This window comes from Campylobacter sp. CFSAN093227 (genome assembly GCF_012897855.1).
Lineage (GTDB): Bacteria > Campylobacterota > Campylobacteria > Campylobacterales > Campylobacteraceae > Campylobacter_D > Campylobacter_D jejuni.
On record NZ_CP040610.1, the window covers coordinates 1,203,549 to 1,261,219 of the forward strand.

The window sequence follows — 57,671 nt, forward strand, 5'->3', positions numbered from 1 at the left end:
TACGCCCTAATTTTGAAATTACCATTTCTTTTAAAGTATCGGCAACATAGATACTATTTTTTGGGTCTTGTTGACTTAATTCAACATTAACATAAACCTTCTCATCAAAAATATTATTAGCGATTTTTGATGTAGGAACATATCCACAAGCACCTAAAAATAAACCTATACAAAAAATCAAAATCTTTTTCATTTGATTACTAGATTAACTAGCTTTCCTTCCACATAAATTTCTTTAACTATACTTTTACCTTCGAGCCATTTAGCGGTATTTTCTTTTGCAAAAGCTAAAATTTCTTCTTTACTCGCACTACTTGAAATTTCAAATTCAGCCCTTTTCTTACCATTGATACTTACAGCTAAATTTAAAGTATCTTTTACAAAAACCTCTTCTTTAAGTTCTAATTTTTTGAAATTTTTACATTTAAAAAGCTCCTCGCTAAGCTCAAAACAAACATGAGGAATAATAGGCTCTAAGATATTTAAAATAATATAAAAAGCCTCTTGTTCCAAAGCTTCATTTTTACAAAGCGCTAAAGCATTTAAAGCTTCCATACAAGCTGCAATTAAAGTATTAAAAGTAAAACTTTGATGATAAACTTCAAAAGATTTTTTTAAAGCTTCATACACCTTTAATCTTGCATATTTTTCTTCTTTATTTAAATTTTCTTGTTTTAATTCTACAAGCTCACCTTTTTTAACATTTTGCGCCCTATCATAGAGTTTGCAAATAAATCTATAAGCCCCTTCAACCGCATCATCATTCCATTCAAGCTCTTTAGCCGGAGGCGCAGCAAAAAGTATAAAAAGTCTTGCGGTATCAGCACCGTATTTTTCTATAATCTCATCAGGATCTACAATATTGCCTTTTGATTTTGACATTTTAGCACCATCTTTTAACACCATACCCTGAGTTAAAAGTCTATCAAAAGGTTCATTTTGTGTTAAATAACCCAAGTCTCTTAAAGCTTTTTGGAAAAATCTCGCATAAAGTAAATGCAAGATTGCATGTTCAATACCACCTATATATTGATCCACACTCATCCAATACTTTACACTTTTTTCATCTAAAGCTTTTTCCTGCCAAGTTTTCTCATCACTTGCAAAACGTGCAAAATACCAAGAACTTTCAAAAAAAGTATCTAAAGTATCACTTTCTTTTTGAGCCTCTTTACCACATTTTGGACAGATACAATTTTTCCAAGTTGGATGTTTATCAAGTGGATTACCCTCACCTGTAATTTGCACATCTTCAGGCAGAGTAATAGGTAAATTTTCTAGTTTTTGAGGCACTACACCACAACTTTGACATTTAATCATAGGAATAGGCGCACCCCAATATCTTTGACGCGAAACACCCCAATCACGAATTTTAAAATTTACAACTCTTTTTCCTATATTTTTAGCTTCAAACTGAGAAATGATTTTTAATCTTGCTTCATTACAATCAAGATTATCAAATTCTTGACTATTAATTAATTTTCCTAATTTTTGCATATAAGGTAAATTTTCTTGAGTTTGAATAACTTGTTTGATGGCAAGATTATATTTTGTTGCAAATTCAAAATCTCTTTCATCATGAGCTGGAACAGCCATAACCGCTCCGCTACCATAATCAGCCAAGACAAAATTAGCCACCCATAAAGGAATTTTTTCTCCGCTTAAAGGATGAATGGCATAAATTCCTAAAAAATAACCTTCTTTTTCAGAACTTTGTCTTTCTCTTGGGCTTTGATTTTGAATAGCTTTGATTTTATTTAATACATCTTGATTTAATAAATTTTGTGAAAGCAAATTTTGAACAATCTTATGTTCTGGAGCTAAAGCGATATACGAAACTCCATAAATTGTATCTGCTCTTGTAGTAAAAACTTCTAAAGAACTTTCTTTGGTTTTTTGCTTGCTTTCTTCGTCTAAATTTAAAGAAAATTCCAAACCTTCGCTTTTACCAATCCAATTTTCTTGCATAGTTAAAACTTGATTAGGCCATTTATCTTTTAATTTTTCTAAATCTTTTAAAAGTTCCTCAGCATAAGCAGTGATTTTTACATAATAACCTGGCATTTTTTTCTGCACTACTTCATGACCACAACGCCAACATTTTCCGTCTTCAACTTGCTCATTAGCCAAAACCGTTTGATCTTGTTCACACCAATTTACATTTGCTTCTTTAGTGTAAATCAAACCTTTTTCAAACATCTTAATAAAAAATTCTTGCTCAAATTTTGTATAAAGTGGATCTGAAGTAGCAAGCATTCTTTTTTTAGAAAAAGAAAAACCTAAAGAAAAAAGTTCTTTTTTCATATAAGCTATATTTTCATAAGTCCATGACTTAGGATGAATTTTATGTTTAATAGCTGCATTTTCAGCAGGCATACCAAAACTATCAAAACCTATAGGATGTAAAACATTAAAACCTATCTTGCGATAATATCTTGCTAAAACATCACCTATAGTATAATTTCTTACATGCCCCATGTGAATGCGTCCGCTAGGATAAGGAAACATCGATAAAATATATTTTTTAGGCAAATTTAAATCATCTTTTGGCTCAAAATATTCATTTTCATCCCAAATTTTTTGCCATTTTTTTTCTATTAAACTTGCTTCATAAGCCATAAATTCTCCTTACACTGTTCCTTTTTCATACATTGCACGATTGCGTTCTTTATCTTGTTTTCTTTTTGCTTTTTCAATTTCTTTATTTCTAAACTCAAGCACACTAAATTTAAACCATAATAATGTCGGACTTGCAACAAAGATAGAGCTTAAAGTTCCCGCTATAATACCTACAATTAAAGCCAAAGAAAATCCTTGTATCATTTCCCCGCCAAAGAAATAAAGTATCACAACGGTTGCTAAAGTCAACCCTGAAGTTAAAACCGTTCTTGATAAAGTTGCTGAAACACTTTCATTGATAATAGGTGCAAGTTCGGTTTTTTTACTTGTTTTAATGCCTTCTCTGATTCTATCAAAAATAATAATTGTATCATTCAAAGAGTACCCAAGCACAGTTAAAACAGCAGCCAAAGTATCTAGATTGACATCAATTTTAAATAAAGAAATTGCCCCTAAAGTAATCACAACATCATGAATTTCACTGATTATAGCCGCAAGAGCAAAACGCCATTCAAAACGCAACGCTATATAAATTAAAATTGCTATCAAAGATACGGCTATAGCCATAAGTCCTTTATTTCTAAGTTCATCACCTACTTTTGGACCTACCACATCAGCACGACGCACTTCAAATTTTCCCGTATCCTTTAAAAGAGTGCTTATATGCTCGCCTATATCATTGCTTACATTATCATTACTTCCTAAAAAGCGTATGGTTACTTCTTCATTACTTCCAAATTCAGTTACAGATAAATTTTGAAAAGTTCCTTGTTTTTCTAAAATTTCTCGAATTTGTGTTATAGGAGCTGCATTTTCATATTTAAGCTGAACTAAAGTTCCTCCGCTAAAATCAATGCCATATTGCAAACCCCTATCCCAAAGCAAATAAATAGAACCAAAAAACAAAATAAAAGAAAGAGAAATAGCAGCAAAACGCATTCTCATAAAATCATAAATTTTCTTTTCGCTAAAAAACTGCATTATCTTCTCCTATAGCCAAACCAAAATCTTGTATTATTACTTTTTTCTATGCGTTGCATAAAATAATCAAACATTCCATGAGTTCCCAAAATAGCTGTAATCATAGAAACAACGATACCAATTCCCAAAGTCACAGCAAAACCTTTAACTGCTCCTGTTCCATAAGCATAAAGTGCTACCGAAGTAACCAAAGAAGTGATATTTGAATCTATAATCGCACTCATAGCATTTTTATAACCTTGTTCTATGCTAGTTCTTATATTTACTCCATCTCGCAAGAGTTCTCGTATGCGCTCATTGATAATCACATTTGCATCTACTGCCATACCCACAGTTAAAACAAGTCCTGCCATCCCTGGTAAAGTTAAAGTTGCTCCAAACATAGCCATAACGGCAACTACTACCAAAACATTAACTAGCATTGCAATATTTGCAAAAATTCCTGCCACACCGTAATACATCATCATAAATACTACAATAAAAACCGATGCACCGATTAAGGCTATTATACTCATTTTAATACTATCAGCACCTAAAGATGGTCCTATGCTTCTTTGTTCAAGTAATTTTACAGGCGCAAGCAAAGCTCCACTTCTTAAAGCTACCGCCACATCGCGTGCTTCTTCTTGAGTAAAAGCTCCACTGATTTGCCCACTACCTCCACCTATGCGTTCATTGATAGATGGAGCAGAATATACTTTATTATCAAGTACAATAGCAAGACGCTTTCCAACATTTGCTCCTGTATAATCAGCAAATTTTTTAGAACCCTCGGCATTTAAAGTAAAATTAATCACAGGATAATTACTCTTATCACTAATCCCTACTCTAGCATCAGTAAGCATAGATCCATCTAAAATAGGTATACTTTTTAAGGTATATTTTAAATTTGGATTTCTAGAATCAGGCACTAAAATCAGTCCATAACTCGCAGCCCCAGCATCGCTCATTGTAGAAGCTTGACCCATTTTAGAATCATCAACTTCCATAAGTTGCAAATGTGCTGCTTTTGTGATGCGTTCTTTTGCTCTTAGTTCATCTTCTTTGGTTTTAATCCCTGCAAGTTCAACCAAAATCTTATCATCACCTTGTTTAGCAACTGTTGGCTCTGCTAAACCAAATTGATCAAGCCTATTTCTTATGGTTTCAACTGCTTGCAAAAGTGCAAAATTTTCTATATTTTTTACTTCTTCTGAGGTAAAAGAAATTTTATAGTGCATATTTTCACTTTGTATATTAATTCCTTTTATTTCTTTAAGCAAATTTTCAACTTTTGCAATATCTGCATTATCAAGCAAAGTAAATTCTAAAATATCATCATGGGTATTTAAGCCATCATTTAAAATATTTTCTTTATTAAAAGAATAACTCAATGAAGATGCAATTGATTTTATTTTAGATTTTACAGCTTCTTCATTATCTACACCTAAGAGCATATAAAGCCCACCTTGCAAATCAAGCCCTAAATTAATCTTCGCACCACGTTCTGACTGCAAAAAAGAAGGGAGTGAAAAAGCCACTCCAAAAATAAATACCGCTATAAAAATAATCAAGCGATAATTGATTTTAGAATTACGCATCAATTTTCTTTGCTATAAATTCTCTTGAAATTTTTGCAGTAACATTGTCTTCATTAAGCTTAACTTTGATAAAATCCTCCTCTGGTTTTACGACTTCACAAATAAGTCCGCCATTAGTGATGATTTTATCTCCTTTTTGCAAAGACTCAAGCATTTGTTTATGTGCTTTTGCTTGTTTTTGTTGCGGTCTGATCACCAAGAAATAAAAAATTGCAAATAACACTACAAGAGGTAACAATGAAGTTAAAATTGAATTTTCTGCCATATTTTTCCTTTATTCCAAAAAAATTAAACACTAATTCTATCATTTTTAAAATAATAAAAGTCTTTTTTATTGCAATTTTACTTTCAAATTCTATTTATCTATCATTTTTTGAAAATATTTTTACACAAACTATTAGCCCATTTTTAGCTATTTGGGGGTTAGTTTTACTTCTAAAAAGTAAAAATTCTAAACAATATTTTTGGATAGGTTTTTTTGTAGGGATTCTTTGGTTTTGGTGGATTGGTTTATCTTCAATTTATTTTAATCTAAACTATTTAGTACCAATTATACCAATTATCATTGGTTTTATTTATGGACTACTTTTTAGATTATGTTATTTATTAAAATTTGATTTTTTAAGGCTTTGTGGAATTTTTTGCATAAGTTTTATCCATCCTTTAGGATTTGATTGGCTTAATTGGGGAATTTTTACAGTTTATGGTTTTTTTGACCCAAGTTATCGTGGTATTATTTGCATATTTTTAATAGCATATTTCATCTATGAGGGTTATATATCAAGATATTATAAAATAGCGATTGTTCTTATTTTATTCTTTAGTGGATTTCAATATAATGAAAAACAAGCTCAAACTCTTAATTTAAACTACAAACTCATCAATACTAATATCTCTCAAAATCAAAAATTTTTACAAGAAAATTTAAAATCAAATTCTGATATCTTAATTCAAGATATACTTCAAGCTATAAATGAAAAAAAAGAACTTGTAATCTTGCCTGAAACCGCTTTTGCTTTTGATTTAAAAAATACCAAATATGAGCTCATGCTTAAAGAATTATCTTATAAAATCACCATTATTACAGGAGCATTACATGTTGAAAAAGAGCATACTTACAATAGCACTTATATCTTTAAAAAAGGCAATGTCTATATTTTAAATAAGCATTTTTTAGTTCCCTTTGGTGAAGAAATTCCATTTTTTAAAGACTTAACAAAAAAATATTTTCTCAAAAATATTGAAGAATTTTCCAAAGGTCCTATACAAAGCAAATATAAATTAGATAATCAAATTATCACAAATGCAATTTGTTATGAAGCTACCAAAGAACAAAACTATCAAAATTCACAAATTATTATAGCCCTAAGCAACAATGCTTGGTTTAATAATAGTAGCGAATACAAACTCCAGCAACTCTTAATGAAATTTTATGCAAGTAAATATGGGGTTAGTGTTTATCATGCTACAAATGGCAAAGAGAATATAGTTATACTCCCTAAAAAGCTTTTAAGCAAAGATTGGAAAAATTTATCCAAAGAAATATTTAATGATAAAAAATAATATTAAAATTTTAATTTTAAAGTAATTTAAGTTATTTTATATTATAATTCTGTCAAACAATATTTTGACTTAGAGGGGTTTTTACCCCAAAGCTAAATTAATTTAGCTTCCTTCCTAACTTTTATATTTATGAGGGATATTGAAAAATATCCCTCTAAGTCAAAAATTAATATAACTTTATTAATTCTTTATAATTATACAAGCCTTGTTTAAGCTTGTATAATATTGTTAATTTTTTAAAGTAGCTTTTTAAACTGTTCTAGAGCATCAAGTTTTTCCCAAGGATAGTCCTTTTGTCCTACTTGCCCACGAGCTGCTACATCCGCATAAAGAAAAGTTTCTTTACTTGGTTTATCCAGATGAAATTTATCACGGATCCAATTTGGCGTTAAAGAGAAATTTTGCATTACAAAATCACTTAAAACATCGTCATTTACACTGGTATTTGTGCCCATACAATCAACGCTTACCGAAGTAGGTTTTGCAACACCTATAGCATAACTAAGTTGAACTATACATTTTTTAGCAAGCCCTGCTGCAACTATGTTTTTAGCTAACCATCTACCTGCATAAAGTCCACTTCTATCAACTTTAGTATAATCTTTGCTCGATTGCGCACCACCACCTATTGGAGAATAACCTCCAAAACTATCTACTATAAGTTTTCTTCCTGTTAAACCACTATCATGTAAAGAAGAATGATTAACATATTTACCAGTTGGATTGATTAAAATTCTAGTCTTATTAGGATCAAAAAGTTCTTTTGGTAAATTACTATCTAAGATAAGTTTCATCACTAAAGATCTTAAATCTTCTATTTTCATACTTTCAACACAAGGTGCAGAAACTACTATAGTATGAATACTTTGCGGTTTGCAATTTTCAAAATTCGCCTTAGTGCCATAATCTATAGTCACTTGAGTTTTAATATCCACTCCAAGTTCATGTGGATTTGCTTTTGCATAAGCATAAACTCTATCACATAGCATTCTTGCATAACTAATAGCTGCTGGCATATATTCCTCAGCTTCACAACTTGCAAAACCAAACATAATGCCTTGATCACCTGCTCCTGTTTCGCCATCTTCTTGATCGACACCTTGGTTGATATCAGGGCTTTGTTCATTTAAAAACACCATAACATCAACCTCATCAGGATGTAAACACTGCTCTTTGCTAAAATGGCCTGCTCCGTCATAACCAATGTTTTTTAAAACATCTTTAACTAAATTATCGTAATCAGCTTTACTAAGTTTGTGATTTGACTTAACTTCGCCTCCTATCACAACCTTATTTCCTGCGACAAAAACCTCACTCGCCACCCTTGAATTTTTGTCATTTTTCAAGAGTATATCCACTATCGTATCAGCGATTATATCAGCGCACTTGTCTGGATGACCTGCACTTACGACTTCTGAAGTGAATAGATACATAAAAAGTCCTTTCATTTAAAATGAACCACAATTGTATCCAAATAAACTTATCAAAGCTTGATAAATTAAAAATTCTCTAAAATTAAGCAAAAGTTAGTTAAAATCAACTTTTGATATAAAAAATATTTAAAAGGTTTTTATGTTTTCTAAAATCATTCAAAGCTACGCTAAAGGCAACCTCATAGTTCAAATTTGCATAGGTATAGCACTAGGAATACTTATAGGCATTAGCTCTAAAGAAATATCTGAAATTGCAAATTTACTTGGAATACTTTTTACAAGTGCCTTAAAAGCTATCGCTCCTATGCTTGTTTTTATTTTAATTTTAACCTCAATTTGCACTAAAGATTTTTCTCAAAGTGGTGCTAAGATCAAAAATATTATCATTTTATATATAGTAGGCACCTTTTTTGCTTCAGCTTGTGCAGTTCTTGCTAATTTTTTCTTCCCTGTAAAGCTTGTTTTAGATGGAGTTCAAACTGCTACAAACTCATCTCCAACCCACATGAGTGATATTTTCAAAGATCTTTTATTTAAAATTGTCGATAATCCCATAAATGCTCTTTCAAGCGGAAATTATTTAGGAATTTTAACTTGGGCAATAGCTGGAGGTATAGCATTCAAACACTGTTCTAACGAAGCAAAACAAGTTTTTATAGATATCAATGAAGGGGTTTTAAAAATCGTTAAATTTGTAGTAAAACTTGCCCCTTTTGGAATTTTTGGACTTGTGGCTAATTCTGTAGCACAAACAGGAGCACAAGGTTTGCTAAGTTATGTAAAACTTTTAATTTTACTTGTAGCTACTATGCTTTTTGTTACTTTTGTTATCAATGCCTTAATAGTCTTTTTTTATACAAGAAAAAATCCTTTTCCTTTAATTTTTATCTGCTTAAGGCACAGTGCATTTTTTGCCTTTTTTACAAGAAGTTCAGCGGCAAATATTCCTGTAAATATGGCACTTTGCGCTAAACTTGGCATAGATAAAGAATTTTATGGCATTTCTATACCTTTAGGAGCTACTATCAACATGGCAGGAGCAGCAGTTACTATAGCTATTTTAAGTCTTACTGCAGCCAATACCGTTGGTATAGAAATCAGTCTTTTACAAGCCTTTTTATTAAGCATTATTGCCACCTTTGCAGCTTGTGGGGCTAGCGGAGTTGCGGGCGGATCTTTACTGCTTATACCTTTGGCTTGTTCTTTATTTAATATAGACTATGATATTGCTATGAAGGTAGTTGCCATAGGTTTTATTATAGGGGTTATTCAAGATAGTGTTGAAACTGCTTTAAATAGTTCTACAGATGTTCTTTTTACAGCAATTTGTTCTAAAAATGAATTAAATTACAATATCAAATAAGGTAAAAACATGCGTCATCTCATCACTACAAAGGATTTTAATAAAGTCGAAATTATGGAGCTTTTTAAAGAAGCAAGTGATTTCTTAGATGAAAAACCTAGAACTTTTCTTGAAGGAAAAAGTATCACGACAATTTTTTTTGAAAACTCTACACGCACCCTTTCATCTTTTGAAAGCGCTGCAAGAAGATTAGGTGCTAGGGTTTTACGCCTTGATGTTTCAAGATCAAGCTCTAGCAAAGGAGAAACTCTTTATGATACTGCTGCTAATTTAGATGCCATGAGTCCTAATGCTATTGTTGTAAGACACGCAAACTCAGGAGTTCCTTTGATATTAGCAAAGCATATGCATTGTCCAGTTGTTAATGGAGGAGATGGAAAACACGCCCATCCTACCCAAGCTTTGCTAGATTTATTTACTATTTATAATCATTTTCAAGGCGATGTCGAAGGTAAAAAAATTTGCATCGTAGGTGATATTAAAAATTCCCGCGTTGCAGCGTCCAATATAGAACTTTTAAGCAGGTTTAATCTTGATATTACCCTAGTAGCTCCACCACATTTTATGCCTAATACCCATCTTAAAAAACATTATAAGCTTGATGAGAATATCATAGCAAATTCAGATATTATCATGAGTCTTAGAACACAAACAGAAAGACATAATAAAACCGTTTATGCTTCACTTAAAGACTATGCAAATGATTTTTGCATTCAAAAAAGCTTAGTAAAGGATAAAAAGCTTATTTTACTACATCCAGGCCCTGTTAATCGCAATATTGACATAAGCGATGAAATGATGAGCGATGAAAGGACTTTAGTTTTAAAACAAGTTAAAAATGGAGTGGCTATTAGAATGGCTGTTCTTAAAAAACTCATACTAGAAAATGAAGGATAAAAAATGTTAGAATGGGATTTAAGTGCTTTATTTCACGATAAAGAATCATTGCAAAATTTTACACAAGATCAAATCCAACAAAGTTTAAATTTCAAAAAAAACTATGAAAATAAACTTTATACATTAAATGCTAATGAGTTTTTGCAAGCTTTAAAAGATTATGAAAATTTAAATCAAGCTCTTGGTAAAATCATGACTTATGCTTATTTGCTTTTTGCTAAAAACACTCAAAATGGTTCTTTTTACGCACAATACGAAGAAGAATGCAAAAAAATAGAAGAAAATTTACTCTTTTTCGAGCTTGAATTTTGCGAGTTAGCTCCTGAGAAAAGTCGAGAATTTACAACTTTTTGCAAAGATTATGATTTTTATCTTTCTAATTTATTGCAAAACAAACGCTATAATCTTAGCAAAAACGAAGAACGCATTATGCTTTATCTTTCAAATACAGGTGCAAATGCTTTTAGTAGACTTTTTGATGAAAGTATGAGTGCTTTAAAAATCCCTTTTGAAGGTAAAAAACTTAGCGAAGAAGAAATTCTAAGCAAAATGTATGATGAAGATAGAAAGATACGCAAAAAAGCTGCTAAAAAATTCAGTAAAGTTTTGCAAAAAAATAGCAGACTTTTAAGTTTTATTATCAATATGATAAAAACAGAAAGAAAAAATATAAGCTTATTAAGAGGTTATGAAAATGCTGAAATTTCAAGACATATCAGCAATCAAATTTCACAAAAAAGCGTTGATTCTTTGATAGCAAGTGCGCAAAAACATTTTAACTTAGTATCGCAATTTTACAAAAGAAAAAAACAAATTTTAGGCTATGATGAGCTTAAAGACTATGATAGATATGCACCCATAGGAAAAGAAGCAAGTTTTGATTTTAAAACAAGTAAAAATATTGTTTTAGAGGCATTTCAAGCTTTTTCTCCGCAATTTTATAATATAGCAAAAAATGCTTTTGATCAAGGTTGGATTGATGTTTATCCGCAAGAAAATAAACAAGGGGGTGCTTTTTCGCATTCTGCAACTTCTGATGCACATCCTTTTGTTTTATTAAACTACACCAATAAAAGACGCGATCTTTTTACACTTGCACATGAATTAGGACACACTATCCATCAAAAACTTTCGTATAATGTAAGCTATTTAAATCAAAACACGCCTTTAACCACCGCAGAAACAGCTTCAGTTTTTGCCGAAATGCTCGTATTTGATTTTATTAAAGATAAGTTAAAAAAAGAAGAACTCTTATCTTTATATGCAAATAAAATCGAAGATATTTTTGCAACTTTTTATAGACAGATTAATTTTACTTGTTTTGAAAGACGCTTACATGCTCAAGAAAATGAACTTAGCACCGAAGAAATCAATAAAATTTGGATGGAAGAATCTCGAAAGATGTTTCAAGACAGCGTAAAACTTACAAAAAATTATGCTTCTTGGTGGAGTTATATTCCTCATTTTATCCATTCTCCTTTCTACTGCTATGCTTATGCTTATGCACAACTTTTAGTTTTAGCTCTTTATGGACTTTACAAAAGTAAAAAATGTGAAAATTTTAAAGAACTTTATATCAAAATGCTTTCTTTAGGCGGAAGTGTGAGTCCAAAAGAACTAGTAGGAATGTTTGGCTTTGATATAGAAGATGAAAATTTTTGGGAAATAGGCATAAAAGAAATTCAAAAACTCATCAATGAATTTATGGAGTTACAATCATGCTAGAAAAAATTTTAAAAAATGAAAATTTTATCCATACCATGCAAAAGCATTGCCATGAGATTATTTCACATCTTATAGAAGAAAATATAGAATTTTCAATAGTTGCAAATACAAATTTCATAGATTTTAATCCTGAACTTCCCAAAGAGCTTGATGTTAAACAAAATCCTTATGCTCTTTTTGCTCTTGGAGGATACACCTTTGAATCCATACAACTAAATAAAGATTTCATTCAATTTCACGCAGGTTTTGGCAATGATGATTTTGATAGTTTTGTAAAGGTTGATTTAGGAGCTATCACGCAAATTCAAATAGAAAATAGCATTTTATTTGTTAATTTTAGCCTTTATAAACGCGAAGATAGCAAAAATTTACAAAAATCGAAAAATATATTTTTAAATAATCCAAAAAATAAAGATATTTTCAAAAAATGAATCTATTTGAAGATTTAAATGATAGTCAAAAACAAGCGGTAAGCCACATTGATGGAGCTATGCTTATCCTAGCGGGTGCAGGTAGTGGAAAAACCAAAACTATTACCACTCGTCTTGCTTATCTTATCGGTGAAGTAGGCATCCCCTCGCATAACACTCTTACTCTTACTTTTACAAATAAAGCAGCTAGTGTTATGCGTCATAGAGCATTAAATTTTCTGCAAGGCAATCACAATCCTTTGCTTTGTACCTTTCATAAATTTGGACTTTTATTTTTAAAACTCCATTTTGAAAGATTGGAGCGTAAAAATAGTTTTATTGTTATCGATACAGATGATACAAAAAAAATAATTAAAGACTTAATCCATGATAAAAACAAAGATAATGTCTATGATATTATCAAATACATATCTTATTGCAAAAATGAAGGCAAAAGAGTAAGCAATGTCTTTGAAGATTTAAATTTACTAAAAGAACATAATTTTGAAAAATATCAAAATGAATACAAATTTGCCAACTATTACCGTGCTTATGAAGAATACTTATTAAAACAAAATTTTGTAGATTTTGATGATCTTTTATTGCTAAGCAATCTCATTTTAGAAAATGATATAAATTTTGCCAAAGAACAAAGCTTACTTTATAATTACATTACAGTTGATGAGTATCAAGATACTAATACCTTGCAATATAAAATTCTAAAAAATCTATGTTGTATGCATGAAAATATCACAGTTGTTGGTGATGATGATCAAAGTATTTATAGTTGGCGTGGAGCAAAAATTGAAAATATTTTAAATTTTCAAAATGATTTTAAAAATGTTAAACTTGTAAAACTTGAACAAAACTATCGTTCAGTAGGGACTATTTTACAAGCAGCAAATAATCTCATATCTCACAATGAGCAACGACTTGGAAAAACTTTAATCTGCACTAAAGATACTGGGGAAAATATTAAAATATTAAAAAACGAAAACGAAAAAGATGAAGGTTTATATATCGCTCAAGAAGTGAAAAAATTGCTAAATTCTGGAGTAGAAGCTAAAGAGATCGCCATTTTATTTCGAGTTAATGCACTATCAAGAGCAATAGAAGAAGCATTTATGAAGAAACAAATTTCTTATAAACTACTTAGTGGTATGCGTTTTTATGAGAGATTAGAAATAAAAGATTTAATCTCGTATCTTAGACTTATCTTAAATCCAAGCGATGATTTGTCGTTTAAACGTATTATTAATCGCCCCAAAAGATCCATAGGAGAAAAAGCCCTAAAAAATTTAGAAGAATATGCAAAAAAACGTCAAATTTCACTTTTTGACGCCCTATGCGAAAGCGATGGTGGTGTAGGAATTTTAACAACAAAAAAAGCACAAAATGAAGCAAATATTTTTATACAAAATATTCACACTCTAAAAAGCTACGATAATGCAAAAAAGGTTTTTGACAATATAGAAGAATTATTTAAAATTAAAGATTATTTTTCAGAGCAAGATGATGGAGATGAAAGAATCAGAAATCTTGATGAGTTTTATGCTAATCTAAAAGAAAAACTCAAAGAAGATCCCAAAGCTTCTTTAGAAGATCTACTTAGTGAAATTTCTTTATTAAGCGATCAAGATAATTTAGATGAAGAATGTGTTTGCTTGATGAGTATTCATGCTAGCAAAGGTTTGGAATTTGATTATGTTTTTATAATAGGCTTTGATGAAGGATTTTTTCCTTTAAATAGCGAAGAAAATCTCGAAGAAGAACGCCGTCTTGCTTATGTTGCCATCACTCGCGCCAAGAAATTTCTCACAATAAGTGTTGCAAATTCTCGTTTTTATCATGGTTCAAGAGCAAATATCAATCCTAGTCGCTTCTTAGAAGAAAGTAAATTAACCAATGAAAAATCAAAAAATCAAAATATACAAAAAACTAGTTTTTGCAAAGGAGATCTAGTTAAACATAAAATTTTTGGCATTGGCAGGGTTGTTGAAGTTAATAAAAGCGGAAAAGAGGAAAAGCTTAATATTAATTTTGGTGGTATAATGCGTGTAATCATGGCAAGCTTTGTGGAAAAAGCAGTATGAACAAGATCTTTGCAGCCTTTAAACCAAGGGGTTTAAGTTCTAATGCCTTTTTAAGTACTTTAAAGAAAAAATATAAAAATAAAAAAGCAGGATATTCTGGCACTCTTGATCCTTTCGCCAAAGGGGTTTTAATCGTTGCATTTGGACAATATACAAAACTTTTCCGTTTTTTAAAAAAAACTCCAAAAACCTATAAAGCTACTTTATGGCTTGGAGTTTACTCCTTAAGTCTTGATGATCAAAATATAAAAGAAATTAAAAATATAAAAGAATTTGATCTTGCAAATTTACAACAAATCATTGATCAAATGCAAGGAATTATCTCCTATACACCACCGCAATTTAGCGCCAAAAGAATCAATGGAACTCGCGCCTATGAACTTGCAAAAAAAGGTATAGAAGTAAATTTAAAACCTTGTCAAATGGAAGTATTTGATTGCAAGATTTTAAGCTATAATCATCCTTTTTTAAATATCGAAATCACAGTCAGTGAAGGTGCTTATATAAGATCTTATTGTGAACTTTTTGCTAGAAAACTAGGTATTAATGCGACTTTAAGCTCTTTAGAGCGCATTAAAGAAGGCAAATTTGTTTATAATAATGAGAAAAGCTTAAATGTGTTAAAATACATTAACCTAAAGCCAAATTTTATCAAGGATTTAAATAAACTCGAAAATGGTGCTAAAATTTTTGTCGAAGAATTAGAATTTCATGATGAAGGAGATTATTATATTGAAACAGAAAAATATTTTAGCATAATTAATATTAAAGAAAATACAGTAAAATATCTTCTAAATAAGGTTGAAAAATGTTAATATTATCAAGAAAAGAAAATGAAAGTATAATTATCGGAGAAGGTATAGAAATCAAAGTCGTTCAAACAGGGAAAGGATATGCCAAAATAGGTATAGAAGCTCCAAAATCCCTTATGATACTTAGAAAAGAACTTGTTCAACAAGTAAAGGATGAAAATTTGCATTCTGTTGTTCAGAATGATATTAAACTTGATGACTTAAGCAAAAAACTAATCAAATGAAAGCTTACGCTAAAGCAAATATTTTTTTAAAACTTACCGGTTTTGACTCAAGAAAATATCATCTTTTAGAATCACGATTTATACTTTTAAAAGATGTTTTTGATGAGCTTGAGCTTATTGATAAAGAATCAGATTCTAAAAAAGAATTTGAAATCATTAGTAATTTTAAATGCGAAAATAATATTATTCAAAAAGCTTATTTGCTACTTTCTAGAAGATATAATAACGAATTAAAAGAATTATTTAGCAAAAAAAGCCTAAAACTCACAAAAAATATCCCAGTATGTGCTGGACTTGGCGGTGGAAGTAGCGATTGTGCGAGTTTTTTACTACTAATGAATGAAACCCTAAATTTAAAATTAAACCTGCAAGAACTTATAAATTTAAGCATGCAACTAGGAAGTGATATTGCCTTTTTTTTAAGTGGCTTTCACTCTGCTAATGTAAGTGGCTGTGGCGAAATTATAGAAGAATTTGAAGATGACATACCTAATTTAAAATGGACTTTTCCACAAATATCTTGCCAAACTAAAGCTGTTTATGATGAATTTGATAGAGGAATATTTGACTTTCAAAAAAACAATAATCAAGCGCAAATCTACAAAAAACTCAGCACAAAAGAGTTGTTACAAAACTTTAAAAACAAAGAATTAAATGATTTATTTACTCCTTGTGCAACTTTATATCCTAAAATGAAGTCTTACTTGCAAGAAGATTTTTTTCTAAGCGGTAGCGGTAGTAGTGTTTTTAAGGTTGATCGATGAAAATTATTGCGAGAAATAAAAAAGCTTTATTTGATTATAGCATCATAGAACGCTTTGAAGCCGGAATTGTCCTTAAAGGAAGTGAAGTTGTAGCCTTAAGAGCAGGAAGAGCAAATCTTAAAGACTCTTTTGTTCGCATTATAAAAAATGAGATTTTTTTACTTAATTCTCATATTTCATTGCTTCATACTACACATTCTTTCTATAAACACGAAGAAAGAGGTGCTAGAAAGCTTTTAATGCATAGAAAGCAAATTGATAAATTATTAGGTAAAGTAAGTATAGAAGGATATACTATCGTTGCATTAGATCTTTATTTTAACACAAAAAATAAAGTAAAAGCTACCCTTGCTTTAGCTAAAGGGAAAAATTTGCACGACAAGCGTGAAACTTTAAAGAAAAAGCAAGCCGATTTAGAAGCTAGAGTTGCTATGAAAAATTATAAATAAAGGAAATTAAATGAAAAAAATTTTAACCCTATTTTTAATAAGTTTAGCATTTTTTCTTAATGCTTGCTCCAAAGAAGAAGAAATTCAAAATGATTTTATGTTTGAAGAGTATCACAAAGGAGATAAAATAGTATTAAATAGTGTAAATGGTGGAAGCAAAACTTTAATAAGAACAGATAAAGGTTTTGTGGTAGAAGGAGAGGAAGGAAAAGTTCTAATGTTTGATTTTTTTGGCACTTTTTGCACCCCATGTAAAGAAGAAGCTTTAGATCTTAGCAAACTTTGGAAAAATAATTCTAGCAAATTTATCATTATAGGACTTACACATTTTGAAGATGTTAGCGATGAAACAGTTAAAAAATTCGCGGATGATTATGGTGCTTACTATTTTCTAAGCAATGACAGCTCTAATGATCGTATTATTGCTCAAATTTTAAAAGATATAGACTATCAAAATATGGAGCAACTTCCTTTTAAAGTTGTTTTAAAAAATGGAATTTATCAAAAAATAAGCGATTACTGGAATAATAATACTCCAACAAATTTTTATCTTGGTAAAATTCCAACAGAACTCATGCAAGAAGATTTAAATAAAATCTACAAAGGAAAATAATGCCAAAAACCCAAACTCTAGAGCAAACAAAACTTAGTGAACCAAAAATGTATAAAGTTATACTCTTAAATGATGATGTAACAACCATGGATTTTGTTATAGAAATTTTGATGAATATTTTTCATCAAAACCTTGAGAAAGCAAGTCAAACAATGTTAGAAATTCATCACAATGGTTCTGGAATTTGTGGCATTTACACCCAGGAAATAGCTCTTTCAAAACAAAAAAAAGTTATGGATGCGGCTAAACTTGCTAATTTTCCACTACAAGCAAAGGTGGAAGAAGAATGAAATACCAAGAAAATTTACAAAAATATCTTGATAATGCCAAAAATCTAAGCTTAATAAATCACCATGAATTTGTTACCTGTGAGCATGTACTGTTTGCATTACTAAAACTAAGCACTGATTTTAAGGATATATTTGAAGAATTTTCAGATGGAGATCTTGAACTTCTAGAAACTGAATTAAAAAATTACATTTCTCAAAACAATCAAGTTATTAAACAAGAAATAGAACCTACAATATCTGTTGTTTTAGATGAAATCTTACTTTCATCTAAAAATAAAAATAATGAAATTAAAATTATAGATTTTTTAGAAAAGCTCATACAGGATTCAAGAAGTTATTCTAGCTATCTCTTAAAAAAACACAACATAAATCTTAACAAAATTCAAGAACTTCAAAATCATGAAAATATACAAAATTTAAACAACCACACAAGTGATTTAACACTTTTGGCTCAAAATGGCAAGATTGATCCTTTAATAGGAAGAAAATTTGAACTTGAAAGAATGATGCAAATTCTTTCACGTCGCAAGAAAAATAATCCTATTTTAGTAGGAGAAGCAGGAGTTGGCAAAACGGCCATTGTAGAAGGATTAGCATTAGCTATTGCGGAAAAAAAGGTGCCTAAAAACTTACAAAATGCAAAAATTTTTAGTCTTGATATGGCTAGTATACTTGCGGGAACAAAATACCGTGGAGATTTTGAGAAAAGAATTAAAGAAATTTTAAATGAACTTGAGAAAATACCCAATGCTATTTTATTTATTGATGAAATTCACACTATAGTAGGAGCTGGAAGCACAGGAGAATCTCATACTGATTTTTCCAATCTTTTAAAACCAGCTCTAAGTAATGGAACTTTAAAATGCATAGGTGCAACAACTTTTATGGAATATAAAAATACTTTTGATAAAAATAAACCCCTAAGTCGCCGTTTTGCTAAAATAAATGTAGATGAACCAAGCCAAGAAGAAAGCTTGCAAATTCTTAAAGGATTAAAAAACAAATATGAAGAATTTCATCATATAAAATTAAACGATGAAATTCTTCAATATGCTGTAATTTGGGGTAAAAAATTTTTTAATGATAAATTTTTACCTGATTGTGCTATAGATCTGATCGATGAACTTGGCGCTTCTTTTGCTTTAAATCCAAAAGCTAAAAAAAATGCCAATTTAAAAGATTTAGAAAATGTTTTAGCAAAAATGACCCACCATCACAAAATATTTGAATTCGATCAAAATAAAGCTTTAATGAATTTAAAAACAAATTTAAAAGCAAAAATTTTTGGCCAAGATGAAGTTATAGATAGCCTTGTTTCATCACTTAAGCAAAGTTTTGCGGGATTTAAAAATTCCAATACACCACGCGGAGTGTTTTTGTTTACTGGATCAAGTGGAGTTGGAAAAACAGAACTTTGCAAAGCTTTAGCTGAATTTTTAGGTTTAAATTTAGAACGCTTTGATATGAGTGAATATGCAGAAAAACATACTATAAGTAAACTAATAGGATCTCCAGCTGGATATATAGGTTTTGAAGAGGGTGGACTTTTAAGCAATGCTATTCGCAAAAATCCTTTCAGTCTTGTTCTTTTTGATGAAATAGAAAAGGCTCATCCTGATTTAAGCAATACCTTTTTACAGATTTTTGACAATGCTGAACTCACCGACAATAGCGGTCTTAAAGTAGATTTTAAAAATACAATCATTATTATGACATCTAATCTAGGACTTAAAGAAAGCAATGAGCTTGGTTTTTTAAGTAAAAATGAAGAAAAAAGTAATCGTGCTATCAAAGATTTTTTTGCTCCAGAATTTATTAATCGCATTGATAAAATTTTACATTTTAATGATTTAAACGATGCTATACTTGTTAAAATTATCGAAAAAGAACTTGATGAAATTTCTAAAAATTTAAATAATATAAAATTATCAATGGATGATAAAGCCAAAATTTATTTAGCTAAAAAAGCCTATAATAAAGAATTTGGAGTAAGGCTTTTAAAACGCATAATTTCTGAGGAAATAGGAGAAAAAATCAGTGATGAAATTTTATTTGGAAAGCTTAAAAAAGGTGGTATAGCTAAAATCAAACTTGGTAAAAATGGAAAGCTCAAATTTATATTCTAAATTACTCAATGCGCCTAAAAATGCTCCTGTATTTTTAAGTCAAAATTTAGAAGCTGATTTTATTGTAAAAGCTTATACTTTTGGTCTATTCCCATGGACAAGTAAACCTGTAACTTGGTGGTGTCCAGATCCTAGATGCATTTTAATTCCAAATCAAATTCACATCCAAAAAAATATGAAAAAATTTATTAATCTCTATCAAATTAAACTTGATTATGATTTTTTAAAATTAATTACATTATGTCGCGATACACGCTCTCAAAGCTGGATAGATGATGAATTTATTACCACTTATTATAAGTTATTTACCCAAGGCTATGCGCATAGCCTTGAACTTTATGAAAATAATGAACTTATAGGTGGAATTTATGGTTTAATTTTAGGCAAGGTTTTCTTTGGTGAAAGCATGGTAAGCATTAAAAAAAATGCATCTAAAGTTGCCATGATTAAACTTTGTGATTTATTAAAACCTTATGATTTTATCATAGATTGTCAAGTTTATAACCAACATTTAGAATTTATGGGTGCTCATAATATTTCTAGGAAAGAATTTTTAAATATTTTAAAAGAAAAATGCAATCAAGAAAGTGGTTTTAAAAATTTTAAAGATTTAATTACTTAAAAATAAGCGTGAAAATCACGCTTATGACATCGCTTTAGCAACTTCAGCAGAGCTTTCACGAATTTTCTCCATACACTCTCTTGCTTCTTTTGCAAGTTCAACACTCTGATTAACATCCTCTAAACCGCTTTTAATACTCTCAACCACTTGTGATGTAACATTGCGAATAGAATTAATCGTAGTGGTAATTTCATTAACCGAATGCCCTGTTCTTTCAGCTAAATTTCTTACTTCATCAGCAACAACAGCAAAACCTCTACCATGTTCACCAGCACGTGCTGCCTCAATAGCAGCATTTAAAGCAAGCAGATTAGTCTGATCAGCAATATCACTAATAGTTTGAATAATAGATTTAATTTCATCTGATTGTTGATTTAAAGAGGAAACAAGATTTGAACTTTGAGACATCATATCAGCAATATTCTGAACATTTGAAACAGTGTTTTCAATTACACGATCTCCATCTTGAGTAAGATTATCATTTTTTTCTGCAAGTTCGCTTATGAGACGAAGTTTTTCTTGATCTTTTTTAACTTGTTCGCTTATATCTGTAGCAAATTTAATAACCTTGTAAATTTTTCCATCATCATTTTTAACCGGATTATAACTTGCTTCAAGGTATACTTTTTTATTATTTCTTCCGTATCTTATATATTTACCTGATTGAAATTTACCCTCTCTTAAATCTTCCCAAAATTGAACATAGTCCTTAGAGTGTCTATAATTAGAATCACAGAACATACTATGATGCTTTCCTTTAATCTCATCAATATTAAAATCCATAGTTCTTAAAAAATTTTCATTAGCCGTAATAATAGTCCCATCAGGTTTAAATTCAATAATAGCCATAGAACGATTAGCAGCAGCAATAGTATTTCTAAGATCAAGCATTTCATAATGTCTTTGAGTTATATCATTGGCAAATTTAATAATTTTATAAACATAACCATTATTATCACTAATTGGAAGATAATTTGCTTCTAAATAAACATCTATCCCTCCCTTAGCTATACGTCTAAAAAGACCACTTCTAGCTTTTCCATCTCTTAAATCTTTCCAAAAATCACTATATGCTGAAGAATTAACAACTTCAGGCAAACAAAACATACTATGATGCTTACCCTTGATCTCTGAAAGGGAGTATTTCATAGTTGTTAAAAAATTTTGATTTGCCTCTAAAATAACGCCATCGGTAGTAAATTCAATTACCGCCATGGTATTCCCAATAGATCTTAAAATATCTCCTAAACCATTACATTTTTTTTCAAGTTGTTCAATTATTTTAGTATTATTTTTCTTAGCACCAAACATAAAACTCACCTTTTTAATAATAAATTATTTTAAAATTATATCATATTTATATAGTATTATTTACTTAAAATTATATTAATTTATAAGTTAAATATATCCTTTAAACCTACAATAATCATCTTAAACCCCATAGCAACAATAAATACTTGTGCTATACGAGAAAAAACATGTAAAATCAATTTTCCAACTATTTTTTCTATAGTAGCTGCAAAATGAAAAAGTATAAACATAAAAATAAAAGCTATCATTACTCCGCCAAGAGCAACATCAAGCCCACCATCTTCGGCTATAACAATAACGCTAGCTAAAGTTCCAGGCCCAACAAGCATAGGAAATGCCATAGGTATTAAACTCTGTCTTAAAATTTCCTTATCATCCATATCTTGATAAGAACTAAAATCCTTAGTTGCAATTTTTGTTGAAAAAAGTAAATTTTTAATAGCCATTATAATAAGAACCAAACCACCAGAAACCCTTAAATCATCCAATGAAACTCTAAAAATATAGTTCATAAATAAAGGTCCTGATAATAAAAACACCAAAACTATAGTAAAAGCTGTATAGAGAATAGTTCTAAAAAGTTTTTTTCGAAGCATTAAAGGCAATCCATCACTCATAGCCAAAAATTGAGTTAAATTACCAAAAGGATTTAATATAGCAAGTAAAGTAATTGCAGCAAAAAACATCAAATAAAGCTCAGAACCCATACTAGAAAACACTATCAATCCTTAGTTTTTACAAATTCCAAAGAAATAGAATTTACACAATGTCTTACATTTTTAGCAGAAAATCCTTCTCCTTCAAAAACATGACCTAAATGTCCATTGCAATTTGCACATACAATCTCGGTTCTAATCCCATCTTTATCAGGAATTCTTTTAACAGCCCCTTTTATTTCATCATCAAAGCTAGGCCATCCACAACCTGATTTAAATTTATCTTCGGATTTATAAAGCGAAGCTCCACATTGCTTGCATTGATAGATTCCTTTTTCATAAAAATCATTATATTTCCCACTAAAAGGAGCTTCTGTTCCTTTATTTAAAATTACTTTTTTTTCTTCTTCATTTAATTCTTTCATGATCTACCCTTGTAAAATAATTTTTATATTATATAATTAAATTTTCAATTTTAAATGATAAATTTTTATAATTTTCAAGAAAGTTTTAAATGCAAAAAGAATTTTTTCAAGAACTTCAAGATATTTTATATGAAAAAAATATAACTATAAAATTTCACTCTTTTCAAAATTTTTATGAAGACTTTAAAAGCCACAAATTTAATTTTAATCACGAGCATCAAAGCATTTTCAAAAAAAATACATCACAACAAATTACCTTGCTTCATCCTACGCGTATAAGAAGGCCTAAATTTGTCAATTCAACTCATGCGCTTGCTAAAATAATTCATTCAGTCGCTCATATAGAATTTAATGCAATTAACCTGGCTTTAGATGCGAGTTATCGCTTTAAAAATCTACCTTTGCAATTTTATTACGATTGGCTGGAGGTAGCAGGTGAGGAAATTAAACATTTCAAACTTTTAAATTCAGCACTTAAAGAACTTGGTTACAAATATGGAAATTTTCCAGTGCATGATAATTTAGAATCTGCTCTAGAAGCTACAAAAGACTCTTTAAGCTTTAGAATGGGAGTAGTTCATAGAGGTTTAGAAGCTAAAGGGCTTGATGCCAACCCCTTTGTTGTTCAAAAACTTCAAAGTTCCAATCATTCCATTAAAAATCTTCTAATGGAATATCTTGAAATTATACTTAATGATGAAATAAAACACGTTAAAAAAGGAGATACTTGGTGGAAATTTGCAAATCAAAACAGGTATGATTTTATTGAGCTTTGCAAAACGTTTAAACAATTCTCTCTTGCGGGAAAAAAACTTAACATTCAAGCAAGAATCAAAGCTGGCTTCACTCAAGAAGAATGCGAAGTCATTGAAAAATTTTACTCTTGATTTCTTATCTTAAATTTTGAAACGATAATGGTATATAAAACCCGAATAATTCCATAAAGCACATACAAGCTTGCTAAAATTACTAAACTTTCAAGAGGGTAAAGATATAAAAATGAAAATATTATAATTAAAATAATCAAAACTTTTAAAACACTAGAACGATTAAAATCAAGCTTTTTAAAACTAGGATAACGTATATTACTTACCATTAAAAGCCCTAAAATTGCTTGAAGCACCAAAAAAACTACGCCATAAGGCTTTAAAAAATCATAACTGATAAACGCATAAGTCCATATAGCACTCACAACTGCTGCAGTAGGTATAGGAAGACCTATAAAAACGGAGGGTTCATAAGTGCCTGTGGTAACATTAAATCTCGCCAAACGAATAGCTCCAAAAACCACAAAAAAAGCTGTAATCAAAGATCCAAGTTTTCCAAAATCATAACCTATAGCCATATAAAAAAGAACCGCTGGAGCAACTCCAAAAGCTACTAGATCAGCCAAAGAATCAAATTCTACCCCAAATTTTGAAGTAGAATTTGTAAGTCTTGCAACACGGCCATCAAGCCCATCGCAAATCAAAGATAAAATAATATAAATCAAAGCTGTATAATAATTTCCATGTATTGAAGCTATAATAGAAATAACCCCTAAAAAAGCTGAAACAGCTGTAAAAAGATTGGGTAAAATATAAATTAGTTGCGGTCTGTTATTCATTATTTTTCCTTACGCAAAATAGCCTAGCAATGAACCTGCTTTAATTTCATCATTTAAGCCTATATAAATTCTAGTATCTTTTGGTAAAAGTAAACTTATAGAGCCATTAATTAAAAAACCCATTCTATCTCCTGCTTTTAAATCATGAGAAATATTATCGAGCTTTAATTTTCTATCAAAAGAACCTGCATAGATTCGCAAGGCTATCATTTTACTCTCTTTAACTTTTGCCAAAATAAAAGCTCTTTCATTCATCATTTTTGCAGATTTTAATTCACTGCACAAAAAAAGCCCATGTCGTAAACGAATATCTATTATAGACATTGCAAAAGGTGTATTAAAATTCCCAGCATCATAAAGAGCATTTTTAATAGTAATTTCAACACATTCACCCAAATCTTTATGATGAATATTTTCTATTTTAGTAACCCTACCATCCATAGGTGCAAAAATAGCTTTTTCATCACTACAAACAAGTTCTCTTTTGGGCGCTCTAAAAAGAAAAATACAAATTACAATTAATGCTAATAGCAAGATGGAAAAAGAATAAAAAATCCACACAAAAATAAAAATTAAGCTTAAAATAATAAGACTTAAATATCCATCTTTTGCAATAAAATCTTTCATTCTTCTACTTTAACTTCAGTTTTAACTTCTTCGAGTTCTTGCAAACGAGTTGGTAGACTATTTTGATCCTCAAACTCTTTAATAATCTCGCGCACTTTATTACCTTCAATAGTTTCTTCTTCATAAAGGGCTGCAACCATAGTCTCAATCGCTCCCTTATAAGTATTTAAAGTATCTTTAACATCTTTATAGCGTTCATCCAAGGTTTTCTTTACATAATCATCTAAAGATTCTGCCATCTTTTCAGAATAATCTTTGATAGTTTGTCCACCACTTAAGAAAGTATTTCTTTGTTTTTCAAGTACCATAAGTCCTGCAATTTCACTCATACCATACATAGAAATCATAGCTTTTATGATATCGGTTGCTCTTTCTAAATCATTACTTGCACCCGTTGAAATTTCACCTATAAACACTTCTTCAGCTGCACGACCACCCAAAAGTACATCTACTTCAGCGATAAGTTCATGTTTTTGCATTAAAAATTTATTTTCCTCAGGAGTATTTAAAGTATAACCTAAAGCCGCAAGACCACGCGGAATCACAGAAACCTTACTTACACGTTTTGCGCCTTTGGTAGTTTCAGCAATCAAAGCATGACCGCATTCATGATAAGTAACAATTTTCTTTTCTTTTTCATTAATACGACGTGATTTCTTCTCAAGCCCTGCTATAGCTCTTTCAACAGCTTCAACTAAATCATTTTGTTCTACATATTTTTTAGAATCCCTACCCGCTAAAAGCGCTGCTTCATTAATAATATTTGCAAGATCAGCTCCTGCAAGCCCTGCGGTTAAGCGTGCTATATCTTCTACTTTAACTTTTGGGGAGATTTTGACATCTTTCATGTGCACTTTTAAAATATCACACCTACCTTTAAAATCAGGTTTATCAACTAAAACTTGTCTATCAAACCTTCCTGGTCTTAAAAGCGCTGCATCTAAAACTTCTGGGCGATTTGTTGCTGCTAAAACAATGACTGGGGAACTTTCTGTCCCAAAGCCATCCATTTCAGCCAAAAGCTGATTTAAAGTTTGCTCTCTTTCATCGTTTCCACCCATCATGCCACTTGCTGCACGACTTTTACCAATAGCATCTATTTCATCTATAAAAACAATAGCAGGAGCTTCTTTTTTTGCATTTTCAAATAAATCTCTCACACGAGAAGCACCTACACCCACAAACATTTCTATAAAAGACGAACCTGAAACACTAAAAAACGGCACATCAGCTTCACCTGCAACTGCTTTTGCAAGCAAAGTTTTTCCTGTACCTGGAGGCCCAACAAGTAAAAGCCCTTTTGGAATTTTAGCTCCCAATTTAATATATCTTTCAGGATACTTTAAAAAATCTACAATTTCTTTTACTTCTTCTTTAGCTTCTTCAACACCAGCTACATCGCTAAATTTTACTTTAGGTTTTTCTGAATTTACAAGCTTCTTAGAACTTCCTATACCCAATATAGAACTTCCCATATTTTTTTGCATACGACTTGCCAAAAACATCCAAATACCAAAGAAAATAAATACTGGCAAAACCCATGAAAAAAGTATATCCGTAAACCAATTTGTTTCAGAATACGCACCATAAGCGATATTTTTACTATCTAGTAAACTCACAAGCTCAGGATCATTAACTTTTTTTGCTGTATAAACAGTATTGTGAGAGCTTGAAATCGCTTTGATTGTTGTTTGTCCTATACTAACTTGATTGATTTGTCCACTTTCAATAAGCTTTTTTAACTCAGAATAAGGGACATTTTTATTTACTTCATTGCCATTCAATGCCCCGCCAAAAGAACCATTGCCATCAAAAAATCCCTTAAAAATAATTATCATTACAATTGCAAAAATCGCAAAAATAAAAATGGGATTTTTGTTAAAAAAATTATTACCCTGCGGATTACCCTTATTATTTTGGGTATTATTATTCATTACTTATCCTTTTTTATTATTTTTATATACAAAACTACACCACTCATTGATTTGCATTTCATCAATGAGTTCCAAATCTTGAAATTTTTCTTTAATTCTTGTTGAATATTTATCTAAAATTCCTGACAAAATAAGTATAGCATTATCTTCTAAATGGTTTTTAATATCTTTTTCTAAAATTAAAATCACATCTGCAATGATATTTGCAACAATTAGATTATATAAACCATTTGCTTTATCTATAGATCCACACCAAGCCTTGTGAAAATCGACACCATTTAATCTTGCATTTTCTAAAGAACTATCAATAGCCAACTCATCAGTATCACAAATTTCAACATTACAACCAAACTTTGCCATAATAATACCCAAAATTCCACTACCACAACCAAGATCTAAAGCTCTTAATTTACTTTTAGAAAATTTTTGTAAAAATTTTACACAAGAATATGTGCTTTCGTGATGTCCTGAGCCAAAGGCTAAGGCTGGATTAATCTTTATATTTATACAATTCTTCTTTTCTTCTTGCCAAGTTGTATGGATGTAAACATTATCCACTAAGATAGGTTTTATGCCTTTTTTATATTCTTGTATCCAGTCCTTGTTTTCTTTCTCTACAAGACTTAAATTAGAAATAATTTTATGGTTTAAATTGAAAGTAGTTGTAAGTTTTTGAGCAAATATTTCAAGTGCCCATGAAAACTCTTCTAAACTCTCATGGGATCTAATGTAAACACCATTATCTTTCTCTTCTATGGCTTCTATACCTAAATCAAAAGCAAAATCAAGAAATAAATTTTTATACCGCTCTTCTACAATAAAGAACAATTCATAATATTTTTTTTGCATTTAGAATTTTAAAAATCAGCCTTTACTCAGCTGCACCTTCTCCACTTCCTGTTCCTAAAACATCTTCAAGTTTTTCCTTTAAAACTTGTGGAGTAAAAGGTTTTACAATATAGTTATTTACGCCAGCTTTTAAAGCAGTAATCACTTCAGCTTTTCCGCCCTCAGTTGTAACCATGATGATAGGCATATCTTCATATTTTTTCTCTGCTCTTACTTTTTTTACCAACTCCAAGCCATTCATTTCTGGCATATTCCAATCTGTAATTAAAACTTTTACATCTTCATTTTTAGTTAATAAATCCCAAGCTTCAACGCCATGCTCAGCTTCTAAAACATCATCGTGTCCAAGTCTTGTTAGGGTATTTTTAATAATCCTTCTCATAGTAGAACTGTCATCAACAACTAACAATTTCACAATTTCGTCCTTTCAAAGTTTTTATAGTTTTATTTTACCCTTTTTAGCCTTATTAATCAAGCTAAAAAATTTTAAAAAACAGCATTATATCATCTTTTACTTAAATTTTTACTCAAATATTATTATTTTTATACTTAACCGTAAATAAATATACACTTAAACCTAAAAGAAGCAAGCTCACTCCACCGATAAGATAAATCGCATAAATCATCTGAGAAAGATCACCAATAGCAAGTTTAAATACCAACATCAAAGCTTCTATAGCTAAAGCAATGATAATAGAACCCAAAAATCTCACCATAGTTTTTTGAATTCCACCTTCTTCTTTTTTTGTCCTTCCTAATACTTCTTGTTCGATCAAAGTTTTTGCCAAATCAAAAATAGCTAAAGCCAAAGTTATAGCGATGGTACTTTCAAACATATGTTCTATACCTATAGCTTGATTATCAAAAAGACTAAAAAAACCTTTTTGAAATAAAAAACAAGTAATCACAAATAAAACCAGTGCGAAGCAAAAATATACCGAACGACTAAATTGAGTAAAAACAAACTCAAATTTTCCTGCTTGAATAATCTTTAAAATATCTTCAAGCTTGATATCAATACAAACAACAAAAAGCAAGTTATTTTTATCATCGTAAATTGGCATAGAAGCTGTCACGCAAAGCTCATTATTTAAAACCGAAGGATAAGGATCGCTTAAAACACATCGTCTTAATTTTACAGCTCTATAAAAATAAGAACGAGTACTTCTATCCTCACCCTGTCCTATTTCATGAGCCTTATTTAAGGAAATCGCATTTTCTATTTGCATACCTGAAATATCTAAAATATACAAAGCATCAAAAACAACAACTTCATGAGCTATTTTATCCAAAGCTGTTTTAATCGTTTCAAGGTGAATGTCAGGAAGTTTATTGGGTAGATTTCTTGTTAAAATATAACTCATATAAGCTCTAGCACGATAGCGATTATCTTCAAATCTTTGTATATCTTTTATATACATTATACACCTTCTTTATTGTGTTTAAATTCAGGTACAATCTTTAATAAAGCCTCTGAAATATCTTCACATATTTGTAAATTTTCTATCTCTTTATTAAGCCAATCAAGATCAACCTTCTCATTCTTTGCTACAAAAATACTCTCATATTGCGTTTTAGCATCATTTTCATCAATCAAAAGCTCTTCATAAAGCTTCTCACCTTTTCTTAAGCCTGTGATTTTAATCTCTAAATCATTGCGATTAGAAAGTAAAAGCATTTTTTTAGCTAAATCTATGATTTTCACAGGCTTACCCATATCCAAAACAAAAAGCTCTCCTCCTTTTGCGATAGCCCCAGCTTGTAAAACAAGTTGCACTGCCTCAGCCACAAGCATAAAATAACGCACTATATCAGGGTGTGTTAAAGTTAAAGGCTCATTATTGGCAATTTGTGCTTTAAATTTCGGTATCACACTACCACTAGAACCTAAAACATTGCCAAAACGCACACAAGCAACTTCAAAATTTTCATCACTCATACTTAAAGTATAAAGCTCACAAACTCTTTTAGTGCAACCCATAATATTTGTTGGTCGCACTGCTTTATCTGTACTTATCATCACAAATTTAGCTACTTTATTTTCTTTAGCACTGTCGCATAAAATTTTAGTTCCTAAAATATTATTGATTACTGCTGAATGTGGATTTTGTTCGCAAAGAGGCACATGTTTATAAGCGGCTGCATGTAAAATAAGCTCAGGTTTATAAGTTTTTAATACCTCATCTAAACTTTGCTTATCTAAAATACTCAGTAAAACAGGAGTAATTTTTTCTTTATATAAATTTAAATCATCATTGATCTTATAAAGATTATACTCACTATGATCAACCATAATAAGATGCTTAGCACCAAATTTAATACATTGCTTACAAAGTTCACTGCCTATAGTTCCACCTGCTCCACTTACCAAAACTACCTTGTCTTTTAAAAAAGCCGCCACAGCACTATCGTCTAAATCTTTTGGTTTTCTAGCAAGCAAGTCTTCTATACTGATATCTCTTGCTTCGTTTCTTGTAAAAGAAAATATTTTTACATCGCAAATACCATAAGCTACAAGTTCTTCAAAAAGTTTTTTAAGCTCTTCTTGTTCAAGTCTTAAAGCAATAATGGCAGTTTTTACCCCTTGTTCTACATAAGATTTTATTTTTTCTTTTTCTTCTACAATAAATTTATCACAATAAGTCCCTATAAGCTCTTTTCTCGCATCAACTACGCCTACAGGAAAAAGCCCTAAAGAACCTTCTTTTGCACCTTTTAACAAATGCAAAGCCTTAGAAGTTGCCCCTACTACAATACAAGGAGTTTCTTCTTCTTTCATTCTAGAAGGTTTAAAATCCACAAGCATTCTTTTGCTAATTCTTAAAGTACCTATAAACATATAAGAAAGAACAAAATCTATCACAATAGCACTTCTTGGAAAAGGATTAAAAAAATCACTAAAAAAATAAAAAATAAGAAAAAAACAAAACTCAGCTAAAAGCAAAGCGATAAAAATCTTTCTTGCTTCATTGAGAGAAAAAAATCTCCAAGCTACTTTATAAATTCTAAAAACAAACAAAAATGAAAGTTTTAAAACAAGCAAAATAATAGCAGAAACCATCATACCATGATAAAAAATACTCGGAATATCTCCACTAAATCTCAAAGAAAAAGCCAGATAAACGCTAAGTAAAATTAAAACAATATCTGAAGTTAAAAAAAATGCTAATCTTTTGCTTTTATAAAAAATCATTTTAAGCCTTTATGCTCTTTAAGATCAGTTTTGAAATTTCATAAACATCATCTTTACTCATCGCCGTGCCACTTGGCAAACAAATTCCTTTTTGGAAAAATAACTCACTATTGCCATTAAGATAAGCCTTAGCTCCTTTAAATACTTCTTGAGCGTGCATAGCTTTCCATAATGGTCTTGTTTCTATTTGTTCATTTTTCAAATCTTCTATGAGTTTTGAAATTTTTGGATGCAAAGTAATATTTTTTTGACTGATATTTATATCTTTTTGACAAGAATTAAGTTCATTTTTATCAAAATCAATCAAAGCTGTACTTAACCAGCGATTACTTCTTGAATTTTCCAATTCATCTAAAAAGCTAAAATACTCTCCTAAAAATTCTTTATACCACTCATAAATTTCTCTTTTTTTAAGCACTCTTTGTTCTAAAACCTCCATTTGTGCTACGCCAATAGCTCCTAAAACATTGCTTAAGCGGTAATTATAACCATAATCTAAATGTTCATAATGCAAACAATTTTCCCTAGCTTGAGTGCTATAAAATCTTGCTTTTTCAATCTTTTCTTTATTTTTTCCTATAAGCATACCTCCACCTGAAGTGGTGATAATTTTATTGCCATTATAAGAATAAACTCCAAATTCTCCAAAAGTTCCTAAGGCTTTATTCTTATAAAAACTTCCTAAAGCTTCAGCAGCATCTTCAATTAAAACAATGTCATTTTCTTTGCAAATTTCAACAATTTCATCCATTTTAGCCGCATTGCCATAAAGATGAGTTAAAATCAATGCTTTTGGTTTTTTTTCACATTCTTTAATAGCAAGCTTTAATAAATCTACATCGATATTATAAGTTTCATCACAATCTATAAATACAGGTTTTGCTTTAAGATAACAAATAGGTGCTACTGAAGCGATAAAAGTAAAAGAAGAAGCCAAAACAATATCATCTTGTTTTACCCCTGCCACCCTTAAAGCTAAATGCAAAGCCGCTGTGGCTGAATTTAAAGCTAAGGCATTTTCACTTTTACTGTAAGCCTTGACACTTTGTTCAAAGCGATTTACAAATTCACCCAAAGGTGCTATATAATTGCTTTTGAAAACTTCTTCTATATATTTTAATTCATTACCACCCATATGCGGAGGAGAAAGAAAAAATCTCATGATTTATCCTTTGTGTAAAACAAAATTTTTATAAATTGACTCTATTTTACCTAAAAAAATTTACAAAGAATCAAACAAAAATCTTTTTATAATCATTTCATATTTTTCTTTTTGCAGGCACTCCCACAAAAACACCTTTTTCATCTTGATTTTTAACTAAAGTTGCTCCACCACCTAAAATACTATCATCTGCCAAACTTAAATTAGGCAAAACACAAGAATTAATCCCTAAAAAACAATTTTTACCAATTTTTACATTGCCCGCACATTTAGCTCCCACACTCACATGAGAAAATTCCCCTATCACACATTCATGCTCAATTACGCTTGAAGTATTTAAAATCACACCTTTTTCTATTTTAGCTTTAGCGTTAATCACTACATAAGGCATGATTAAAATTCCTGCACTTTCTTCCACGATTGCGCTAGGACTTATAAGTGCACTTTTATGGATAAGATTGACAATTTTAAAGCCATTTTCTGAAATTTTTTGATAAATCTTTTTTCGAATTTCATTGTTTCCTATGGCTATAAAAAAATCATATTTAGGTAAGGTACTTTCAAATTTCATTCCTTTAAAATCATCTAAAAAAATACATTCTTTATAACCCATATTTTTAGCCACATCTTCACAAACAAGCCCATGACCACTAGCACCATAAATATAAATTTTTTCAGTTCTTGCCATTAAATTTCTCTGTTGTAACATGGCCTTCTTTGCTTACCCCACTTCGTTTTAAAACCTTTAAAGCTGTTAAAAACATGATTTTTAAATCAAGCAAAAAAGAAATATTTTTCACATAATACACATCAAGTTCGAATTTTTTCTGCCAAGAAATAGCATTTCTACCATTTACCTGCGCCCACCCTGTTATACCTGGACGCACTTTATGACGCAATTTTTGCTCTTCATTATAAAGGGATAAATACTCTACTAAAAGAGGTCTAGGTCCCACAAAACTCATATCCCCTTTTAAGACATTAAAAAGTTGTAAAAACTCATCCAAGCTTAAGCTTCTAACAATTTTTCCAAAAGCTTTTAAGCGAAGCTCATCGCTTAATAACTCACCCTTTTCATCTCTTTCATCGCTCATGGTTTTAAATTTATAAATTTTAAAAATTTTTTCATCTAACCCGGGGCGATTTTGGGTAAAAATCACACTTCCTTGAGTGATTTTTAAAAGTAAAGCAGTGATTAAAATCACCGGAGAAAAGAGTACTAAAAGCACTAAAGCTAAAATAAAATCAAAAATTCTTTTAAAAACTTTTTCATACATTCTTAATTACCCTATCATAAAGTTTTAAATAACGCTGTGCGATATTATTTTCATCGTATTGCAAAGCATCTTGGGCGGCATTTTTAGCTAAATTTAATCTTAATTTTTCATCTTCTAATAAAAGTGAAATTTTTTCGCTTAAATCCTTAGCATTTTTTGTTTTTGCCCAAAGTCCATCATAAGCATTAGAAATAGCCTCTACACAACCTTCACAATCGCTCACCACTATAGCCTTACCACAAGCTTTTGCCTCCAAAACACTTACAGGAAAGCCTTCTTTATAGCTTGGCAAAACAAAAATATCACAATTTTGCAAAAGTTCTACGATATCACTTCTAGCACCCAAATAATGCACTGCGCCAGAGTTTAAAAACTCCAAACTCGCACAAGAAGGATTTTCATCTCTTCCACCAACTAAAACAAAATTTGCTTTGTCTTTTAGCATAGTAGCACTTTCATAAAATTCTTTTACACCTTTATGCCATAAAGCTCTTGCTATCATAAGTACAATGGGTTTTTTATCTATGTTTAAATTTTTCCAAAAAAGCTCTTTTTTTTCCGATTCTACATAAATAGGAAAAAATTTTTTTAAATTGATCCCTACAGATTTTATCACGCAAATTTTATTTTCTTTAAGTCCTAAATTCCGCATAAACTCAGCATTACTTTCATTGACAAAAATAAACTGGTGTGCAAATTTAAAACTTAATTTATAAAGATTATTAATAACAAAACGCACTAAATTTGCCTTAAAACCTTGATCTATATAAAAAGATCCCAAGCCTTCTACCAAAGCAAAACGATAAGGAATTTTTGCCCATTTTGCTGCTAAAATTCCAAAGGTATTGCTTTTATGTGCTGCACTTTGAATAAGATCAAGATTTAAATTTTTCAAAACCTTAGCAAGATAAAAAAAATTCTTTAAAACCACAAAAGGATTTAAACTAGCTCTTGAAAACTCATAAACAATTACTTGTAAACCAAGTTCTCTAAGTTTTTGCGTGTATTCATCTTGTGGCACTATAACAAAAACTTCATCTTTTCTATCTTTTAATGCTTTTATAATAGGCATTCTAAAATGATAAATACTTGCTCCTGCATGTGATAAAAATCCTATTCTCATTTTCAACCCTTAAATTTTAAGTTTAAAAACCTTAGCATCTCTAGAATTAATCACCAAGTCAAATAAATTCTTATCATAATTTCCTAAAAAAAACATTTGCACATAAGCACTATTAAACATGGTTTTATCCATTAAAATAAATTGTGCGTAAGGAATAGCACTATCCTTTAAATAAAAAATATAAAACTGAGCCTTATCATCAATTGGAGTGATTTTGTATTCACCTTGTTTAATAGAATTAATCTCTACGATACTATTTACAGAAACCACATTATCACCTATTTTAAAACTTCTAAAATCATCGCTTAAAACCACTCCGTTGCTAAGATAAATTTCTCCATTTTTAACATCAAGTGGATAAGCTGTGCTAAAGGTAAAAGGTTTATCCAAAACTCCTGTATCTAAATTAATAAAAGAAAAACTAGCCACCGTAGAAAAAATCAAAGACATTCTAGCGGGCATATAAAGATAAATATCACGAGTTTTTGGTGTATCGATTTTAAAATCAGGTTTTGATAATGAAGCTAGAAACAAATCCACATTGCTTTGATTATAATCTTTCATCATGGCTTGTAAAATGTCTGTTTTTAAAATATCATTTTGCGGAGCATAAAAGCTTTTTTCTGTATATTCTACACTAAGTCTTGCCATATTAGCCGCAGCTTGTTCATCTTTGCTTAAAGCAAAAGAAGGGAAAAAATTATCCTTACCTAAATGCTTTCCACCATCTACTAAAGTTTTCACATCGCTATAATAACGCACAGGATAACCATAATCCCACCAAGTTACCACATAATCTTCTCTATTGGCTATATTTTTTAATTGATTTAATAATGATGCTTCATTTTGAGAAAAAACTGTTGGCGCTTTATAGTTGTAAATATGGATAAATACTGGAGCTAAAGTCAAAATAGTTGCAAAAACAATACAAACATTTGAAGTTAATTGGCTATATTTTTTAACCAATATAGCCTTAAACTCGCTCAATAAAAAACCAAATCCTAAAGCCATTACAGGTACAGAATAAATGGTAAATCTAAGCCCCCCTTTTAAGGCTAAAAACCCAAGCACCAATATAGGTAAAGCCATAATCATACTTTTATGTTTTCTCAAAAGCCATACAAAACCAAACAAAGAAAACAAGAAAACAATTTCACTACCACTAATTCTTCGCATAAATTCGCTAAAATCTACATTTTCAACTTCTTGTATGGTTTGATTAACATTAAAATACATAAAGCCCTGTGTTAAATTCGCACTTTCATCACTTCTAAAAATATAAAATTTAAGCTGATAAAGTATGGGATCAACCCCACCGCTTAAAATCAAAAATATCAAAGTTGCACTACCTAAAATTCCTATAATCATAAAATTTAAGCGTTTTTGCTCTAAAGCAAATAAAGCAAAAAGTATTACTATAATGGCACTTTGATAAAACCATGCTATATTTGAAAGAGTAAGAGAAGACAAAATCACAGCTATATAAAAAATCTTTTCTTTTCTATGAAAAATAAGTGTATAAATTAAAAAAAGTCCAATTAAAGCTACATTTAAAGTATAACTTGAAGGATACCACCAAAGATAAATCCCTATAAATAATGGCAAGGCAATCAATGAAAAAAAGTCTTTTTTTAAAATCATTCTTACCATAAAAAATAAAATAAACATAGGTAAAACAATTACCAGCATATCCGTATCATAATACCCACTCATAGTGCGATTATAATAACTGTTTGCTACACTTGCTAAAAGAGCAGCTACAAAGCCCATTAAAGGACGTTTGTATTCATTAGCTAGTAAAATAATAGGAATCACCACCAAAGAAGATAAAAAAGTACTCATATATAAAATGATACTTTCAAAAGAAAAAGGTGTGATTTTATAAAGCCAATAAGTAAGCGTAGATAAAGAAGATCCATAATAACTCAAATCATTAGGCTGATGAAAACCTGCTATCATATCTCTTGCGCCCTCAGCAAAGGCATAGCCATCGTTTGAAATGATCATTAATTGATTATTGAAAAAATACTCATTAAACTCACTTGCCCACCAAATCCAGTAAAATCTACACAATACACTAAAAACATAAGCTAATATAATCATCGCAAACAAAACTAAATAAGGGTTTTTTAAATACTCTTTTTTCAACATCTTTTATCCTAATAAATATTTCAAAGCATCGCGTGCAATTTTTACTTTATCAAAGGCTTTAGCCCTAGTTTTAGCTTTGTTTTTATACGCTTTTCTTAATTTATCGTCTTCAAGCATAGTTTTTAAACCCTGAAACATAGAGTTTTCATTATCTACTTCTACTAAAAGTCCAAATTCATCATCGCCAAAAAGCTCTCTTGCACCACTTTTATGATCAGTGCAAACCACCGCACAAGAACAAGCTAAACTTTCGATTAAAACATTTGAAAAACCTTCAAACACAGAAGCAAAAGCAAAAAATTCGCATTTAGCCATGTATTTATAAGGATTATTATCAAATCCTAAAAGCAAAACCTTTTCTTCCAAATTTAATTCTTTAATCAAAGCTAAAAGCTCATCTTTAAGCACACCTTCACCTAAAATCACAAGCTTTAAACCTGTTTTCAATCTCGCATAAGCACGAATTAATAAAGCATGATTTTTACCTTTATCAAGCCTGCCTACACTTAAAATAAATTTATCTTTTAAAGCTATGTCTTCAAGGGCTTTTTGCCCTATGTTTTCTAAATCGATGGCATTGTATAAAATTTCACATTTTTTTGGATTTATACTAAAATTTTGCACTAAATCTTCTAAATTTCCCTTAGAATTAGGCAAGATTAAATCAGCTTTTGGGTAAAGCAAAGAAATTAAAAATTTATTTGCCAAAGAATTAAAATTATTTTTTACATACATCACACTTGGCGTAGTGCATTCATTGATCACAAGGCGAGTTTTGTTTCCAAACATTCTTGCCATTAAGGCTATATAATTAGGTCGATTTAAAAAAACAAATTCTGTATCAATGCCCAAATTTCTGCAAAGTTTTTTATATTTTAAAGCCAAAAAAGGTAGTTTTAAAAATTTCAAAATAGGATTTTCACTAGGTTTTGAACATTCTAAAAAATGAATTTGACACTCTGGAATTTTATAAGAAATTTTATCATTCATCAAGATCAAATGCACTTCAAATTTCAAACTTAAAATAGGCAATAAAGTCGCCACAACTCTTTCAGCACCACCACTTCCTAAAGAATAAATAAAAATGCCTAATTTTTGCATAAAGCCACCCGAATTTTTGATAATTTTTCAATCATATTATTTGGAATTATACTTAAAATGAGTAATATCAAAGCAGGAGCGTTGATTTTTATACTTAGGCTTTTAAACAAACATTTATAAAGGGCTTTATAATTTTTTGCAAGTTTTGCATAATAAGCTGCCATTTTATAATAACTCGCACAAGTTTTTTTATAATCTTTATCCTTACTCATTCTAAGTTCATTTTCTAAATTTTTAGCAAGCTCTAAATATCCCAAATACACCCTATAAGCATTTTTATTCGCCCCTAAAGTCACGCTATCTTGCCTAAAAATTCTATAAATCCTAAAAGCCTTATGGATATAAAAACTTTTTTCCTTGTATAAATTTACCCAAAGCGTGGCTTCATTGCCATAAAATTCTTCATTAAAACGCTTGTTTTCAAGTAGAGATTTTTTAAAAACAGAAAAAAACTCTCCGCTAAATTTAGCCATTAAAAAATCTTTTTTAGAAATTTCACTATCTTTTTCCAAGCCCTTACCGCTAAATTCCTTGCTTAAATTTCCTTCTTTTTCTATCAAACAATTTCCAAAAACATGAGCATAACCCTCATTTGCTTTTTGCATCAAGGTACTTAAAGCCCCAGATAAAAGCTCATCATCATCATCTAAAAAAGTTACAAACTCGCCACTTGCTTGATCTAAGCCATTATTTTTATTGCCATTTGGGCCTTGTTTGTAATTTTGATTTAAAAAATACTTAATGCGATCATCATCTTTTTGTAAATTTTGCACCACACTTTTAGTATCATCGCTAGAATTATCATCGCTTACAATAATTTCTAAATCTTTAAAATCTTGATTTTGTATGCTTTTAATAGCCTTTTCTAGTAAAACTTGACGATTAAAAGTTGGTACTATAACAGAAAGTTTAGGCATTTTTAACCTCAGCTATAAGCTTAAGCCATTCTTCTTTGATATGAGAAATTTCAAAGTCTTTACACCTTTGTTTGGCATTATTTACAAGTTCTTTTCTAAAATTTTCATTATTTAAAACAAGTTCAAGTTTTTTAGCAAGTGCTATTTCATCATCACAACCTATCAAAAGCCCATCATGATTATCTTTGATTAAATCCTTAGCACCATTATAATAAGAACTTGAAATTCTACAAACCTCAAAATACAAACTTTCAATTAAAACCGTTGGCAAACCCTCTACAAAAGAACAAAGACAAAGCACTTTTGCTTTTTCATAAAGAGTCTTGACATTTTCAACTCGTCCTAAAAAATCAACTTTTATTCCTAAAGATTTTACCTTGTATTCAAGTTCTTGCCTTAACTCTCCATCTCCTGCTATAACAAATTTATAATTTTCTTGCAAATTTTTATCCAAATGCGCTATAGCTTTTAAAAACATTGCAGGGTTTTTGTTGTGATCTAAACGCCCTATAAAAAGAACCAAATTTTCCTTTTCAAAACTAGAATCAAAAGGAATTTCATCGCTAAAATGACAAGGGTTTAATAAAAGCCTAACCCTTTTTACAAATCTTTCATAATACACCTTATCACTGCTTCCAAGCACACTTAAAGCATCACAAAAAGGATAGCTTACCCTTCTTAAAAAACGCCAAATTTTAGGTTTTAAATACGCTTCATTGCTATGCTCACTTATAATGAGTGGAGTTTTAAACCCTATTTTCGCAGCAATACAAGCAATATTAGTCGTATCCAAAAAAGAAATAAAAACATCAGCCTTACTTTCTTTCAAAGCCTTTCTTAAAGCAAAAAATTTCTTAAAACGACTTGCGATTTTATGATAAAGCGTATCAAATCTAAATTGTTCTAAACTTGTAACTTTAACTTCATTTTCAAGCTTATAAAAAGATTCTCCTGCATGAAATTTAATAATACTTACTTCATGCTCTTTACAAAGTGCATTAACTAAGGTTACTAAAACACGCTCAGCGCCTCCTGAATTTAAAGTTGCGATAATAAAGCTTATTTTCATCATTTCTCCTCTTTAAGCTTACCGTGTTCTAAACGATAAACCTTATCACATTGCGTTATCGTAGAAAGGCGATGTGCGATAATAATCATGGTTTTATCTTTAGAAATTTTATAAATTTCATCCATGATTTTTGCTTCACTTTGAGTATCAAGAGCAGAAGTTGCTTCATCAAGCACTAAAATTTCAGGCTCTAAATATAAAGCTCTTGCTATAGCTATGCGTTGTTTTTGTCCCCCGCTTAAATTACTCCCCCCATCACCCACTTTTGTTTGCACTCCTTGAGATAAATTTTTTATAAAATGCTCTAAATTTGCTTGTTTGATAATCCTATTAAGTTTTTCTTCATCAACCGCATCTCCAAAAGTGATATTTTTAGCTATACTGTCATTAAAAAGATAGATATTTTGCGGGATATAGCCTATTTTTTGGCGATAATTTTTTGTATTATTTGCATTTAATTCTTGCTCATCAATTAAAATTTGCCCTTCTTTTGGTTTTAAAAGTCCTATGATAAGATCTACTAAGGTACTTTTTCCGCAACCACTCTCCCCTATAAAAGCGATTTTTTCGCCTTTTTTAATGTTTAAGTTAAGATTTTTAAATAAATATTTTTTTCCCTCATAACCAAAGCTAAGGTTGTAAATTTTAAGCTCTTGATTAAAGCTTAATTTTTCCTCGCCCAAATTTTCTTCTTCTTGTCTTAAATTTTGATAAATAATATCCAAAGAAGAATGATAATAAAGCAAATCATGATAACTTGTAATAATACGATTTGCACTTGGCATTAAGCGATAAAGTGCTAAAACAAAAATAGAAATCGTGGATAAAATACCTGAAATATCACTTTCATTTTTCAACACCAAAAATACCACGATAAAAACAAGTACACAAAAACCTATTCCTTCAAGATAAATTCTAGGCACCGCAGCTACACTTTCGTTGGTAATATTTGCTTTAGAAAAAGCTTCACTTTGCGCTTTAAAAAGACTTAATACTCCATCTTCTTTGGTTTTAAGCTTAATAAATTTGAAATTATTTAAATTTGTATTTAAAATTTCAAAGAAATTTTTCATCGCTTCTTCGCGTCTTACTCCTGCTTTTTTAATGATAGGGCTTAAAATTTTCACTAAAATAAAGGCATTTAACACCATAAAAATACTTAAAAATAAAGTGATTTTATAATTAATCAAAAGCATTAAAGCATAAAGCAAAAGCACTACAAAAATTTCACTCATCAAAAGCAAAAATGATGAAATCATAGTGCTTAGATTATAAACTTCCCCTGTAATGGACTTTAAAATTTCAGATTGATTTTTTTGAGTAAATTTTTCATAATTAATATTTAAAAATTTAGAAAAAACCTTATAAGCGATCACATGATAACGCCCTTTAGAAAATCTTGCTAAAAGATGAAAATAATACGCATTTAACAAAGCTCTAAACACATAAAAAACAATAAGCCCCACCCCAAAATAAACAATGATTTCAAAAACAGGGATATTAAGATATTCTTTTAAGCTGATTAAATATTTATTACGATCAAAATAAGAAAAATCACTGGCCAAAGTGATAAAAGGCATTACCAAAGAAATCGCAAAAGTTTCTATAAAAGAAACAAATACTGAAAAAACAAGCAAAAAAAATAAAAAATTTTTATCTTCCTTACTTAAAATAAAAAAAAGTTTTTTTAACACTGTTTTTCCCAATCAAAAGCAGATTTGCAAATAAGCTCTAAATCATCATATTTAGGCTGCCAAGAAGTAAGATTTCTGATTTTACTTGCATCAGAAATCAACACACTAGGATCACCTGCACGGCGTGGGGCAAGTTCTACTTTAAAATCCACTCCACTAACTTTTTTCATCGCTTCAATCACTTCTTTGACACTAAAACCATGTCCATAACCTACATTAAAAACATTACTTTCATTCTCTTGTAAATAATCCAAAGCCGCTAAATGCGCACTTGAAATATCATCTACATGGATAAAATCTCTTATGCAAGTACCATCTTTTGTATCATAATCATCGCCAAATATGAAAAGTTTATCACGTTTTCCTGCGGCACATTCAGCTGCAACTTTTATGAGTAATGTTGCTTTTGGATAGCGTTGTCCTAAAGTATAATCCATACAAGCACCTGCAACATTAAAATATCTTAAAATACAATGCTTAAATTCAGGATTTGCCATACTTGCATCACGCAAAACCTCTTCACTCATAAGCTTACTACGCCCATAAGGATTAATAGGTGCCAAAGGGCTTGTTTCGCTCACAACAGGAGTTTGTGGTTCGCCATAAGTGGCTGCCGTTGAAGAAAATATAAATTTATTTACTCCAGTTTGCAAACAAGTTTCGATGAGATTTGTCGTATTAACAGTGTTGTTCATATAATATTTTAAAGGATTTTGCATACTTTCAAAAACTTCAATGCTTGCTGCAAAATGCACAATAGCGTCAAATTTTTCTCTCTCAAACAATGCTTTTACGCCTTGAAAATCACTTAAATCTTGTTCGAAAAATTTAAAAGCTCTTATTTTTTGCAAATCTTCTATTGCGATTTTAGAACCCTTAGAAAGATTATCTAAAACACAAATTTCATGATCTGTTTTTAAAAATTGTCTTAAAGTATGAGAACCTATATAACCTGCACCACCGCTAATAAGAATTTTCATCATCATTCCTTTTTTTAAAAAATGTCAAAAATAAATTTTAATATATTTTCTTAAATACTTAAGATTGAACTTTTGAAATTTCACTCTCACAAGCTTTTGCAAAAACTTCTGTATAGGAACGATCTGATTTTTTTTCACGCAAAAAATCTCTCATATAAGAAAGAAAATCAACATAATCTTCTTCACTAACATTAGCTTTAATAAGTTCATATTTTAAAAAAAGCATATAGGTGTTTAAAACATCACTTTCACAATATTCGTGAATTTTTTCAAGTTCATTTTCATAAAAAAGTTTCATCACCTCATCGCCATGCACATCATATTTTCCTGGCAAACCCACCATAGAACAAAGTGTATCAAGCTTTATTCCACGCCCGTTAGATCCTAAGGATTCTAATAAATCACAATGTTTTAATTCTGAAAATCTTGTTTTATAATTATTCCATTTATCACTTTGAGTATCCAAATAAGTTGCTGCTTTTAAATTGTATTTTAAAGCCCTTAAAACAAGAACAGGCATATCGAAATTTTTACCATTAAAACTGACTAATTTTGGCTCATAATTTTCTATAAAATTAAAAAAATTAGCAATCATTTCTTTTTCATTTTGCCCATCAATTTTATTTACTTTGATAAATTTTCCAAAATTATCACTTAAAACCGCACAAATACTGATAATTTTATGATAAGGCAAAGGCAAAAACTCACTCCCACTTTGTTCTTTTTGCCACTGAAGTGCTTTTAAACTTACCTCTAAATCACTTCCTTCAAAACCCAAAGTTTTGCGGATAAGCTCAACATCTGGCACACTCTCACAATCAAAAACACAAATATAACCTTCATTTTTTGCCATTTTTAACCTTTTTTTAAATAATTTCGCTAAAATCATAGCAAAAAATTTTAAAATATTAGGCTTTTAATGAAAATAGCAATTGTTCGTTTGTCAGCACTTGGTGATATTATACAAAGTGCCGTGGTTTTGCAATTTATCAAAAATTTTAAAAAAGATATAGAAATTCATTGGTTTGTAGATGAAAAATTTGAAGGCATACTTAAAAACCATCCTTTAATAGACAAACTCTATGCCCTGCCCTTAAAAGACAAAAAAATTTTAAAAAGCCTAAAAATTCTTCTTAAAGCAAGAAAAAACAACTATAATGCAGTAATAGATCTACAAGGGCTCATAAAATCTGCTATTGTAAGTCGAATTTTAAGTAGAAATAATTTTGGTTTTGATAAAAATAGTCTTAAAGAAAGTTTTGCTCATAATTTCTACAACCAAAAACTTGAGTTAGATTACAATGAAAATGTATTTGTAAGATACTTAAGTCTTACCTCCTTTATGTTAAATACTGATTTTAATGTCAAAAATTTAGCCTTTAAACAAGATATTTTTAGCGTAGATGAAAATTTAAAACAACTCTTAAACAATAAACTCAAGCTCGACAAAAACGAAAAAAACATACTCATACACGTGGGTTCAAGTGTAGAAAATAAAATCTATCCTAAAACCAAACTTGCTATACTTTGCAAACTTTTAATCAATGAATTTCAACAAGCAAAAATTTGGCTCGCTTGGGGAAATGTAAAAGAATACGAATTTGCCAAAGAAGTTTTAAATCTTAGTGGTATTGATGAAACACATATAGAATTAGCACCAAAATTCAGCCTTGAAGAGCTAATGGCTTTTACAAAAATGATGAATCTTATCATAGGAAATGATAGTGGTCCAACACATTTGGCTTTTGCTTTAAATAAGGCATCTATTACGATTTTTGGTGCAACACCAAGCTACCGCAATGCTTTTCAAACTCATATCAATAAAATCATTGATGCAGGTAAAAAAATCCAAAATGCCAAGCATATCGATAAAAGTGATTTTTGTATCACGCGTATAGAAGAAGAAGATATCTTCAAACTTGCCAAAGGCTTACTTAATGAAAAATAGTGATAGAATATATCTTAGTCTTTATTATATTTTAAAATTTTTTGTTACTTTTATGCCTGAGTGTATCTTGCATTTTTTAGCTTTGATTGTAGCAAGAATCACTTTTTATCTTAATAAAAAACATCGCAAAATCATCGGTACAAATTTGCAAATCTGCTTCCCTCAATACACTCAAAAAGAACGCGATAAATTGTCTTTGAAAATTTATGAAAATTTTGCTCAATTTGGAATTGATTGTTTGCAAAATCAAAACACTACCAAAGAAAAAATTCTCAATAAAGTAAATTTCATCAATGAAAATTTACTTATAGACGCTCTAGCTTTAAAGCGTCCTATTATCTTCACAACTGCACACTATGGAAACTGGGAAATTTTAAGCCTTGCTTATGCAGCTAAATATGGTGCGATTGCCATAGTAGGGAAAAAGTTAAAAAGTGAAATTATGTATGAAATTTTAAGCCAAAGTCGCACCCAATTTGACATAGAACTTATCGACAAAAAAGGCGGCATAAGACAAATGCTAAGCGCTCTAAAAAAAGGGAGAACTTTAGGAATTTTAACCGATCAAGACTGCGCAGAAAACGAAAGCGTAAGATTAAAATTTTTTAACAAAGAAGTGAATTATCAAATGGGAGCAAGCCTTATCGCACAAAGAAGCAATGCTTTGATCATCCCTGTTTATGCCTATAAAGAAGATGGTAAATTTTGCATAGAGTTTTTTAAAGCAAAAGATTCTCAAAATGCAAGCTTAGAAGAACTGACACTTTATCAAGCACAAAGTTGCGAAGAAATGATTAAAAAAAGACCTTGGGAATACTTTTTTTTTCATAGACGCTTTGCAAGTTATAATCAAGGAATATACTCATGAATATTTCAATAGTAATACTAACTTTTAATAGTCAAAAATATCTTCAAGAAGTATTACAAAGTGTTAATTTTGCCAATGAAATTATTTTAATAGATAGCGGAAGCACAGATGATAGTCTAATAATAGCAAAAGCTTTTAAAAACGTTAAAATTTTTCATCAAGATTGGCTTGGTTTTGGAAAGCAAAAACAATTTGGAGTTGAAAAAGCAACTAATGATTGGATATTTGTTTTAGATAGTGATGAAGTTTTTACTGAAGAATTAAAAGAGGAAGTATTACAAATAATTAAAAATCCATCATTTAAAGCATACAAAGTAGCAAGATTAAATTTTTTCTTTGGAGAAGCAATAACAAAAATGGGGCTATATCCTGATTATAACATAAGATTATTTCATAAAAAATATGCCAAATTTAATGAAAGAGAAGTTCATGAAAGCATAATCTGTCAAGAAAAAATAGGGAAATTAAAACATCATTTTTTACATTATGCTTATGAAAATATCGAGCAATTTATAGATAAGCAAAACAAATACTCGAGTTTAAATCCTAAAAAAAATAACCTTCTTAAAGCTTTAATAAATCCTTATTGGACTTTTTTTAAACTTTATTTTGTAAAATTAGGTTTTTTAGAAGGCAAAAGAGGTTTTATCATAGCAAAGCTTTATGCACAATATACTTTTTGGAAATATATTAAGTAGTTTTAATCATATCAAACAATTCATCCCATTTTTTCATCACGCTTTCTACCTTATGAGATTCAACTTTTTCTTTGGCCTTTTTAACAATTTTTTGCCTTAAGTTTTCATCTTGCATTAAAAGCGATATTTTTAAAGCCATATCATTAAAATCACCCATCTTAAATAAAAGTCCATTATTTTTATCATCGATTAACTCATTTACACCCATATAATCACTACTGATTCTAGCGCATTCATAAAAAGCAGCTTCGATTAAAACTATAGGTAAGCCTTCTTGTTTGGAACATAAGCATAAAATTTTAGCTTTTTCATAGTAAAAACTTAAGTCTTCTATATAACCTACAAAATCGATGTGCAAATTTAAATTTTTAGCAAGCTCCATCAAATTCTTTTTTAAAGAACCCTCTCCTGCTATGATAATCTTCCATTTATTTAAAACATCTTTTTGGATACAAGATAAAGCTTTAATAAAAACATCCACAGCCTTTTCTTCCTCTAATCTTCCTGCATATAAAATAATGTTTTCTTTATCATTTGTATGAATTTGTTTTTTTACACCCAAGGGATTAGGCATGATGAGTTTGTTTTTTACAAAAGAATAATATTTAAAATCTTCCCCGGTTAAAACACTTAAATAGGTAGCCAAAGGATACAGTTTTCTTCTTAAACGATTGGTTTTTTTAGACTTTTCTCCAAGATGAAAACCATGCTCGCAAATAATATGCTTGATGCCTATATTTTTATTTGCAAGTAGAGTAAATAAATTGGGCTTGGTTTTAAAAGAAATCATAATATCAGGCTTATACTGTTTTAATTTTTTTTTAATTGCGTACTTATATATGATTTTATTAATAAGTTTATTTAAAAAACGCATGGGAGTTAAAGCTTTGGTGTTGATAAATTCAACATAAGCATTGCTACAAATATCATCATAAGCTAGGGGAGTCTTTTCAAAAAATAACAAAGAAAGCTCGTGGTTTTTGCTCCATTCTTTAACAAGTTGATAAATAACATAACTTACCCCACCTTTGTTAAAATGGTCACTAACAATCAATATTTTCATAAGGTCTAACCTTTTTTAAACTAGGTAAAAAATATTTTATAAAAATATGAATTTTTTTAATATATTTACTTATTTTATTTTTCTTTTTAAGAAATTTTTTATCATCTTGAGTAGAACTTTCAAGCATAAAATTTTCATGCGTATAAACAAGCGCAGGAAATAAAGCGTAAGTGTTTAAAACTTTTTCATTACAAGTAAGAGCATCTATAGGCAAATAAATTTTTTCTAAATGAGAAAGCAGTTTTAAGGCTCCATTTTTGGTTATAAAATAACCATAAGTACCGTTACCTCTAGCGACCAAACGACGAATTTTACAATTTAAGATTTTTTTTGCAAATCTTCTTGAGTAAGGACTTTCTATCCTAAAACCATCATCGTTATAAACCTGTCTTTGATGCCCTAATAACAAAAGCTCTAAGTCTTTAGGAAATTCATTAAAATGTTGTAAAAATTCAAGTAAGCTTTCATCAAAATACGCATCATCTTCTAAAATCACAGCGTGTTTTAAGTTTTCTTGCAATATTTTTTCATAACATTTTTTATGAGATAAAGAACAACCAAGCTCTCCAAGTCCTAATTCTCTTTTATGAAAATTTAGCATTTTTTCATAATCAACTATATTTAAATACTCTTGCTTGCTTATAGCTTTTCCTTCTACGGCTTGGATGATTTCATAATCAAGTTGATATTTTTGACACAATTTGCTAATGTATTCTTTTCTTTGTTCTGCTTTTTTAAGATTGATGATAAGAAATTTCATTTTAATTCCATTGCTAATTGTTTTATATATTTTTTTCTTGTTAATTTTATCTTTTTTCTTTTTAATTTTATGAGAATTTTTTTAAAAAAATTATTATAAACAATACGATATTTTAAATCTAATTTATATATAGAAAGCTCGCAAATAAAGTATTGACACAATAAAAAATATATAGAATTTAAAGCATTAGAATATAAATTAAGTTTATGAATAACAAAATTTAAATTTTCTATAAAAAATTTCATCTTATCAAAATTTTTTCTTTCATTGGTTGATGAGCTAATATTTTGCATATTATAATTAATCAGACATTGCTCTAAAGTCACAATACGCTTGCATTCAAGATAATACAAAGTAAGGAGCAATGCATCTTCTGCCATAGTAAGTTTTGGGTTTTCATTGATTTTTTCAAAAGTCTTTAAATATTTTTGTTTTTGAAAAACTTTTGTCCATATACCCCAATTATATATGTTTGAATTAACAATCTGTTTTGCTAAAAATTTCAAATACTCATCAATATTATAATTATTATTAATAAAAAAAATATTTTTTTTCAAAGTTGTATCCAGAGTATTATAATTAAAACATATCAAATCATTATTTTGATCTAAATACTTAGATACTTCCTCACAAGCCTCAAGTTCTAAATAATCATCAGGGTCTAAAAACATGATATATAAAGAATTAGCTGCCTTAACTCCTTCATATCTAGCTCTTAAAAGACCTAAGTTTTTTTCATTGTGAATTATTTTTATTCTTTCATCTTTTTTAGCATATTCTTTAGCTATATTTATACTTTTATCACTTCCACAATCATCCACTATAATTATTTCTATATCTTTAAAAGTCTGATTGATACAACTTTCTATTGCTTTGGCTATATATTTTTCTACATTAAAAGTTGGCAAGATGATTGAAATTTTAGGCATTGTTTTTCTTAAAAATCTTTTTTGGGTGGCGAAAATAAAATCTTATTTTATTTTTTATATTAATAAAAGGAAGGAATTTATCATAATGTTTATCGCAAAAACTAAGATTATAATTTAATTTAAGACATAAATCAAGGATATTGTGCTTTTGAAGTAAAAATCCATAAATACACGATTTATAAAAATGATTTTTATTCATTTTATAAATTCTCCACATTTCAGAAAATAAATGCAAACAAAGTCTGTTTTCATCGAAAATTTTTTTATCTATAAAATCTCTAGTATTACCACAAGAAATTTGACAAGTATCTTTATAGTCTAGAGCATGTTTTTCTAAATCATATTCTTTAACCCATTTAGCTAAAAACCAAGGACCTATAATACCCCAAGGAATTATTTTGTTATCATCAACAATCTTTTTTGCTTCTTCTATAAGTAATTTTCCAAATTCACTTTGTTTTGGGAATTTTAAAAACGAATTAGTGATTGCTTGCTCATTATTTTTTGCAAATTCTGAATTAAAAATATAATCTTGTTTATAATCATAAAAATTTAAACACACCATATCAAGATCCACCCATACCCCCCCCCTGAGATAGAGTAGATTATATCTAAAAAAATCTGAGAAAGAAGCTACTCCAGCTCCCCTATCATCACTAAAATATTCTTCAAAAGGTATGATTTCATTTGCATCTTTAAGTATAAAATTATCAAACAGCTCTTGGAATTTTAAAAAGATTTTATCTTCTAAATTATAAGTATATAGATGGAATTTATACCCATGATCAAGCCAAGATTTAATCGTAAGAATTTCCATTAAACCTATACCCTTATAGCCTTTAGGAGTATACCAAAAACTTGAAATTTTGTAATTTTCTTGCAAATTCATCCTTTTTATTTAAAATAAATTACATATGCTATAAAAATTATATTAATAATATATAAAAACACTATAGCCTTTCGAAGTTTTCTATAACTTGTTCTTAATGTATAAAGTTTAAATTCTTTTTTAACCCTTTTACCTAAACCATTAACTAAGCTTTCAATTTGTGAATTTTCTATATCTTCCTTTATCTGCATTAATTCCAAAGAAAATTCAGGAGTATTCTTTGCTGCCAACCAATATTCTTTATAAAAGGGATAAGGTATATTCTCTAAATTATCTCCAAAAATACCATAGGATAATTTGTCCCAAGGCTTAGACGGTTCCACTGTAAAATGAGCGATTTTAATATTATTTAGCTCAGTCTTAAATTCATATTGAGTATAATGAAGACTAGAATATTTTGATTGATCTCTAAATAATTTCTTGCTATTATTTACATTAGCCACCACATAGGATAATAACAAATTCCATCTCATAGGCAGTGTTAATACTTCAGTTAAGGCTATATTCAAAGCATCTTGATCTGGATATAAAGTTTTAAATTTTTTTAAAAAATCAATACTCTTATTTTCTATATTATCTCTTCTCCACCTATCAAGATTAACCAGAATAAATCCTGAATTAAAATATTTTTCAATGTTTGAAAATTTATATTTTTCTCGTCCTTTGAGAGAAAAGAATACTTTTTTATTTTTTTTATGATTATTTCCATCAAGACAAACCGCTGCTTGATAATTGTTTATATCTACACTTAAAAGCTCTCTTAAATCCCCAAAACAAAGCATATCACAATCCAAATATAAACAAATTTTTAAATCCCGAGGCAAAACGCTGGCCATTTTTATTCTATAATACGCCAAATAATTTCCTCTCCATTTTAACATTCCTTTAAATTCATCATCGTTTAAAATGTGCAATACTATTTTGCAAGGATAAATATCATTTAATTGTTTTTCCAAATTAGAAATTCTAACCTTCATTGATTCTGAAATAAAATCACTCAATATGTGAAAAACATACCCTTCATCTGTATCAAAATTACAAAATTCGGACATAGATTTATTTAAATCTGTTTTTTGTATGATACTCGTCATTAAAACTACGGCATACTTAATATAATTTTCATTTGCATTTAACACTATATGAAACATAACATTCCCCTGTTTAATCAATAAATAATTATATCTAAATTATTTCTTTTTTATTCTATTTTTTAAATCCATCTCTTCTTTCTTTAAAACCTCAAATAGCTTTTGATGAAAGGTATCATTTTCAAAGTCTAAAGAAAGCTTTCTTATAAGCTCATTACTTTTCTTTTTATCTTGATAATTTTGATTTAAAATTTCTTTATTTTTGTTTTCATATCTTCCATTTGGATTAAATTCATAATGATAAATGCAAGTTTTAAAAACAGCTATTTTCTCACAAAACATAAAATAAACATAACAAAAAAGCACATCTTCGCCATAACTTAAACGCTCATCGATTTTAACCTTTTCAAAATTTTTTAAGATGATATCTTTTCTAAAACACTTCGCCCAAACCGACCAGCAAAAATGCCTTTGTTTGCTTAAGAATTCTAAAAATTCCTTTTGATTCAAAACTTCATCTTGTTTAAAACGATAAAATTGTTTGGTTTTTACCCTATGTACAAAGGCATCAAAACAAAGCAAATCAAAACCTTTTTTCATCTCTTTAAACGCTATTTCACAAGCATCGAGTGTCAAAAAATCATCACTATCTAAAAACATTATAAAATCAGAACTAGAATGCAAAACTCCTATATTTCTACTTGCAAAAGTGCCTAAATTTTCTTCATTTTGAAAGATTTTTATTCTTGGATCTTTTTTAGCAAATTCTAAAACTATATTTAAACTATTATCTTTACTTTTATCATCGATAATCAAAATTTCAATATCTTTTAAAGTCTGATTTATACAACTTTGTAAAGCCCTTGAAATAAAATCACAAGAATTAAAAAGCGGGATTATGATCGAAAGTTGTGGCATATTTTTCCTAAATTTTGTTAAAATAATAAAAACAATTCTATCAAAGTTTAGGAAATTTATGAAAATTTTTATACATCTTCCCACTTGGCTAGGCGATGCAGTGATGGCTTCACTTGCTTTATACGCTATAAAAGAACATTTTAAAAATGCTCAATTTATCCTTTATGGATCTTTGGTTTCCACAGCACTTTTTAAAGAATTTCCTAATTCTAAAATCATCATAGAAAATAAACTATCCCGTTATAAACAAGCTCTATCTTTACGCAAAGAACTTGGTAAGATCGATTTTAGCTTTGCTTTTAGATCTGCGTTTTCTTCTAAGATTATCTTACATATTCTTAAAACAAAACAAAGATATTTTTTTGACAAAAACAAGCACAAAGAAGAACATCAAGTTTTAAAATACCTTTATTTTATAGAAAACTCACTTAGTATAAAAGCTCATTTTAAAGACTTAAAGCTTCCCTTTAAGCTAAAATTTCAAAACCCTCTTGTCTTAAAAAATGGCAAAAAAATTCTAGGAATCAACCCTGGCGCAAGCTTTGGAAGTGCAAAAAGATGGGATGCGAGTTATTTTGCTAAAGTAGCTTTAAATTTCAGCCAAAGTCATGAGATTTTAATCTTTGGTGCAGGAAAAGTCGAACAAGAACTTTGTAATGAAATTTATCAAATTTTAAAAGAACAAAACATAAAAGTAAAAAATCTTTGCAATAAAACCACCATCAAAACCCTTTGTCAAAATATTGCTTTTTGTGATCTTTTCATAACAAATGACAGTGGTCCTATGCACCTAAGTGCGGTTTATAAGGTAAAAACCGTGGCTATTTTTGGCCCTACGAAATTTACTCAAACTTCACCTTGGCAAAATCAAAACGCAAAATTAGTACACTTAGATCTAGCTTGTATGCCTTGTATGCAAAAAATCTGCCCTTTAAAACACCACAAATGCATGAAAGATTTAAAGCCTAAAAGGGTTATAGAAGAAGCTAGAAATTTACTTAAAAACCCTCATCTATAATCTGACAAAGCGTGTGTATGATTAAAATGTGCATTTCTTGAATTCTAGCCGTATCATCGCTTGGCACAACAAGATTATGATCACAAAGCTTATTCATCATTCCACCGCCCTTTCCACTAAGCCCTAAACAAAGCATATTAAGTTCTTTTGCTTTTTTAAAAGCTTCTAAAACATTGGGACTTTTTCCACTGGTTGAAATGCCGATTAAAACATCATTTTCATTTCCTAAAGCCTCCACTTGTCTTGAAAAAACAAACTCAAAACCATAGTCATTTCCTATAGCACTAAGCGCTGAAGTATCGGTTGTAAGTGCTATACCTGCTAAAGCCTTGCGTTCTTTTTTATAACGCCCACTAAGTTCAGCTGCAAAATGCTGTGCATCAGCTGCACTTCCACCATTTCCGCAAATTAAAATTTTACCACCTTTTTTAAGACATTCACATAAAAGCTCGCCTATTTTAGCGATTTGTCCTTTTAAAATTTCACTTTCTTGAACGATTTTTTGATGTTCTTGCCATTCTTTTTCTACTAAATTTATCATTTTTTATCCTTAATCTTTTCTATAATCTTACTCGTACTAAATCCTTCTTCAAAATCGATTAATTCAACTCTTGAAACCAAATTTGAACCTACAACAAGTTTATCTTTATAATCAGCTCCTTTAACCAAAATATCAGGCTTTAAAAAGCTTATAAGTTCTAAAGGTGTGTTTTCATCAAAAATCACTACAAAATCTACAAAATAAAAAGCTGCCAACATACAAGCTCTTTGAAACTCTGAATTTACAGGACGACTCTCGCCTTTGAGTCTTTTCACACTCGCATCTGAGTTCAAACCTACAATCAAAATATCGCCTAATCTTTTAGCTTTCTCAAGATATTTTATATGTCCAAAATGCACGATATCAAAACAACCATTTGTAAAAACAATCTTTTTATCATTTTGTTTTAAAAGCGTTAAAAGCTCTTCTTTATTTTTGATCTTTTTCTCAAAACTCATACTTTTAAAACTTCTAATCTCATCAAAACTCACACTCACACTACCTATTTTACTTACCACAACGGCTGCAGCTTCATTGGCAAGTTCACAAGCTTTAAAAATTTCAATCCCATTTGCCAAACAAAAAGCCAAAACGGCAATCACACTATCACCCGCTCCTGTTACATCATAAACTTCTAAGGCTTTAGCAGGTGCGATTTTTAAACCCTCATCAAAAAGCGCAATCCCCACTTCTGAAAGAGTGATGATAGAATAACGCAAAGAAAAATCTTCTTTTAATTTTTTAATCCCTTTTTCTAAATTTTCACCCTCTAAATTTTCAAATTTCAAAGCTTCTAAAGCTTCTTTTTTATTAGGCGTGAGTAAGGTTGCACCGCTATATTTACTAAAATCACTGCCTTTAGGATCAACTAAAACAGGAATATTTAAAGCCTTAGCCTTTTTTATCACAGCCTTGCAAACCTTAGGCGTTAAAATACCCTTAGCATAATCGCTTAAAACCACAGCTTTAAAATCTTTAATCTTTTCATCAAACAAAGCTATAAGTTCATTTTCAAGCAAAATCTCACTTGTATCTTCTTCATCTAGTCTTAAAACCTGCTGATTGTGTGCCATAATGCGATTTTTAAAAGGGGTTTTGCGTCCTTTTTGGATCAAAAATTCTCCTTTTAAATTTTCTTGTAAAAATTTCCCACTCTCATCATCACCCACAACACCAAGCGCAAAAACATCAGCCCCTAAACTTTTTAAATTTGCATAAACATTCGCAGCCCCGCCTAATCTTTTATCTTCCTTAAGAGTTTTAGCTACCAAAACAGGGGCTTCAGGACTGATACGCGAACAATCACACCAAGTATAATTATCCACCATAAAATCCCCTATAATCAAAATTTTAGGTTTTTGCTGGCTTAAAAACTCAAGCATTTACTTCCTTTTCAAAAAGTCTTTTTATCTCATCTAAATAATCTTTAATCCCCTCTTCAAGACTAAATTTTGGTTGATAATCCCAAGTTTGATCTAGTTTTGCTTCAGTATGGAATTGATAAGATTTTACATAAGGATTTGGGATATATTCACAAGGCAAATCAGTCTTTAACTCTTTTTGCAAAATATCAACTATATCTTGAAAGGTTCTTGCTTTACCACTGCCTACATTATAAACCCCACATTTTGAATCAAGGGCGATTAAATTAGCACTAATAACATCTTTAATATAAGTAAAATCCCTATAAATTTGATCACTTCCTTCAAACAATCGTGGATTTTTTCCTGCTAAAATTTGATGGCCAAATTGCAAAACCATAGAAGCGGTTTTGTTTTTATAAAATTCGCCTTTTCCATAAACATTAAAATATCTAAGTCCTACCAAATGAGCTTTATCGTAATATTTTTTCGCTAACTTATCCATCATCAATTTTGAAAAAGCATAAGGATTTTTTGGTTCTTCATCCTTACCTACAGTTTGTGGACTTTTTGCATCACCATAAACCGAAGCTGAACTTGCATAAATAAGCTTTGCATTAAGATCTATGCTAAGTTCTATAAAATCTTTAAAAGTATTTAAATTGGTTTGCAAAACCTTAGTTTGATCAAAAACCGTAGTGTCTGAAATTGCTGCTTGATGAAAAATAATCTCTGGCTTAAAATCTTCAATCTTTTTTAAAACTTTTTCATCGTTAATATCGCCTGCAAAAAGTTCTCCATCAAATTCAAGTAAATTTTTAAAATGTCCAAAACTTTGTAAATTTCCATTTTCAAAAGTCGCACTGCTACGCATTTTATCAATGATTAAAATTTCATGTTTTTCTTGCAAATTTAAAGCCAGTTGCGAACCTATAAATCCTGCACCACCTGTGATTGCTACTCTCATTTAAATGTCCTTTTCTTTAAAAAACTCAAAATTTCTTTTAAATTTTTAAATTGTCTAAAAAAATCGCCTTCTTTTTTTTCTTCATTTACCAAAATCAAAGTGCCAATATTAGCATTTAACCCTGCTTGCATATCGCTTAGATTATCTCCGATAAAAATAGAATTTTTCATATCTAAATTAAACTCATCTTTTGCTTTTAAAAGCATTCCTGCTTTAGGTTTGCGACATTCACAACCTTCTAAATGCGGACAATGATAAATTTTATCAATTTTTATACCTTGTTTAGTAAATTCTTTAAGCATATAATCACAAAGCTTAAAAAAATCACTTTCCTTATAATATCCTCTTGCAATGCCTGATTGATTTGTAGCTATAAAAAGCAAATATTTTTTAGCTAAAAAATATCTACAAAGTTCAAAAATTCCATCACAAAATTCAAAATCTTCTATTTTATAGACATATTTTTTATCTATATTAATCACACCGTCTCTATCTAAAAATAATGCTTTTGTTTTCATAAAAAACATTATAATATAGCTTTTTTGAAAAGAAAATAAACATTATCTTTATTTTCTTAAGATTTTTATAAAAATAAAGATATATAATATCTGGCAATCTAATTTTTACTGAGGAGAAATCAAATGAAAAAATTATTAGTAGTTTCTGCTTTGGCATGTCTTGGTGTTTCTGCTTTTGCTGCAGATGGTGCTACACTTTTTAAAAAATGCGCAGTATGCCATGGTGCAAATGCTGACAAAGTTTACTTAAACAAAGTTCCAGCCTTAAAAACTCTTTCTTCTGCTGAAAGACTTCAATACATGAAAGAATATTCAGAAGGTAAAAGAAATGCTTATGGTCAAGGTGCGATCATGAAACTTAACCTTAAAGGTTTAACTGAAGAAGATTTTAAAGCTATCGAAGCTCATATTGAAACTTTAAAATAATTTCTAAAAAAGGCTTTCCTTTTTAAGAAAGCCTTTTTTTATCCAAAGCTTCTTTTTTACGTCTTTCTAATTCTATAGCATCACGTAAAGAATCCTCATCATCATTTAAAGTAGTAAATTTATAATCATCATCAAATTGCTTATTTTTAATCCCCCAAAGCAAAGTTGCCAAAATGATAAAAAACGCTAAGATAGAAACTCCTATCATCATCATGATTATACTATTCATTCTTTAATCCTTAAAGCATTTAAAACGACTATTATACTACTAAAAGACATAGAAATAGCAGCAAATAAAGGATTTATCATACCCAAAAAAGCCAAAGGTATGGTGCAAGCATTATAAAACAAAGAAAAAGCAAGGTTTTGCTTGATAATTTTAAAGGTGTTTTTAGATAATTTGATGGCTTTTTTTAAAGAAAGCAAGTCATTTTTCAAAAGCAAAACATCACTACTTTCTATAGCTAGATCACTTCCTTCTCTTAAAGTCATTGAAACACTTGCGTATTTTAAAGCTAGTGCATCATTTACCCCATCACCTACAAATAAAACTTTGTAATTTTTACTTAAATTTTCTATAGTTTTCATCTTATCTTCAGGCAAACAAGAAGCTTGATAATTTTGAATTTCTAACTTTTTAGCGATTTTTTCCACTGCTTTTTGATGATCGCCACTAAGTATCATTAATTCTTTCTTTTCTTTTTTAAGATAAGCGATAAGCTCTTTTGCACCTTCTCTTAAAACACTATCAAACTCAAAAAAAGCTAAAATTTTACCTTCCTTGGCAAAAATAAAATGTGTATTATCAAATTCTTTAGCCACAATACCCTTTTCTTGCAAAAATTTAGAACTTCCGCCTAAAAGCAACCCTTCATTTAACTCAGCACTTAAACCTTTAGCTTGAATACTTGAATGCTTTTTAAAATTCAAATTTAAATCCTTAGCTCCTTTTTGCTTTAAATACGACGCAATATTTTGAGATATAGGATGTTTAGAAAGTTTTACAAAATTATAAAGCTCGTTTAAATCAAGCGCTTTAT

General features: G+C 29.7%; 58 protein-coding genes and 1 pseudogene (2 of these 59 cut by a window edge). 20 read left to right on the forward strand and 39 right to left on the reverse strand.

The window, feature by feature from the left end:
* The 5 genes in view from lptE to yajC are tightly spaced (at most 9 nt apart) and all read right to left on the reverse strand, a layout consistent with a single transcriptional unit that may run on beyond the window.
* Nucleotides 1–193: the start of an LPS assembly lipoprotein LptE gene (gene lptE, locus FBF06_RS06340; RefSeq protein WP_032586311.1), read on the reverse strand. Its footprint begins 320 nt before the window's first position; the window shows 193 of its 513 coding nt (coding positions 1–193); it begins with the start codon at nucleotides 191–193; its stop codon lies beyond the left edge, outside the window.
* Nucleotides 190–2,619: a leucine--tRNA ligase gene (gene leuS, locus FBF06_RS06345; protein ID WP_032583756.1), complete on the reverse strand. Its 2,430-nt coding sequence runs from the start codon at nucleotides 2,617–2,619 to the stop codon at nucleotides 190–192. Before leuS ends, lptE begins: the two co-directional genes overlap by 4 nt.
* 9 nt (nucleotides 2,620–2,628) lie before the next feature.
* The gene (gene secF / locus FBF06_RS06350) at nucleotides 2,629–3,600 is read right to left on the reverse strand and encodes a protein translocase subunit SecF (protein ID WP_002853635.1); all 972 of its coding nucleotides are present in this window, start codon (nucleotides 3,598–3,600) and stop codon (nucleotides 2,629–2,631) included.
* Nucleotides 3,600–5,180, reverse strand: coding sequence for a protein translocase subunit SecD (secD, locus tag FBF06_RS06355; protein WP_052795909.1), 1,581 nt, complete (start codon nucleotides 5,178–5,180; stop codon nucleotides 3,600–3,602). The genes secF and secD overlap by 1 nt, the downstream gene beginning before the upstream one ends.
* Nucleotides 5,173–5,445, reverse strand: coding sequence for a preprotein translocase subunit YajC (gene yajC / locus FBF06_RS06360; protein ID WP_002786346.1), 273 nt, complete (start codon nucleotides 5,443–5,445; stop codon nucleotides 5,173–5,175). Before yajC ends, secD begins: the two co-directional genes overlap by 8 nt.
* On the opposite strand from yajC, the gene FBF06_RS06365 reads away from it, so the two are divergent.
* Nucleotides 5,418–6,743, forward strand: a complete 1,326-nt coding sequence (locus tag FBF06_RS06365) for an apolipoprotein N-acyltransferase (protein WP_168977589.1) — start codon at nucleotides 5,418–5,420, stop codon at nucleotides 6,741–6,743. The genes yajC and FBF06_RS06365 overlap by 28 nt on opposite strands.
* 236 nt (nucleotides 6,744–6,979) lie before the next feature.
* Here FBF06_RS06365 and metK read toward each other — a convergent pair whose 3' ends face one another.
* Nucleotides 6,980–8,176 (reverse strand): methionine adenosyltransferase, encoded by a 1,197-nt coding sequence (gene metK / locus FBF06_RS06370; RefSeq protein WP_002852836.1) that lies wholly within the window; start codon nucleotides 8,174–8,176, stop codon nucleotides 6,980–6,982.
* Between the two features lie 139 nt (nucleotides 8,177–8,315).
* On the opposite strand from metK, the gene sstT reads away from it, so the two are divergent.
* From sstT to aat, 13 genes are read left to right on the forward strand one after another with little or no spacing between them, the layout of a single operon-like run.
* Nucleotides 8,316–9,539, forward strand: a complete 1,224-nt coding sequence (sstT, locus tag FBF06_RS06375) for a serine/threonine transporter SstT (RefSeq protein ID WP_032583759.1) — start codon at nucleotides 8,316–8,318, stop codon at nucleotides 9,537–9,539.
* 9 nt (nucleotides 9,540–9,548) lie between these two features.
* Nucleotides 9,549–10,436 carry an aspartate carbamoyltransferase catalytic subunit gene (locus tag FBF06_RS06380; protein WP_002859135.1) on the forward strand — a complete coding sequence of 296 codons (888 nt, stop codon included), beginning with the start codon at nucleotides 9,549–9,551 and terminating at the stop codon, nucleotides 10,434–10,436.
* A gap of 3 nt (nucleotides 10,437–10,439) precedes the next feature.
* Nucleotides 10,440–12,161, forward strand: a complete 1,722-nt coding sequence (locus FBF06_RS06385) for a M3 family oligoendopeptidase (protein WP_002901081.1) — start codon at nucleotides 10,440–10,442, stop codon at nucleotides 12,159–12,161.
* The gene (locus FBF06_RS06390) at nucleotides 12,155–12,592 is read left to right on the forward strand and encodes a hypothetical protein (RefSeq protein ID WP_002867198.1); all 438 of its coding nucleotides are present in this window, start codon (nucleotides 12,155–12,157) and stop codon (nucleotides 12,590–12,592) included. The genes FBF06_RS06385 and FBF06_RS06390 overlap by 7 nt, the downstream gene beginning before the upstream one ends.
* A complete protein-coding gene (locus FBF06_RS06395) occupies nucleotides 12,589–14,664 on the forward strand; it encodes a 3'-5' exonuclease (protein ID WP_052775743.1) in 2,076 nt (691 codons plus the stop codon). The genes FBF06_RS06390 and FBF06_RS06395 overlap by 4 nt, the downstream gene beginning before the upstream one ends.
* Nucleotides 14,661–15,479 (forward strand): tRNA pseudouridine(55) synthase TruB, encoded by an 819-nt coding sequence (gene truB / locus FBF06_RS06400; protein ID WP_032583764.1) that lies wholly within the window; start codon nucleotides 14,661–14,663, stop codon nucleotides 15,477–15,479. Before FBF06_RS06395 ends, truB begins: the two co-directional genes overlap by 4 nt.
* Entirely contained in the window at nucleotides 15,473–15,700 is a 228-nt protein-coding gene (gene csrA / locus FBF06_RS06405; RefSeq protein ID WP_002852854.1) for a carbon storage regulator CsrA, read from the forward strand. The genes truB and csrA overlap by 7 nt, the downstream gene beginning before the upstream one ends.
* Nucleotides 15,697–16,464, forward strand: coding sequence for a 4-(cytidine 5'-diphospho)-2-C-methyl-D-erythritol kinase (locus tag FBF06_RS06410; RefSeq protein WP_032583766.1), 768 nt, complete (start codon nucleotides 15,697–15,699; stop codon nucleotides 16,462–16,464). Before csrA ends, FBF06_RS06410 begins: the two co-directional genes overlap by 4 nt.
* Nucleotides 16,461–16,913, forward strand: a complete 453-nt coding sequence (gene smpB, locus FBF06_RS06415) for an SsrA-binding protein SmpB (RefSeq protein ID WP_002853449.1) — start codon at nucleotides 16,461–16,463, stop codon at nucleotides 16,911–16,913. The genes FBF06_RS06410 and smpB overlap by 4 nt, the downstream gene beginning before the upstream one ends.
* A 10-nt stretch (nucleotides 16,914–16,923) precedes the next feature.
* Nucleotides 16,924–17,526 (forward strand): TlpA disulfide reductase family protein, encoded by a 603-nt coding sequence (locus FBF06_RS06420; protein ID WP_032583770.1) that lies wholly within the window; start codon nucleotides 16,924–16,926, stop codon nucleotides 17,524–17,526.
* The gene (locus FBF06_RS06425) at nucleotides 17,526–17,816 is read left to right on the forward strand and encodes an ATP-dependent Clp protease adaptor ClpS (protein WP_002852892.1); all 291 of its coding nucleotides are present in this window, start codon (nucleotides 17,526–17,528) and stop codon (nucleotides 17,814–17,816) included. The genes FBF06_RS06420 and FBF06_RS06425 overlap by 1 nt, the downstream gene beginning before the upstream one ends.
* A complete protein-coding gene (locus tag FBF06_RS06430; protein ID WP_014516801.1) occupies nucleotides 17,813–19,942 on the forward strand; it encodes an AAA family ATPase in 2,130 nt (709 codons plus the stop codon). Before FBF06_RS06425 ends, FBF06_RS06430 begins: the two co-directional genes overlap by 4 nt.
* Entirely contained in the window at nucleotides 19,917–20,564 is a 648-nt protein-coding gene (gene aat, locus FBF06_RS06435) for a leucyl/phenylalanyl-tRNA--protein transferase (RefSeq protein WP_002826100.1), read from the forward strand. The genes FBF06_RS06430 and aat overlap by 26 nt, the downstream gene beginning before the upstream one ends.
* Before the next feature lie 21 nt (nucleotides 20,565–20,585).
* Here aat and cetZ read toward each other — a convergent pair whose 3' ends face one another.
* The 3 genes from cetZ to FBF06_RS06450 form a co-directional block, all read right to left on the reverse strand.
* Complete coding sequence (cetZ, locus tag FBF06_RS06440; protein ID WP_002860211.1) at nucleotides 20,586–21,875, reverse strand: energy taxis response protein CetZ; 1,290 nt, start codon at nucleotides 21,873–21,875, stop codon at nucleotides 20,586–20,588.
* Between the two features lie 80 nt (nucleotides 21,876–21,955).
* Nucleotides 21,956–22,582 carry a MarC family protein gene (locus tag FBF06_RS06445; RefSeq protein WP_002860212.1) on the reverse strand — a complete coding sequence of 209 codons (627 nt, stop codon included), beginning with the start codon at nucleotides 22,580–22,582 and terminating at the stop codon, nucleotides 21,956–21,958.
* Nucleotides 22,583–22,596: 14 nt separating this feature from the next.
* Nucleotides 22,597–22,956, reverse strand: coding sequence for a methionine-R-sulfoxide reductase (locus FBF06_RS06450; protein ID WP_002826104.1), 360 nt, complete (start codon nucleotides 22,954–22,956; stop codon nucleotides 22,597–22,599).
* Nucleotides 22,957–23,045: 89 nt separating this feature from the next.
* Between FBF06_RS06450 and FBF06_RS06455 the strand changes: the two genes are divergently transcribed.
* Nucleotides 23,046–23,843, forward strand: a complete 798-nt coding sequence (locus FBF06_RS06455; RefSeq protein ID WP_002859123.1) for a ferritin-like domain-containing protein — start codon at nucleotides 23,046–23,048, stop codon at nucleotides 23,841–23,843.
* Here the strand turns inward: FBF06_RS06455 and pssA are convergent.
* The 18 genes from pssA to FBF06_RS06545 all read right to left on the reverse strand — a co-directional run bounded on the left by pssA (nucleotide 23,834) and on the right by FBF06_RS06545 (nucleotide 43,492).
* Nucleotides 23,834–24,562, reverse strand: a complete 729-nt coding sequence (gene pssA / locus FBF06_RS06460) for a CDP-diacylglycerol--serine O-phosphatidyltransferase (RefSeq protein WP_168977590.1) — start codon at nucleotides 24,560–24,562, stop codon at nucleotides 23,834–23,836. The two genes, FBF06_RS06455 and pssA, sit on opposite strands and share 10 nt — an antisense overlap.
* 9 nt (nucleotides 24,563–24,571) lie before the next feature.
* Complete coding sequence (locus FBF06_RS06465) at nucleotides 24,572–25,189, reverse strand: phosphatidylserine decarboxylase (protein ID WP_002859121.1); 618 nt, start codon at nucleotides 25,187–25,189, stop codon at nucleotides 24,572–24,574.
* Nucleotides 25,186–27,123, reverse strand: coding sequence for an ATP-dependent zinc metalloprotease FtsH (ftsH, locus tag FBF06_RS06470; protein WP_002856296.1), 1,938 nt, complete (start codon nucleotides 27,121–27,123; stop codon nucleotides 25,186–25,188). The genes FBF06_RS06465 and ftsH overlap by 4 nt, the downstream gene beginning before the upstream one ends.
* A 3-nt stretch (nucleotides 27,124–27,126) precedes the next feature.
* Nucleotides 27,127–27,972: a 50S ribosomal protein L11 methyltransferase gene (locus FBF06_RS06475; RefSeq protein ID WP_002856135.1), complete on the reverse strand. Its 846-nt coding sequence runs from the start codon at nucleotides 27,970–27,972 to the stop codon at nucleotides 27,127–27,129.
* Between the two features lie 22 nt (nucleotides 27,973–27,994).
* Entirely contained in the window at nucleotides 27,995–28,387 is a 393-nt protein-coding gene (locus tag FBF06_RS06480) for a chemotaxis response regulator CheY (protein WP_002866134.1), read from the reverse strand.
* Nucleotides 28,388–28,499: 112 nt separating this feature from the next.
* Complete coding sequence (locus tag FBF06_RS06485; RefSeq protein ID WP_002856519.1) at nucleotides 28,500–29,393, reverse strand: PDC sensor domain-containing protein; 894 nt, start codon at nucleotides 29,391–29,393, stop codon at nucleotides 28,500–28,502.
* Entirely contained in the window at nucleotides 29,393–31,165 is a 1,773-nt protein-coding gene (gene pglF / locus FBF06_RS06490) for a UDP-N-acetylglucosamine 4,6-dehydratase (configuration-retaining) (protein ID WP_038400575.1), read from the reverse strand. The genes FBF06_RS06485 and pglF overlap by 1 nt, the downstream gene beginning before the upstream one ends.
* Nucleotide 31,166: 1 nt before the next feature.
* Nucleotides 31,167–32,327, reverse strand: a complete 1,161-nt coding sequence (gene pglE, locus FBF06_RS06495) for a UDP-N-acetylbacillosamine transaminase (RefSeq protein ID WP_002859872.1) — start codon at nucleotides 32,325–32,327, stop codon at nucleotides 31,167–31,169.
* Between the two features lie 97 nt (nucleotides 32,328–32,424).
* On the reverse strand, nucleotides 32,425–33,015 hold the full coding sequence (gene pglD / locus FBF06_RS06500; protein ID WP_004308598.1) for a UDP-N-acetylbacillosamine N-acetyltransferase: 591 nt from the start codon (nucleotides 33,013–33,015) through the stop codon (nucleotides 32,425–32,427).
* Nucleotides 33,002–33,604: an undecaprenyl phosphate N,N'-diacetylbacillosamine 1-phosphate transferase gene (gene pglC, locus FBF06_RS06505; protein WP_002860214.1), complete on the reverse strand. Its 603-nt coding sequence runs from the start codon at nucleotides 33,602–33,604 to the stop codon at nucleotides 33,002–33,004. Before pglC ends, pglD begins: the two co-directional genes overlap by 14 nt.
* Nucleotides 33,597–34,727 carry a N,N'-diacetylbacillosaminyl-diphospho-undecaprenol alpha-1,3-N-acetylgalactosaminyltransferase gene (gene pglA, locus FBF06_RS06510; protein ID WP_032580861.1) on the reverse strand — a complete coding sequence of 377 codons (1,131 nt, stop codon included), beginning with the start codon at nucleotides 34,725–34,727 and terminating at the stop codon, nucleotides 33,597–33,599. The genes pglC and pglA overlap by 8 nt, the downstream gene beginning before the upstream one ends.
* A gap of 9 nt (nucleotides 34,728–34,736) precedes the next feature.
* Entirely contained in the window at nucleotides 34,737–36,878 is a 2,142-nt protein-coding gene (gene pglB / locus FBF06_RS06515) for an undecaprenyl-diphosphooligosaccharide--protein glycotransferase (RefSeq protein ID WP_002867210.1), read from the reverse strand.
* A gap of 3 nt (nucleotides 36,879–36,881) precedes the next feature.
* The gene (gene pglJ, locus FBF06_RS06520) at nucleotides 36,882–37,979 is read right to left on the reverse strand and encodes an N-acetylgalactosamine-N,N'-diacetylbacillosaminyl-diphospho-undecaprenol 4-alpha-N-acetylgalactosaminyltransferase (RefSeq protein ID WP_032592448.1); all 1,098 of its coding nucleotides are present in this window, start codon (nucleotides 37,977–37,979) and stop codon (nucleotides 36,882–36,884) included.
* On the reverse strand, nucleotides 37,967–38,896 hold the full coding sequence (gene pglI, locus FBF06_RS06525) for a GalNAc(5)-diNAcBac-PP-undecaprenol beta-1,3-glucosyltransferase (RefSeq protein WP_032583777.1): 930 nt from the start codon (nucleotides 38,894–38,896) through the stop codon (nucleotides 37,967–37,969). Before pglI ends, pglJ begins: the two co-directional genes overlap by 13 nt.
* Complete coding sequence (gene pglH, locus FBF06_RS06530; RefSeq protein WP_002859237.1) at nucleotides 38,889–39,968, reverse strand: GalNAc-alpha-(1->4)-GalNAc-alpha-(1->3)-diNAcBac-PP-undecaprenol alpha-1,4-N-acetyl-D-galactosaminyltransferase; 1,080 nt, start codon at nucleotides 39,966–39,968, stop codon at nucleotides 38,889–38,891. The genes pglI and pglH overlap by 8 nt, the downstream gene beginning before the upstream one ends.
* Nucleotides 39,965–41,659, reverse strand: a complete 1,695-nt coding sequence (gene pglK, locus FBF06_RS06535) for an ABC-type lipopolysaccharide transporter PglK (RefSeq protein WP_070318342.1) — start codon at nucleotides 41,657–41,659, stop codon at nucleotides 39,965–39,967. Before pglK ends, pglH begins: the two co-directional genes overlap by 4 nt.
* Entirely contained in the window at nucleotides 41,653–42,639 is a 987-nt protein-coding gene (gene galE / locus FBF06_RS06540) for a UDP-glucose 4-epimerase GalE (protein WP_002874249.1), read from the reverse strand. Before galE ends, pglK begins: the two co-directional genes overlap by 7 nt.
* Nucleotides 42,640–42,697: 58 nt before the next feature.
* Entirely contained in the window at nucleotides 42,698–43,492 is a 795-nt protein-coding gene (locus tag FBF06_RS06545; protein WP_032583024.1) for a 3'-5' exonuclease, read from the reverse strand.
* Nucleotides 43,493–43,558: 66 nt separating this feature from the next.
* On the opposite strand from FBF06_RS06545, the gene waaC reads away from it, so the two are divergent.
* From waaC to FBF06_RS06560, 3 genes are read left to right on the forward strand one after another with little or no spacing between them, the layout of a single operon-like run.
* Nucleotides 43,559–44,587, forward strand: a complete 1,029-nt coding sequence (gene waaC, locus FBF06_RS06550; protein ID WP_002859241.1) for a lipopolysaccharide heptosyltransferase I — start codon at nucleotides 43,559–43,561, stop codon at nucleotides 44,585–44,587.
* On the forward strand, nucleotides 44,577–45,455 hold the full coding sequence (gene htrB / locus FBF06_RS06555) for a lipid A biosynthesis lauroyl acyltransferase HtrB (protein ID WP_100624280.1): 879 nt from the start codon (nucleotides 44,577–44,579) through the stop codon (nucleotides 45,453–45,455). The genes waaC and htrB overlap by 11 nt, the downstream gene beginning before the upstream one ends.
* Nucleotides 45,452–46,153, forward strand: a complete 702-nt coding sequence (locus tag FBF06_RS06560) for a glycosyltransferase family 2 protein (protein WP_002902664.1) — start codon at nucleotides 45,452–45,454, stop codon at nucleotides 46,151–46,153. Before htrB ends, FBF06_RS06560 begins: the two co-directional genes overlap by 4 nt.
* On the opposite strand, the gene FBF06_RS06565 is transcribed toward FBF06_RS06560, so the two are convergent.
* The 6 genes from FBF06_RS06565 to FBF06_RS06590 are packed head-to-tail and all read right to left on the reverse strand — an operon-like array spanning nucleotide 46,146 to nucleotide 51,800.
* On the reverse strand, nucleotides 46,146–47,216 hold the full coding sequence (locus FBF06_RS06565; RefSeq protein WP_100624279.1) for a glycosyltransferase: 1,071 nt from the start codon (nucleotides 47,214–47,216) through the stop codon (nucleotides 46,146–46,148). The two genes, FBF06_RS06560 and FBF06_RS06565, sit on opposite strands and share 8 nt — an antisense overlap.
* Nucleotides 47,197–47,976 (reverse strand): glycosyltransferase family 25 protein, encoded by a 780-nt coding sequence (locus FBF06_RS06570; RefSeq protein WP_168977591.1) that lies wholly within the window; start codon nucleotides 47,974–47,976, stop codon nucleotides 47,197–47,199. Before FBF06_RS06570 ends, FBF06_RS06565 begins: the two co-directional genes overlap by 20 nt.
* Entirely contained in the window at nucleotides 47,973–48,905 is a 933-nt protein-coding gene (locus tag FBF06_RS10035) for a glycosyltransferase family 2 protein (protein WP_100624278.1), read from the reverse strand. Before FBF06_RS10035 ends, FBF06_RS06570 begins: the two co-directional genes overlap by 4 nt.
* Entirely contained in the window at nucleotides 48,898–49,788 is an 891-nt protein-coding gene (locus FBF06_RS06580) for a glycosyltransferase (RefSeq protein WP_002801401.1), read from the reverse strand. Before FBF06_RS06580 ends, FBF06_RS10035 begins: the two co-directional genes overlap by 8 nt.
* 11 nt (nucleotides 49,789–49,799) lie before the next feature.
* On the reverse strand, nucleotides 49,800–50,942 hold the full coding sequence (locus tag FBF06_RS06585) for a glycosyltransferase family 8 protein (RefSeq protein ID WP_168977592.1): 1,143 nt from the start codon (nucleotides 50,940–50,942) through the stop codon (nucleotides 49,800–49,802).
* Nucleotides 50,943–50,981: 39 nt separating this feature from the next.
* Nucleotides 50,982–51,800 (reverse strand): glycosyltransferase family 2 protein, encoded by an 819-nt coding sequence (locus FBF06_RS06590; RefSeq protein ID WP_168977593.1) that lies wholly within the window; start codon nucleotides 51,798–51,800, stop codon nucleotides 50,982–50,984.
* Nucleotides 51,801–51,858: 58 nt separating this feature from the next.
* Here FBF06_RS06590 and FBF06_RS06595 point away from each other — a divergent pair, with 58 nt between their 5' ends.
* Complete coding sequence (locus FBF06_RS06595; RefSeq protein ID WP_032586265.1) at nucleotides 51,859–52,818, forward strand: glycosyltransferase family 9 protein; 960 nt, start codon at nucleotides 51,859–51,861, stop codon at nucleotides 52,816–52,818.
* Here the strand turns inward: FBF06_RS06595 and gmhA are convergent.
* From gmhA to gmhB, 4 genes and pseudogenes are all read right to left on the reverse strand, one after another.
* On the reverse strand, nucleotides 52,799–53,359 hold the full coding sequence (gmhA, locus tag FBF06_RS06600; RefSeq protein ID WP_023890815.1) for a D-sedoheptulose 7-phosphate isomerase: 561 nt from the start codon (nucleotides 53,357–53,359) through the stop codon (nucleotides 52,799–52,801). The two genes, FBF06_RS06595 and gmhA, sit on opposite strands and share 20 nt — an antisense overlap.
* Nucleotides 53,356–54,741, reverse strand: a complete 1,386-nt coding sequence (gene rfaE1 / locus FBF06_RS06605; RefSeq protein ID WP_002896702.1) for a D-glycero-beta-D-manno-heptose-7-phosphate kinase — start codon at nucleotides 54,739–54,741, stop codon at nucleotides 53,356–53,358. The genes gmhA and rfaE1 overlap by 4 nt, the downstream gene beginning before the upstream one ends.
* Nucleotides 54,734–55,687, reverse strand: a complete 954-nt coding sequence (rfaD, locus tag FBF06_RS06610) for an ADP-glyceromanno-heptose 6-epimerase (RefSeq protein WP_002872242.1) — start codon at nucleotides 55,685–55,687, stop codon at nucleotides 54,734–54,736. The genes rfaE1 and rfaD overlap by 8 nt, the downstream gene beginning before the upstream one ends.
* A pseudogene (gmhB, locus tag FBF06_RS06615) lies at nucleotides 55,684–56,248 on the reverse strand (D-glycero-alpha-D-manno-heptose-1,7-bisphosphate 7-phosphatase). The gene rfaD and the pseudogene gmhB overlap by 4 nt, the downstream one beginning before the upstream one ends.
* Before the next feature lie 80 nt (nucleotides 56,249–56,328).
* On the opposite strand from gmhB, the gene FBF06_RS06620 reads away from it, so the two are divergent.
* Nucleotides 56,329–56,631, forward strand: a complete 303-nt coding sequence (locus FBF06_RS06620; protein ID WP_002852762.1) for a cytochrome c — start codon at nucleotides 56,329–56,331, stop codon at nucleotides 56,629–56,631.
* A gap of 22 nt (nucleotides 56,632–56,653) precedes the next feature.
* On the opposite strand, the gene ccoS is transcribed toward FBF06_RS06620, so the two are convergent.
* Together ccoS and FBF06_RS06630 are read right to left on the reverse strand one after the other, a co-directional pair.
* Nucleotides 56,654–56,860, reverse strand: a complete 207-nt coding sequence (ccoS, locus tag FBF06_RS06625; RefSeq protein ID WP_002852798.1) for a cbb3-type cytochrome oxidase assembly protein CcoS — start codon at nucleotides 56,858–56,860, stop codon at nucleotides 56,654–56,656.
* Nucleotides 56,857–57,671: the 3' end of a heavy metal translocating P-type ATPase gene (locus FBF06_RS06630; protein ID WP_079460376.1), read on the reverse strand. The gene runs 1,543 nt beyond the window's last position; 815 of the gene's 2,358 nt are visible here — the last part of the coding sequence; its start codon lies off the right edge, out of view; the stop codon is at nucleotides 56,857–56,859. The genes ccoS and FBF06_RS06630 overlap by 4 nt, the downstream gene beginning before the upstream one ends.

Bases quoted from the DNA above. Each gene is read 5' to 3' on its own strand.
- leuS (WP_032583756.1), bottom strand. From the start codon at position 2,619: ATGGCTTATGAAGCAAGTTTAATAGAAAAAAAATGGCAAAAAATTTGG.
- secF (WP_002853635.1), bottom strand. From the start codon at position 3,600: ATGCAGTTTTTTAGCGAAAAGAAAATTTATGATTTTATGAGAATGCGT.
- secD (WP_052795909.1), bottom strand. From the start codon at position 5,180: ATGCGTAATTCTAAAATCAATTATCGCTTGATTATTTTTATAGCGGTA.
- FBF06_RS06365 (WP_168977589.1), top strand. From the start codon at position 5,418: ATGAAGTTAAAATTGAATTTTCTGCCATATTTTTCCTTTATTCCAAAA.
- yajC (WP_002786346.1), bottom strand. From the start codon at position 5,445: ATGGCAGAAAATTCAATTTTAACTTCATTGTTACCTCTTGTAGTGTTA.
- metK (WP_002852836.1), bottom strand. From the start codon at position 8,176: ATGTATCTATTCACTTCAGAAGTCGTAAGTGCAGGTCATCCAGACAAG.
- sstT (WP_032583759.1), top strand. From the start codon at position 8,316: ATGTTTTCTAAAATCATTCAAAGCTACGCTAAAGGCAACCTCATAGTT.
- FBF06_RS06380 (WP_002859135.1), top strand. From the start codon at position 9,549: ATGCGTCATCTCATCACTACAAAGGATTTTAATAAAGTCGAAATTATG.
- FBF06_RS06385 (WP_002901081.1), top strand. From the start codon at position 10,440: ATGTTAGAATGGGATTTAAGTGCTTTATTTCACGATAAAGAATCATTG.
- FBF06_RS06390 (WP_002867198.1), top strand. From the start codon at position 12,155: ATGCTAGAAAAAATTTTAAAAAATGAAAATTTTATCCATACCATGCAA.
- FBF06_RS06395 (WP_052775743.1), top strand. From the start codon at position 12,589: ATGAATCTATTTGAAGATTTAAATGATAGTCAAAAACAAGCGGTAAGC.
- truB (WP_032583764.1), top strand. From the start codon at position 14,661: ATGAACAAGATCTTTGCAGCCTTTAAACCAAGGGGTTTAAGTTCTAAT.
- csrA (WP_002852854.1), top strand. From the start codon at position 15,473: ATGTTAATATTATCAAGAAAAGAAAATGAAAGTATAATTATCGGAGAA.
- FBF06_RS06410 (WP_032583766.1), top strand. From the start codon at position 15,697: ATGAAAGCTTACGCTAAAGCAAATATTTTTTTAAAACTTACCGGTTTT.
- smpB (WP_002853449.1), top strand. From the start codon at position 16,461: ATGAAAATTATTGCGAGAAATAAAAAAGCTTTATTTGATTATAGCATC.
- FBF06_RS06420 (WP_032583770.1), top strand. From the start codon at position 16,924: ATGAAAAAAATTTTAACCCTATTTTTAATAAGTTTAGCATTTTTTCTT.
- FBF06_RS06425 (WP_002852892.1), top strand. From the start codon at position 17,526: ATGCCAAAAACCCAAACTCTAGAGCAAACAAAACTTAGTGAACCAAAA.
- FBF06_RS06430 (WP_014516801.1), top strand. From the start codon at position 17,813: ATGAAATACCAAGAAAATTTACAAAAATATCTTGATAATGCCAAAAAT.
- aat (WP_002826100.1), top strand. From the start codon at position 19,917: ATGGAAAGCTCAAATTTATATTCTAAATTACTCAATGCGCCTAAAAAT.
- cetZ (WP_002860211.1), bottom strand. From the start codon at position 21,875: ATGTTTGGTGCTAAGAAAAATAATACTAAAATAATTGAACAACTTGAA.
- FBF06_RS06445 (WP_002860212.1), bottom strand. From the start codon at position 22,582: ATGGGTTCTGAGCTTTATTTGATGTTTTTTGCTGCAATTACTTTACTT.
- FBF06_RS06450 (WP_002826104.1), bottom strand. From the start codon at position 22,956: ATGAAAGAATTAAATGAAGAAGAAAAAAAAGTAATTTTAAATAAAGGA.
- FBF06_RS06455 (WP_002859123.1), top strand. From the start codon at position 23,046: ATGCAAAAAGAATTTTTTCAAGAACTTCAAGATATTTTATATGAAAAA.
- pssA (WP_168977590.1), bottom strand. From the start codon at position 24,562: ATGAATAACAGACCGCAACTAATTTATATTTTACCCAATCTTTTTACA.
- FBF06_RS06465 (WP_002859121.1), bottom strand. From the start codon at position 25,189: ATGAAAGATTTTATTGCAAAAGATGGATATTTAAGTCTTATTATTTTA.
- ftsH (WP_002856296.1), bottom strand. From the start codon at position 27,123: ATGAATAATAATACCCAAAATAATAAGGGTAATCCGCAGGGTAATAAT.
- FBF06_RS06475 (WP_002856135.1), bottom strand. From the start codon at position 27,972: ATGCAAAAAAAATATTATGAATTGTTCTTTATTGTAGAAGAGCGGTAT.
- FBF06_RS06485 (WP_002856519.1), bottom strand. From the start codon at position 29,393: ATGTATATAAAAGATATACAAAGATTTGAAGATAATCGCTATCGTGCT.
- pglF (WP_038400575.1), bottom strand. From the start codon at position 31,165: ATGATTTTTTATAAAAGCAAAAGATTAGCATTTTTTTTAACTTCAGAT.
- pglE (WP_002859872.1), bottom strand. From the start codon at position 32,327: ATGAGATTTTTTCTTTCTCCTCCGCATATGGGTGGTAATGAATTAAAA.
- pglD (WP_004308598.1), bottom strand. From the start codon at position 33,015: ATGGCAAGAACTGAAAAAATTTATATTTATGGTGCTAGTGGTCATGGG.
- pglC (WP_002860214.1), bottom strand. From the start codon at position 33,604: ATGTATGAAAAAGTTTTTAAAAGAATTTTTGATTTTATTTTAGCTTTA.
- pglA (WP_032580861.1), bottom strand. From the start codon at position 34,727: ATGAGAATAGGATTTTTATCACATGCAGGAGCAAGTATTTATCATTTT.
- pglB (WP_002867210.1), bottom strand. From the start codon at position 36,878: ATGTTGAAAAAAGAGTATTTAAAAAACCCTTATTTAGTTTTGTTTGCG.
- pglJ (WP_032592448.1), bottom strand. From the start codon at position 37,979: ATGCAAAAATTAGGCATTTTTATTTATTCTTTAGGAAGTGGTGGTGCT.
- pglI (WP_032583777.1), bottom strand. From the start codon at position 38,896: ATGCCTAAACTTTCTGTTATAGTACCAACTTTTAATCGTCAAGTTTTA.
- pglH (WP_002859237.1), bottom strand. From the start codon at position 39,968: ATGATGAAAATAAGCTTTATTATCGCAACTTTAAATTCAGGAGGCGCT.
- galE (WP_002874249.1), bottom strand. From the start codon at position 42,639: ATGAAAATTCTTATTAGCGGTGGTGCAGGTTATATAGGTTCTCATACT.
- FBF06_RS06545 (WP_032583024.1), bottom strand. From the start codon at position 43,492: ATGGCAAAAAATGAAGGTTATATTTGTGTTTTTGATTGTGAGAGTGTG.
- waaC (WP_002859241.1), top strand. From the start codon at position 43,559: ATGAAAATAGCAATTGTTCGTTTGTCAGCACTTGGTGATATTATACAA.
- htrB (WP_100624280.1), top strand. From the start codon at position 44,577: ATGAAAAATAGTGATAGAATATATCTTAGTCTTTATTATATTTTAAAA.
- FBF06_RS06560 (WP_002902664.1), top strand. From the start codon at position 45,452: ATGAATATTTCAATAGTAATACTAACTTTTAATAGTCAAAAATATCTT.
- FBF06_RS06565 (WP_100624279.1), bottom strand. From the start codon at position 47,216: ATGAAAATATTGATTGTTAGTGACCATTTTAACAAAGGTGGGGTAAGT.
- FBF06_RS06570 (WP_168977591.1), bottom strand. From the start codon at position 47,976: ATGAAATTTCTTATCATCAATCTTAAAAAAGCAGAACAAAGAAAAGAA.
- FBF06_RS10035 (WP_100624278.1), bottom strand. From the start codon at position 48,905: ATGCCTAAAATTTCAATCATCTTGCCAACTTTTAATGTAGAAAAATAT.
- FBF06_RS06585 (WP_168977592.1), bottom strand. From the start codon at position 50,942: ATGTTTCATATAGTGTTAAATGCAAATGAAAATTATATTAAGTATGCC.
- FBF06_RS06590 (WP_168977593.1), bottom strand. From the start codon at position 51,800: ATGCCACAACTTTCGATCATAATCCCGCTTTTTAATTCTTGTGATTTT.
- FBF06_RS06595 (WP_032586265.1), top strand. From the start codon at position 51,859: ATGAAAATTTTTATACATCTTCCCACTTGGCTAGGCGATGCAGTGATG.
- gmhA (WP_023890815.1), bottom strand. From the start codon at position 53,359: ATGATAAATTTAGTAGAAAAAGAATGGCAAGAACATCAAAAAATCGTT.
- rfaE1 (WP_002896702.1), bottom strand. From the start codon at position 54,741: ATGCTTGAGTTTTTAAGCCAGCAAAAACCTAAAATTTTGATTATAGGG.
- rfaD (WP_002872242.1), bottom strand. From the start codon at position 55,687: ATGAGAGTAGCAATCACAGGTGGTGCAGGATTTATAGGTTCGCAACTG.
- FBF06_RS06620 (WP_002852762.1), top strand. From the start codon at position 56,329: ATGAAAAAATTATTAGTAGTTTCTGCTTTGGCATGTCTTGGTGTTTCT.
- ccoS (WP_002852798.1), bottom strand. From the start codon at position 56,860: ATGAATAGTATAATCATGATGATGATAGGAGTTTCTATCTTAGCGTTT.